This is a genomic window from Candidatus Macondimonas diazotrophica, assembly GCF_004684205.1.
Taxonomy (GTDB): domain Bacteria; phylum Pseudomonadota; class Gammaproteobacteria; order UBA5335; family UBA5335; genus Macondimonas; species Macondimonas diazotrophica.
Genome location: NZ_SRIO01000003.1, coordinates 1 through 57,671, shown reverse-complemented (window position 1 = coordinate 57,671; position 57,671 = coordinate 1). Strand labels below are relative to the sequence as shown.

51 protein-coding genes (1 of these 51 running past the window's edge) are annotated in these 57,671 nt (G+C 63.6%); 19 read left to right on the top strand and 32 right to left on the bottom strand.

Annotated features, from left to right (window positions below):
• The 5 genes from E4680_RS02965 to E4680_RS02945 form a co-directional block, all read left to right on the top strand.
• On the top strand, positions 1-522 hold the 3' portion of the coding sequence (locus E4680_RS02965) for a segregation and condensation protein A (protein ID WP_422666660.1). The gene continues 327 nt to the left of window position 1, outside the view; only the last 522 of its 849 coding nucleotides appear in the window; its start codon lies off the left edge, out of view; it ends in the stop codon at positions 520-522.
• The gene (scpB, locus tag E4680_RS02960; protein ID WP_205688727.1) at positions 519-1,136 is read left to right on the top strand and encodes an SMC-Scp complex subunit ScpB; all 618 of its coding nucleotides are present in this window, start codon (positions 519-521) and stop codon (positions 1,134-1,136) included. The genes E4680_RS02965 and scpB overlap by 4 nt, the downstream gene beginning before the upstream one ends.
• Positions 1,099-1,995, top strand: coding sequence for a 23S rRNA pseudouridine(2605) synthase RluB (rluB, locus tag E4680_RS02955; protein ID WP_135280902.1), 897 nt, complete (start codon positions 1,099-1,101; stop codon positions 1,993-1,995). Before scpB ends, rluB begins: the two co-directional genes overlap by 38 nt.
• Positions 1,992-2,642, top strand: a complete 651-nt coding sequence (locus tag E4680_RS02950) for an endonuclease III domain-containing protein (RefSeq protein ID WP_135280901.1) — start codon at positions 1,992-1,994, stop codon at positions 2,640-2,642. Before rluB ends, E4680_RS02950 begins: the two co-directional genes overlap by 4 nt.
• 323 nt (positions 2,643-2,965) lie before the next feature.
• Complete coding sequence (locus E4680_RS02945; RefSeq protein ID WP_135281054.1) at positions 2,966-4,030, top strand: PA0069 family radical SAM protein; 1,065 nt, start codon at positions 2,966-2,968, stop codon at positions 4,028-4,030.
• A 24-nt stretch (positions 4,031-4,054) separates the two neighbouring features.
• On the opposite strand, the gene E4680_RS02940 is transcribed toward E4680_RS02945, so the two are convergent.
• From E4680_RS02940 to E4680_RS02925, 4 genes are read right to left on the bottom strand one after another with little or no spacing between them, the layout of a single operon-like run.
• Entirely contained in the window at positions 4,055-5,185 is a 1,131-nt protein-coding gene (locus E4680_RS02940; protein ID WP_135280900.1) for a sulfate/molybdate ABC transporter ATP-binding protein, read from the bottom strand.
• Complete coding sequence (gene cysW, locus E4680_RS02935; protein ID WP_135280899.1) at positions 5,185-6,060, bottom strand: sulfate ABC transporter permease subunit CysW; 876 nt, start codon at positions 6,058-6,060, stop codon at positions 5,185-5,187. The genes E4680_RS02940 and cysW overlap by 1 nt, the downstream gene beginning before the upstream one ends.
• Positions 6,057-6,920 (bottom strand): sulfate ABC transporter permease subunit CysT, encoded by an 864-nt coding sequence (cysT, locus tag E4680_RS02930; RefSeq protein ID WP_135280898.1) that lies wholly within the window; start codon positions 6,918-6,920, stop codon positions 6,057-6,059. Before cysT ends, cysW begins: the two co-directional genes overlap by 4 nt.
• Complete coding sequence (locus E4680_RS02925; RefSeq protein WP_276605606.1) at positions 6,917-8,026, bottom strand: sulfate ABC transporter substrate-binding protein; 1,110 nt, start codon at positions 8,024-8,026, stop codon at positions 6,917-6,919. The genes cysT and E4680_RS02925 overlap by 4 nt, the downstream gene beginning before the upstream one ends.
• Positions 8,027-8,152: 126 nt before the next feature.
• Here E4680_RS02925 and E4680_RS02920 point away from each other — a divergent pair, with 126 nt between their 5' ends.
• On the top strand, positions 8,153-9,739 hold the full coding sequence (locus tag E4680_RS02920; protein ID WP_240696094.1) for a sigma-54 interaction domain-containing protein: 1,587 nt from the start codon (positions 8,153-8,155) through the stop codon (positions 9,737-9,739).
• A 9-nt stretch (positions 9,740-9,748) separates the two neighbouring features.
• Here E4680_RS02920 and serS read toward each other — a convergent pair whose 3' ends face one another.
• Genes serS through E4680_RS02885 form a run of 7 tightly spaced genes read right to left on the bottom strand, consistent with a single transcriptional unit; the run spans position 9,749 to position 17,225 of the window.
• Positions 9,749-11,029 (bottom strand): serine--tRNA ligase, encoded by a 1,281-nt coding sequence (gene serS, locus E4680_RS02915; RefSeq protein ID WP_135280897.1) that lies wholly within the window; start codon positions 11,027-11,029, stop codon positions 9,749-9,751.
• Positions 11,030-11,054: 25 nt separating this feature from the next.
• On the bottom strand, positions 11,055-11,441 hold the full coding sequence (gene crcB, locus E4680_RS02910) for a fluoride efflux transporter CrcB (protein WP_135280896.1): 387 nt from the start codon (positions 11,439-11,441) through the stop codon (positions 11,055-11,057).
• Positions 11,438-12,796, bottom strand: a complete 1,359-nt coding sequence (locus E4680_RS02905; RefSeq protein WP_135280895.1) for a replication-associated recombination protein A — start codon at positions 12,794-12,796, stop codon at positions 11,438-11,440. The genes crcB and E4680_RS02905 overlap by 4 nt, the downstream gene beginning before the upstream one ends.
• Positions 12,796-13,179, bottom strand: coding sequence for a VanZ family protein (locus tag E4680_RS02900; RefSeq protein ID WP_135280894.1), 384 nt, complete (start codon positions 13,177-13,179; stop codon positions 12,796-12,798). Before E4680_RS02900 ends, E4680_RS02905 begins: the two co-directional genes overlap by 1 nt.
• Positions 13,176-13,799 carry an outer membrane lipoprotein periplasmic chaperone LolA gene (gene lolA, locus E4680_RS02895; protein ID WP_135280893.1) on the bottom strand — a complete coding sequence of 208 codons (624 nt, stop codon included), beginning with the start codon at positions 13,797-13,799 and terminating at the stop codon, positions 13,176-13,178. Before lolA ends, E4680_RS02900 begins: the two co-directional genes overlap by 4 nt.
• 34 nt (positions 13,800-13,833) lie before the next feature.
• Positions 13,834-16,134 carry a DNA translocase FtsK gene (locus E4680_RS02890; RefSeq protein WP_135280892.1) on the bottom strand — a complete coding sequence of 767 codons (2,301 nt, stop codon included), beginning with the start codon at positions 16,132-16,134 and terminating at the stop codon, positions 13,834-13,836.
• A gap of 17 nt (positions 16,135-16,151) precedes the next feature.
• Positions 16,152-17,225 carry an alanine dehydrogenase gene (locus E4680_RS02885; RefSeq protein ID WP_135280891.1) on the bottom strand — a complete coding sequence of 358 codons (1,074 nt, stop codon included), beginning with the start codon at positions 17,223-17,225 and terminating at the stop codon, positions 16,152-16,154.
• Between the two features lie 84 nt (positions 17,226-17,309).
• Here E4680_RS02885 and E4680_RS02880 point away from each other — a divergent pair, with 84 nt between their 5' ends.
• The 3 genes from E4680_RS02880 to infA are packed head-to-tail and all read left to right on the top strand — an operon-like array spanning position 17,310 to position 19,484.
• Positions 17,310-18,455: a GNAT family N-acetyltransferase gene (locus tag E4680_RS02880; RefSeq protein WP_167792349.1), complete on the top strand. Its 1,146-nt coding sequence runs from the start codon at positions 17,310-17,312 to the stop codon at positions 18,453-18,455.
• A complete protein-coding gene (gene aat / locus E4680_RS02875) occupies positions 18,452-19,213 on the top strand; it encodes a leucyl/phenylalanyl-tRNA--protein transferase (protein ID WP_135280889.1) in 762 nt (253 codons plus the stop codon). The genes E4680_RS02880 and aat overlap by 4 nt, the downstream gene beginning before the upstream one ends.
• A 52-nt stretch (positions 19,214-19,265) precedes the next feature.
• Positions 19,266-19,484: a translation initiation factor IF-1 gene (gene infA / locus E4680_RS02870; RefSeq protein WP_135280888.1), complete on the top strand. Its 219-nt coding sequence runs from the start codon at positions 19,266-19,268 to the stop codon at positions 19,482-19,484.
• Here infA and clpA read toward each other — a convergent pair.
• From clpA to leuC, 12 genes are all read right to left on the bottom strand, one after another.
• The gene (gene clpA / locus E4680_RS02865) at positions 19,481-21,748 is read right to left on the bottom strand and encodes an ATP-dependent Clp protease ATP-binding subunit ClpA (protein WP_135280887.1); all 2,268 of its coding nucleotides are present in this window, start codon (positions 21,746-21,748) and stop codon (positions 19,481-19,483) included. The two genes, infA and clpA, sit on opposite strands and share 4 nt — an antisense overlap.
• Before the next feature lie 90 nt (positions 21,749-21,838).
• Entirely contained in the window at positions 21,839-22,162 is a 324-nt protein-coding gene (gene clpS / locus E4680_RS02860) for an ATP-dependent Clp protease adapter ClpS (protein WP_135280886.1), read from the bottom strand.
• A 242-nt stretch (positions 22,163-22,404) separates the two neighbouring features.
• Entirely contained in the window at positions 22,405-23,373 is a 969-nt protein-coding gene (locus tag E4680_RS02855; protein WP_135280885.1) for a beta-ketoacyl-ACP synthase III, read from the bottom strand.
• Positions 23,370-24,410, bottom strand: coding sequence for a phosphate acyltransferase PlsX (gene plsX, locus E4680_RS02850; RefSeq protein WP_135280884.1), 1,041 nt, complete (start codon positions 24,408-24,410; stop codon positions 23,370-23,372). The genes E4680_RS02855 and plsX overlap by 4 nt, the downstream gene beginning before the upstream one ends.
• 122 nt (positions 24,411-24,532) lie before the next feature.
• Positions 24,533-24,715, bottom strand: coding sequence for a 50S ribosomal protein L32 (gene rpmF, locus E4680_RS02845; RefSeq protein ID WP_135280883.1), 183 nt, complete (start codon positions 24,713-24,715; stop codon positions 24,533-24,535).
• 65 nt (positions 24,716-24,780) lie between these two features.
• Positions 24,781-25,266 (bottom strand): YceD family protein, encoded by a 486-nt coding sequence (locus tag E4680_RS02840; protein ID WP_135280882.1) that lies wholly within the window; start codon positions 25,264-25,266, stop codon positions 24,781-24,783.
• A 24-nt stretch (positions 25,267-25,290) separates the two neighbouring features.
• Positions 25,291-26,115, bottom strand: coding sequence for a tRNA pseudouridine(38-40) synthase TruA (gene truA, locus E4680_RS02835; protein WP_135280881.1), 825 nt, complete (start codon positions 26,113-26,115; stop codon positions 25,291-25,293).
• 106 nt (positions 26,116-26,221) lie between these two features.
• Positions 26,222-28,762 (bottom strand): motility hub landmark protein FimV, encoded by a 2,541-nt coding sequence (locus tag E4680_RS02830; protein ID WP_135280880.1) that lies wholly within the window; start codon positions 28,760-28,762, stop codon positions 26,222-26,224.
• Positions 28,763-28,909: 147 nt separating this feature from the next.
• On the bottom strand, positions 28,910-30,028 hold the full coding sequence (gene asd, locus E4680_RS02825) for an aspartate-semialdehyde dehydrogenase (RefSeq protein ID WP_135280879.1): 1,119 nt from the start codon (positions 30,026-30,028) through the stop codon (positions 28,910-28,912).
• A 52-nt stretch (positions 30,029-30,080) separates the two neighbouring features.
• A complete protein-coding gene (gene leuB / locus E4680_RS02820; RefSeq protein ID WP_135280878.1) occupies positions 30,081-31,154 on the bottom strand; it encodes a 3-isopropylmalate dehydrogenase in 1,074 nt (357 codons plus the stop codon).
• An 18-nt stretch (positions 31,155-31,172) separates the two neighbouring features.
• Positions 31,173-31,814 carry a 3-isopropylmalate dehydratase small subunit gene (leuD, locus tag E4680_RS02815; protein ID WP_135280877.1) on the bottom strand — a complete coding sequence of 214 codons (642 nt, stop codon included), beginning with the start codon at positions 31,812-31,814 and terminating at the stop codon, positions 31,173-31,175.
• Between the two features lie 12 nt (positions 31,815-31,826).
• Complete coding sequence (leuC, locus tag E4680_RS02810; RefSeq protein ID WP_135280876.1) at positions 31,827-33,233, bottom strand: 3-isopropylmalate dehydratase large subunit; 1,407 nt, start codon at positions 33,231-33,233, stop codon at positions 31,827-31,829.
• Between the two features lie 98 nt (positions 33,234-33,331).
• Between leuC and E4680_RS02805 the strand changes: the two genes are divergently transcribed.
• Together E4680_RS02805 and E4680_RS02800 are read left to right on the top strand one after the other, a co-directional pair.
• Positions 33,332-34,219, top strand: coding sequence for a LysR family transcriptional regulator (locus E4680_RS02805; protein ID WP_135280875.1), 888 nt, complete (start codon positions 33,332-33,334; stop codon positions 34,217-34,219).
• A gap of 240 nt (positions 34,220-34,459) precedes the next feature.
• A complete protein-coding gene (locus E4680_RS02800; RefSeq protein WP_135280874.1) occupies positions 34,460-34,711 on the top strand; it encodes a hypothetical protein in 252 nt (83 codons plus the stop codon).
• Between the two features lie 64 nt (positions 34,712-34,775).
• Here the strand turns inward: E4680_RS02800 and E4680_RS02795 are convergent, their stop codons facing one another.
• Positions 34,776-35,675: a phosphoribosylaminoimidazolesuccinocarboxamide synthase gene (locus E4680_RS02795; protein ID WP_135280873.1), complete on the bottom strand. Its 900-nt coding sequence runs from the start codon at positions 35,673-35,675 to the stop codon at positions 34,776-34,778.
• On the opposite strand from E4680_RS02795, the gene E4680_RS14010 reads away from it, so the two are divergent.
• The 6 genes from E4680_RS14010 (at position 35,674) to trpE (ending at position 39,700) form a co-directional block, all read left to right on the top strand.
• The gene (locus E4680_RS14010; RefSeq protein WP_167792348.1) at positions 35,674-35,823 is read left to right on the top strand and encodes a hypothetical protein; all 150 of its coding nucleotides are present in this window, start codon (positions 35,674-35,676) and stop codon (positions 35,821-35,823) included. The genes E4680_RS02795 and E4680_RS14010 overlap by 2 nt on opposite strands.
• A gap of 43 nt (positions 35,824-35,866) precedes the next feature.
• Positions 35,867-36,187 (top strand): c-type cytochrome, encoded by a 321-nt coding sequence (locus E4680_RS02790; RefSeq protein ID WP_135280872.1) that lies wholly within the window; start codon positions 35,867-35,869, stop codon positions 36,185-36,187.
• Between the two features lie 103 nt (positions 36,188-36,290).
• On the top strand, positions 36,291-36,689 hold the full coding sequence (gene mscL / locus E4680_RS02785; RefSeq protein WP_135280871.1) for a large conductance mechanosensitive channel protein MscL: 399 nt from the start codon (positions 36,291-36,293) through the stop codon (positions 36,687-36,689).
• A gap of 37 nt (positions 36,690-36,726) precedes the next feature.
• Positions 36,727-37,407 (top strand): ribulose-phosphate 3-epimerase, encoded by a 681-nt coding sequence (gene rpe, locus E4680_RS02780; protein WP_135280870.1) that lies wholly within the window; start codon positions 36,727-36,729, stop codon positions 37,405-37,407.
• Entirely contained in the window at positions 37,404-38,084 is a 681-nt protein-coding gene (locus E4680_RS02775; RefSeq protein ID WP_135280869.1) for a phosphoglycolate phosphatase, read from the top strand. The genes rpe and E4680_RS02775 overlap by 4 nt, the downstream gene beginning before the upstream one ends.
• A 131-nt stretch (positions 38,085-38,215) precedes the next feature.
• Positions 38,216-39,700, top strand: coding sequence for an anthranilate synthase component I (gene trpE / locus E4680_RS02770; protein WP_479688842.1), 1,485 nt, complete (start codon positions 38,216-38,218; stop codon positions 39,698-39,700).
• A gap of 117 nt (positions 39,701-39,817) precedes the next feature.
• Here trpE and E4680_RS02765 read toward each other — a convergent pair whose 3' ends face one another.
• The 6 genes from E4680_RS02765 to recC form a co-directional block, all read right to left on the bottom strand.
• Positions 39,818-41,014: a hypothetical protein gene (locus E4680_RS02765; RefSeq protein WP_135280867.1), complete on the bottom strand. Its 1,197-nt coding sequence runs from the start codon at positions 41,012-41,014 to the stop codon at positions 39,818-39,820.
• Positions 41,015-41,017: 3 nt separating this feature from the next.
• The gene (locus E4680_RS02760; protein WP_135280866.1) at positions 41,018-42,562 is read right to left on the bottom strand and encodes an MBOAT family O-acyltransferase; all 1,545 of its coding nucleotides are present in this window, start codon (positions 42,560-42,562) and stop codon (positions 41,018-41,020) included.
• A gap of 236 nt (positions 42,563-42,798) precedes the next feature.
• On the bottom strand, positions 42,799-44,040 hold the full coding sequence (locus E4680_RS02755) for an amidohydrolase family protein (protein ID WP_135280865.1): 1,242 nt from the start codon (positions 44,038-44,040) through the stop codon (positions 42,799-42,801).
• Between the two features lie 96 nt (positions 44,041-44,136).
• Positions 44,137-45,981, bottom strand: a complete 1,845-nt coding sequence (gene recD, locus E4680_RS02750; protein WP_135280864.1) for an exodeoxyribonuclease V subunit alpha — start codon at positions 45,979-45,981, stop codon at positions 44,137-44,139.
• Positions 45,978-49,526, bottom strand: a complete 3,549-nt coding sequence (gene recB / locus E4680_RS02745; RefSeq protein ID WP_135280863.1) for an exodeoxyribonuclease V subunit beta — start codon at positions 49,524-49,526, stop codon at positions 45,978-45,980. Before recB ends, recD begins: the two co-directional genes overlap by 4 nt.
• Positions 49,523-52,714 (bottom strand): exodeoxyribonuclease V subunit gamma, encoded by a 3,192-nt coding sequence (recC, locus tag E4680_RS02740; RefSeq protein WP_167792347.1) that lies wholly within the window; start codon positions 52,712-52,714, stop codon positions 49,523-49,525. Before recC ends, recB begins: the two co-directional genes overlap by 4 nt.
• Before the next feature lie 133 nt (positions 52,715-52,847).
• On the opposite strand from recC, the gene E4680_RS02735 reads away from it, so the two are divergent.
• The gene (locus E4680_RS02735; protein ID WP_205688726.1) at positions 52,848-53,960 is read left to right on the top strand and encodes an AI-2E family transporter; all 1,113 of its coding nucleotides are present in this window, start codon (positions 52,848-52,850) and stop codon (positions 53,958-53,960) included.
• A gap of 12 nt (positions 53,961-53,972) precedes the next feature.
• On the top strand, positions 53,973-54,818 hold the full coding sequence (locus E4680_RS02730) for a 23S rRNA (adenine(2030)-N(6))-methyltransferase RlmJ (protein WP_135280860.1): 846 nt from the start codon (positions 53,973-53,975) through the stop codon (positions 54,816-54,818).
• On the opposite strand, the gene E4680_RS02725 is transcribed toward E4680_RS02730, so the two are convergent.
• Entirely contained in the window at positions 54,815-57,082 is a 2,268-nt protein-coding gene (locus E4680_RS02725) for a polysaccharide biosynthesis tyrosine autokinase (RefSeq protein ID WP_135280859.1), read from the bottom strand. The two genes, E4680_RS02730 and E4680_RS02725, sit on opposite strands and share 4 nt — an antisense overlap.
• A gap of 8 nt (positions 57,083-57,090) precedes the next feature.
• Positions 57,091-57,671, bottom strand: a 581-nt coding sequence (locus E4680_RS02720) for an SLBB domain-containing protein (protein ID WP_205688724.1), incomplete at its 5' end; no start/stop codon positions are given.

Genomic DNA, 57,671 nt, shown 5'->3' with positions numbered 1-57,671 from the left:
ATCAAATCGCGCCTGCTCCTGCCCCGGCCGGCCGCCGCGAGCGACGAGGAGCCCGAAGACCCGCGCGCCGAACTGGTGCGCCGGCTGCAGGAGTACGCGCGCATCCGCAGCGCAGCCGATCACCTCGATGCGCTGCCGCGGCTGGAGCGAGATCTCTACCCGGTTGCCGCTGCCGTGCCGGCGGGTCCCGTGGTGCGCCCGGCGCCGCCGGTGGTCGCGCGGGACCTCGCCCTGGCTTTTGCGGCCCTGATGGCGCGCAACGCGCTCTTTACCCACCACACCATCCAGGGCGAGACGCTGTCCATCCGCGCACGCATGTCGGCGATCCTGGTGCGACTGGGAACCGCGAGCGCATCGCTCCCGCTGCCTGCCTTGTGCGCGCCCGAGGAAGGCCGACTGGGCGTGGTGGTCACCTTCATGGCCGTGCTGGAACTGGTGCGTGAAGGCCATGTACAGATCCGGCAGGACGATCCCGGCACCGCCTTGCTGTTGTCGATGACCGGCGATCCCGCCCCCTCATGACGACGATGCGCGACGACACCACCCGTGCCGAGCAGGCCCGCATCCTAGAAGCCGCGCTGGCCGCGGCCGGTGAGCCGGTTTCCGCCAGCCGGCTAAGGGCCGTGTTCGCGCCGGAGCCCCTGAGCACGGCCGAACTCGAAGCCGCCCTGGACTGGCTGGCGCAGCGCTACGAGGGCAGCGCCCTGGAGCTGGTCCACGTGGCAGGCGGCTGGCGCTTGCAGGTGCGCGCGGCCTATGCGCTCCATGTGCAGCGCCTTCAGCCCGAACGACCTGCGCGCTACTCCCGCGCCGTGATGGAAACCCTGGCCCTGATCGCCTATCGTCAGCCCATCACGCGCGGGGAAATCGAGGCCGTACGCGGCGTCGCCGTCAGCACGAACGTCCTGCGCACCCTCATCGAGCGGGGCTGGGTCCACGAGGTGGGCCGCCTCGAACGGCCGGGTCGGCCGGCGCTTTATGGCACCACGCCCACCTTTCTGGCCGATCTGAACCTGCGCGAGCTGGCTGAATTGCCGCCACTGCCCGCAGCAGCCGAAATCGATCCGGCCGCTGCATCCTCTTCTACGGAGACGACCCATGAGACCCTACCGCCCACGGCGGACCCGAACCGCTGAATCCCTGCCCGTGGCCCTTGCGCCCGAACGCATCCAAAAATGGCTGGCCGGGGCGGGCCTGGGTTCGCGCCGCGCCATTGAAACCTGGATCAGCGAAGGCCGCATCCGCGTCAACGGGATCCCGGCCACGCTCGGGCAGCGGCTCACCGGCCGCGAGCAGGTCACGCTCGATGGGCGGCCCATCGCATTGAAAGCGCCGGCGGCGCCGCGCGTGCTCATCTACCACAAGCCCGAAGGCGAGGTCACCACGCGCCATGATCCGGAAGGACGCCCCACCGTGTTCCAGGGCCTCCCGCGTCTGAAGGGCGCGCGCTGGATCGCCGTCGGCCGGCTTGATGTGAACACCAGCGGCCTGCTGCTGTTCACCACCGATGGCGCACTGGCCAATCGCCTCATGCATCCGAGCCAGCAGATCCAGCGCAGCTACGCCGTGCGCGTGCTCGGGGAGGTCAGCGACGCGGTGCTCACACGCCTGCAGCAGGGCGTCCAACTGGAAGACGGACCGGCCGCTTTCACCAGCCTCGTCGAAGAGGGCGGCGATGGTGCCAATCACTGGTATCGCGTAACGCTGGCCGAGGGGCGTAACCGCGAAGTGCGGCGACTGTGGGAGTCCCAGGGCATCACAGTGAGCCGGCTGATTCGCGTGGGTTATGGCCCCATCGCGCTGCCGCCCGGCTTGCGGCGCGGCCAGAGCGTGGAACTCCCCGCGGCCCAGTTCGCGCCGCTGTATCACGCCGCCGGCATCGACCTGCCCGTAGCGCCGCCGGAGCCTGCGCGTACACGGCCCGGCCGGCCCGGCGCCGGCAAGCCATCGCGCACCGCGTTCGCGCCGCGCCGAGGACCCGCATCGCGCCGATGAATGATCTCTATGCGCGGCTCCTCGCGGCCTACGGCGCGCAGGACTGGTGGCCGGCCGAGACGCCATTCGAGGTCATGGTTGGCGCCGTACTCACCCAGAACACCACCTGGATCCAGGTCGAGCGCGTGATCGAACGGCTGCGCGCGGCCGAACTGCTCCGCCCGGCGCCGCTGCGGGATCTCCCCATCGAGACACTGGCCGAGCTCATCCGCCCCGCAGGCTATCCGCGCGTCAAGACGCGGCGGCTGCAGACACTGTGCGCCTGGCTCATCGCCCGCGGGGATCTTGCCGGTCTGATCGATCGCCCGACGGATGTCCTGCGCGCCGAGTTACTCGCCGTCCACGGCGTCGGGCCCGAAACTGCCGACAGCATCCTGCTCTACGCCCTCGGCCGGCCGGTGTTCGTCATCGACGCCTACACCCGGCGCATCCTCTCCCGCTACGGCCTCATCACCGGCAAGGAGCCCTACGAGTCCCTGCGCCGGCTTGTCGAATCTCGGCTCCACACCGACGATCCCGTGCGTGACTACAACGAACTGCACGCCCTCCTCGTCCGCCACGCCAAGACCGCCTGCCGCGTGCGGCCGCAGTGCACCGCCTGTTGCCTGCGTGCTGGCTGCGACGCCAGCCAGACTTCCGGACCATAGTACGGACCGCCCAAGTGGATCAGAACGGCAATCCCGTACAGCCCGGAACATCTGGCGGCGCTGGATCAATACCTGGCGCTGCGGGATGCCAACGGCGGCATTCCCGCGAAGCGAAGCGGGAAGCCTGCGACGGCGGCGTGATCGATCACGCGCTGAATCCCTGCTCGCGGCGCTGGGCGCAACCGATGTGCCTGGGACGGACCTCCTGGCTGACGAGCCGTCGGCGTAGACTGACCGCCTCAGTCTGCAAAACGGCCGCTTTGGCCTTATGGCGTACTTAGATGACGAGCCCTGACGATGAGCGGAACGACGACACCCTTGCGATGCCCCGCCCGTTGACGGCGATCAAGGGCCGCGGCGCCGTGCACAACCCCAAGGGCCGCTTCGAGGCCCAAAGCGCCGAACGCGAGTCCGAATTCGTCGAGACCGAATCGCCGCAAACCGTGCTGGCGGTGGACCACAGTCGTACGGTCCTGACCTTCAACCGCTCACCCGATCTGCCCTTCGATCGTTCCATCAACCCCTACCGTGGCTGCGAGCACGGTTGCGTCTATTGCTACGCCCGGCCCAGTCATGCCTTCCTCGGTCTCTCGCCGGGGCTCGATTTCGAAACCCGGCTTTTCCACAAGCCCAATGCGCCCGAGCAGCTGCGGCGCGAGCTGGCTCGGCCCGGCTACCGGGTGGCGCCCATCGCTTTTGGCGTGAACACCGACGCCTATCAGCCGGTCGAGCGGCGACTGCAGCTCACGCGGCGACTGATCGAGGTACTGGCCGAGACGCGCCATCCGTTCATGCTCATCACCAAGGCGACGCTCATCGAGCGCGATCTGGATCTCCTGGCGCCGCTCGCCGCAGAGGAGCTGGTCCAGGTCGGCATCACGCTCACCACACTGGATGAAGACCTCTCGCGGCGGCTGGAGCCGCGCGCCGCGGGGCCGAAGCGGCGCTTACGCACGATCCAGACCCTGCGCGAGGCCGGTATTCCGGTCACGGTGTCCATCTCGCCCGTGATCCCGGCGCTGACCGACCACGAACTGGAGCGCATCCTCGACGCGGCCCGCGAGGCGGGTGCCGTCAGTGGCCACTATGGCCTGCTGCGCCTGCCGCATGAGCTGACGGAGGTGTTCACGGCCTGGCTGCAAACCCATGTCCCGGGCCGCGCTGAACACGTCCTGAGCCTGTTGCAACAGATGCACGGCGGCGCGGTCTACCGTGCCGAGTTCGGCGTGCGCCGCCGGGGCACGGGCGCCTTCGCCGACCTCCTCGCCCAGCGTTTCAGGATCGCCGCCCGCCGTCTCGGGATGGATGCGCCGCTACCACCGCTCGACACCACGCGCTTTCGCCCACCCCACCTCGCGGGTCAGCTGGATCTGTTCAGCGCGCCGTGACGCCGTCCTCCAAGTGCCCTTGTTTCAATGGGCTTCGGTGCGGACGCGTTCGCGACCGATCAGCACCGGTGCGGCGACGCCGTTCGGCGACTCGGGGCGCTCGGCATGCGGGTAGACGCTGAACTGCGCGAGACGCAGGCGCAGCGCTACGCCCGGCGCGAACGCCGCGACGTCATGATGCAGATGCGGCAGTTCCACCTGCAGCCGCTGACCGCTGGCGGGATGTTCGACGACCGCGCGCACGATGGGCCCCGTGCGTTGGACGGCAGCGACGGTCACTTCGAGACCGGATGCGTCGGCATCGCTCACGCGCAGATCACCCGGACGCACATAGACATCCGCCGGACCGTTCGGGTGCAGGCTGTCGTGCAACATGGCGATGTCGGTTTCTCCGATGCGCACCGCGCGTCCCTGCACGGTGGCGGCAATAACGTTGGTGCCGCCGAGAAAATCGAACACGAAGGGGCTCGCCGGGCGTTCGTAGACCTGATCCACCGAACCGACCTGTTCGATGGATCCCTTATTCATCACCACCACCCGGTCGGCCAGCTCCAGCGCCTCTTCTTGGTCGTGGGTGACGAAGATCGTGGTGTAACCGGTTTTTCGATGCAACTCGCGCAACCATTGACGCAGATCCTTGCGCACCCGCGCGTCCAGCGCGCCGAAGGGCTCGTCCAGCAGCAGCACGCGCGGCTCGATGGCCAGCGCTCGCGCCAGAGCCACCCGCTGACGCTGGCCGCCGGAAAGCTGTGCGGGAAAGCGCTTTTCCAGCCCGTCGAGCTGGACCAGCTCGAGCAGTTCGCGGGCGCGGGCCTGGATCAGTGCCTCTCCCGGCCGCTCACGGCGTGGCTTCACGCGCAGGCCGAAAGCCACGTTGTCGAGCACGCTCATGTGCTTGAAGAGGGCGTAGTGCTGGAATACGAAGCCGATACGACGCTCGCGCACCGGCCGGTACGCCATGTCCTCTTCCCCGAACAGGACCTGACCGTGATCCGGGAACTCGAGCCCGGCGATCACGCGCAACAAGGTCGTCTTGCCCGACCCGGAGGGTCCGAGCAGTGCGATCAGTTCGCCCGTGGCGATGTCGAGATCGACGCCGGCGAGCGCCGCAAAGTGGCCGAAATGCTTGTGCAGCTTGCGAACATGGATATCCATCAATGTCTCCTCGTCGCCGATAGCGCGTCGCTGTGGCGCCATTCCAGCCAGGTCTTCACCCCCAAGGTCACCAGCGCGAGGCCGGCGAGCAAGGATGCGACTGCGAACGCAGCGGCGAACTGGTATTCGTTATAGAGAATCTCGACATGCAGTGGCAGCGTGTTGGTGAGACCGCGGATGTGACCCGACACCACACTCACGGCGCCGAACTCGCCCATGGCGCGCGCGTTGCAAAGAAGCACGCCGTAGAGCAGACCCCAGCGGATATTGGGCAACGTGACATACCAGAACGCCTGCCAGCCGCTGGCGCCCAGCGTGATCGCCGCCTGTTCCTGCTCGCTGCCCTGCTCCTGCATCAGCGGGATCAGTTCACGCGCGACGAAGGGAAAGGTGACGAAGATCGTCGCCAGCACGATGCCCGGCACCGCGAAGATGATCTCGACGCCGTGCGCGATGAGCCAGGGCCCGGCCCAACCCTGGGCGCCGAACATCAGCACATAGATGAGGCCCGCGATCACCGGGGACACCGAGAACGGCAGGTCGATCAGCGAGATCAAGAGTGCCTTGCCGCGAAACTCGAACTTGGCAATCGCCCAGGCCGCCGCGACGCCGAACACCAGATTCAGCGGCACCGCGATGGCAGCAGCAATCACCGTCAACCGCATCGCGGACAGCGTCTCGGGATCGCGCAGCGCCCCGACGTAGGCGCCCACGCCGTTGCGCAGCGCCTCGGTGAAGACCAGCAGCAGCGGCAGCAGCAGGAAGCTCGAGAGAAAGACGAGCGCGATGGCGATCAGCAGCCGGCGCAGCCAGGGCGCCTCGGTGACGGCGGCGTTGTGGCGCGGCAGAGCCAAAGACGATGGGGCGGCGCTCATGGCCGGCCACCCTGACGCCGCCGTGCCCAGGCCTGCAGCACATTCACCGCGAGCAGCACGGCAAAGGACAGCGTCAACATGGCGGCCGCCACTGCGGTGGCACCGGCGTAGTCGAATTCCTCGAGCTTGATGATGATGAGCAGCGGCGCGATCTCGCTCACCATGGGCAGGTTGCCGGCGATGAAGATGACCGAGCCGTATTCCCCGACCGCGCGGGCGAAGGCGAGCGCAAACCCCGTCAGCAGCGCCGGCAGCACGCTGGGCAGGATCACCCGGGTGATGGTCTGCCAGCGGTTGGCGCCGAGTGACGCAGCGGCTTCCTCCAGCTCTTTTTCCGCGTCCTCGAGCACGGGTTGCAGCGTGCGCACCACAAAAGGCAGTCCGATGAAGGCGCAGGCGACGACGATGCCGAGCGGCGTGTAGGCGACCTTGACGCCAAGGGGCTCGAGAAAGCTGCCGATCCAGCCGTTGCCGGCGTAGAGCGCGGTCAACGCGATGCCGGCCACCGCCGTCGGCAGAGCAAAGGGCAGGTCGATGATGGCGTCGAGCAAGCGCTTGCCGGGAAATTCATAGCGCACAAACACCCAGGCGACCAGCGGCCCGAAGACGGCGTTGATGCCTGCGCCTGCGAATGCAGCGCCGAAACTGAGCTCAAGCGCCGCCCGCACTCGTGGCGACCCGATCACCGCCCAGAAGCCGTCCCAACCCAGTCCCGCCGACTTGGCAAAGATGCCAACCAGGGGAATCAGGACGAACAGGCTCAGGTAGAAAATCGTGAACCCGAGCGTCAGGCCAAAGCCAGGCAGGGCCGCCCGGCTTTTACCCCGCCGCCGCGCCGGTACCGCGACAGCCTGGCTCACTTGCCCACCCCGTAGATCTGGTCGAATACAGCGCCTTCGGCGAAATGCGTCGCCTGCACTTGTTTCCACCCACCGAAGGTGTCAATGCCAACCAGCTCGACGGCCGGAAACGTCGCCGCGTACTTGGCAGCAATCGCGGGCTTGGTGGGCCGGTAGTGGTGCTTGCCGGCGAGCTGCTGACCTTCGTCGCTGTACAGGTATTGCAGATAGGCCTCGGCTACAGCCCGGGTACCGCGGCGGTCAGCGACGCGATCGACCACCGCAACCGGCGGTTCGGCGCGAATCGACAGCGATGGCGTGACGATCTCGAAGCGGTTGCCGCCGAACTCGTCCAGCGCGAGGTAAGCCTCGTTCTCCCAGGTGATCAGCACATCACCAATGCCGCGTTGGGCAAACGTGGTGGTTGCACCGCGCGCTCCGGTGTCGAGCACGGGCGCATTCTTGTACAGCGCGCCGACGAAGGCACGCGCTTTGCTATCGTCGTTAGCGTTTTTCTTGAGCGCATAGGCGTAGGCGGCAAGGTAATTCCAGCGCGCGCCGCCCGAGGTCTTAGGATTGGGCGTGATCACGGCAACGCCGGGTTTGACCAGATCGTTCCAGTCGCGAATGCCCTTGGGATTGCCTTTGCGCACCAGGAACACGATGGTCGAGATGTAGGGCGCACTGTTGTGCGCGAAGCGGCTTTTCCAATCGGCCGGCAACAGCTTGCCCTGCGCGGCAATGGCGTCGATATCGGCGGCGAGCGCCAGCGTGACGACATCGGCCTGCAGGCCGTCGATCACCGCCCGGGCCTGCTTTCCCGAACCGCCGTGGGACTGTCTGACGGTGACCTGATCACCGGTCTTTGCCTTCCAGTATTTCGCGAAGGCCGCGTTGTAATCCTGGTAAAACTCCCGCGTGGGATCGTAGGAGACGTTGAGCAAGGTCGTGTCGGCGGCCGATGCCATTGCAGCGCCCCCCAGCAGCAGACCCGACGCCACGACACGAACCATCCAGAAGTGGATGGCCGACGCGGCAGCCGCCCCGATCAAAGCATGAAACAAGCGCACGCGTATTCCCCCGGTGACGATTGATAGGCTGACGGCATATCGCACAAAAAGTGCCAAGACCCGAACAGCGCGGCAACGCATTGCTGGAATTAGGGGAAACGGCAACGGCAGCCCAATCCTTGATCATCAAATAACACAGATGCTCGAATCCTCTGCTACATTTGACACATGAACGCACCAAATATGGCGGAACCGGCCTCGAACCTGCTGCTCCAACTCTGGATCGAGGTCGGCCGCCACCAGCGTGTCACCGACTCGATCCCCGTCTTCATCGACGCGATGCACGAAGTCATGCCGCTGCGTCGCCTGCAGATCGACGAATTGGGCGGTGCCCCCGAAGGATTCACCCCGCTCCTTGCTTGGCCCGATGGCGCCGCGCGGTCGCCGCTCCAGGCAGTCGTTCAGGACCTGGACCAGACGCGGCGGATCGCGCAATGGGCCCAGCGGCGCGAGATCACATTCGCCGACACGGATGCGGGCTGGAACACAGCGTTCCAGCAGATACCGGGACTACGCGACGCGCGGGGCGCGATGGTTGCCCCGCTCTGGTTCGAGAATGACTTGATTGGCCTGGTGTTCGTCGAACGTGGTGATTTCGCGCCCATCGGGGACGCAGGCCAAGCGCGTCTGCGCAGTGTGCTCGATCCGCTGGCGGCGGCTGTAGCCAACGACCGCCGCCTGCGCGAGCTGGAGCGTCTCAAGGCCGCCGCCGAAGCTGATCGTCAGATGCTATTGTCGCGTCTGGGGCGCAGCAGCCTGAGCGAAACCATCGTCGGCGCCGACTGCGGCCTGCGCGGCGTGATGGCGCGGGTCGCACAGGTGGCGCCCACCCACGCGACGGTCCTGATTCTGGGCGAAACCGGCGCCGGCAAGGAAATCGTCGCGCGCGCCATCCATGAACGCTCGACCCGTGCCAAGGGTCCGTTCGTACGGGTCAATTGCGGCGCGGTGCCGCCGGAGCTGATCGATTCGGAGCTGTTCGGTCACGAAAAAGGCAGTTTCACGGGCGCGCTGGCCACCCGGCGCGGCTGGTTCGAGCGGGCCGACGGCGGCACGCTGTTCCTGGACGAGATCGGCGAGCTCACTCCGGCGGTCCAGATCCGTCTGCTGCGCGTATTGCAGGACGGTATTGTCCAGCGCGTCGGCAGCGAACGCGAGATTCCGGTGGACGTGCGCGTCATCGCGGCCACGCACCGCGATCTGCCAGGGCTGGTGCAGGACGGCGTCTTTCGCGAGGACCTGTGGTATCGGCTGGCCGTGTTTCCCGTGATTTTGCCGCCGCTGCGCGAGCGGCCCGAGGACATTCCGCTGCTCGCCGCGCATTTCGTGCACCGCGCTGCCAGTCGCCTCGGCGTGCCGACGCCCGAACTCACGCCGCAGGATCTCGACGCGTTGCTCGCCTATCGCTGGCCGGGCAATGTGCGCGAACTTGGCGCCGTGCTGGAACGCGCCGTCATCTTGGGCGGCGGCGAACGACTGGATCTGGAAACAGCGCTTGGGGCCGGAATTGCTCGCTCACCGGGGCGACCGGCGCCTGCCGCGTCAAAGTCTGCGGAGCGGACGACGGTGGACCGGAATACCGTGGCGCCCCTCGATGCCATCATCGCTGAGCATCTTGTCCGCGCCCTGCAGCTCACCGGGGGGCGCATCGACGGGCCGCACGGCGCGGCGCGCCTGCTGCGCGTCAATGCCAGCACGCTGCGCGCCAAACTGCGCAAGCACGGCGTGCGTCCTGCCGACTACCACAACCCGAGCCCGCGTTCAGGATGAGACGCGCCGTCAGGCCGGCGCGATGCGTTCAAGACCGCCGAGATAGGGACGCAGCGCGGCTGGAACGGCGATGCTGCCGTCGGCTTGCTGGTGGTTTTCGAGTAGCGCGACCAGCGTGCGGCCAACGGCGAGCCCGGAGCCGTTCAAGGTGTGAATCGGTTCGGGCTTGCCGGTTTCGGGATTGCGGTAGCGCGCCTGCAGGCGACGCGCCTGGAAGGCCTCGAAGTTGCTGCAGGAGGAAATCTCGCGGTACTGCGCCTGACTCGGTAGCCAGACCTCCAAGTCATAGGTGCGCGCAGCAGCAAAGCCCATATCGCCGGCGCACAGCGCCATGACCCGATACGGCAGCTCCAGCGCCTGCAGCACGGCCTCGGCGTGACCGGTCAGCTCTTCGAGCTGTGCAGCCGATTGTTCCGGGGTCGCGAACTGCACCAGCTCCACTTTCTCGAACTGGTGCTGACGGATCATGCCGCGCACATCGCGCCCATAAGCACCGGCCTCGGACCGAAAGCACGGCGTATGCGCCACCAGACGCTTGGGCAGCTGAGCCGGATCGAGAATCTGCTCGCGCGCCAGATTGGTGACCGGCACCTCCGCGGTGGGGATGAGATACCACGCGGGGTCTCCCGCGAGGCGAAACAGATCCTGCTCGAACTTGGGCAACTGTCCGGTGCCGGTGAGGCTTGTGGCATTGACCAGATACGGGACGTAAACCTCTTCATAACCATGCTGACTGGTGTGCAGATCGAGCATGAACTGCGTCAGGGCTCGTTGCAGCCGGGCATAGACGCCCCGCAACACGGTGAAACGCGCCCCCGTGATCGCGCTTGCGGCAGCGAAATCGAGGCGGTCGCCCGGGGCGCCGAGCTCGACGTGATCCTTGACTGGAAAATCAAAGGTTCGGGGCTCGCCCCAGCGGCGCAGCTCCTGGTTGTCCGCCTCCGAACGTCCCTCGGGAACGGCCGACTGCGGCAGGTTGGGGATTTCCAGCAGGAATGCATCGAGCTCCGCCTGCAAGGCACGCAGCGCGGCATCTCCTGCCTCCAGGCGGTTGCCGAGCTCGGCGACCTCGGCCAGGATCGGTTCGACCGGCTCACCTCGAGCCTTGGCCTGTCCGACCTGACGGGAAATGGTGTTGCGGTTGTTACGCAGTCCTTCCACTTCGACCTGCAGGGCCTTGCGCCGGCTTTCGAGATCCGTCAGCCGGTCGCGATCGAGCGTATAACCGCGGCGAGCCAGCGCGGCTTCAGTGGCATCCAGGTCCTGGCGATAGCAACGGGGATCGAGCATGCAAAATCCTCAAGCGTGGTAAACGTCAACCCAACAGGCGGCGAGCCGCAACCATGCCCAACGCAACACCCGCCAGACTCAGGGTCACGTTGCCCAGTATATTCGCCAGTGCCTTGCCATGCGCCCCTTGGCTCCAGAGCTGCAAAGTCTCAAGGGAAAAGGCAGAGAACGTGGTAAACCCGCCCAGAAAGCCCGTCATGGCGAAAGCGCGCACCGCCACCGCCGATTCCGGGCGGCGCTGACAATACAGAAATCCGACCCCGATGCCAAAAGCGCCCAGCACGTTGACCGCCAGCGTGCCGAACGGGAAACCGCCGATCAGCCGGCTGGCCAGCATGACCAGACCATAACGGCACATGGCGCCGGCACCGCCACCGACGCCAACTGCCACGGCAATCAGCCACGCGTTCATGAAGGAGTGTCCGACGGCGGCTCGCCCCGGGCAGCGCGATCGCGCTCGCGCAGCAGCGCCAGACGTTCGCCGATCCGCAGTTCCAGACCGCGCGGGACGGGGTAATAGTAACGGGTGGGCGCCATCCGTTCCGGAAAGTAGTGTTCGCCGGCGGCATAGGCATCGGGTTCGTCATGCGCGTAGCGATAGGCGCGTCCGTGACCCAGCTGCTTCATGAGCCCCGTTGGGGCATTGCGCAGATGGAGGGGGACCGGCAGCGACCCATGCTGGGCCACATCGGCGCGCGCAGCGTCGAAGGCCCGGTAGACCGCGTTGCTCTTGGACGCACAGGCCAGATAGGTTGCCGCCTGGGCCAGCGCCAGATGCCCTTCGGGCGAACCGAGCCGTTCCTGTGTCTCCCAAGCATCCAAGGCCAGTTGCAGCGCCCGTGGATCGGCGTTGCCGATGTCCTCGCTGGCCATGCGCACCAGACGCCGGGCGATGTAGAGCGGATCCGTGCCCCCGTCGAGCATACGCGCCAGCCAGTAGAGCGCGCCGTCGGGTGATGAGCCACGCACGGCCTTGTGCAGCGCGGAGATCTGGTCGAAAAAGAGATCGCCACCCTTGTCGAACTGGCGCGCGCCGCTGCCGGTGAGCAGCCGTTCGACGGTTGCCGCATCGATCTGACCGCCCGTACCCACCAGCTCGGCGCCGAGTTCCAGCAGGCCCAGTAGCCGCCTCGCATCACCATCCGCGGCACCGATCAACAGCGCCCGCGCCGGCGCAGAAACCGCCAGATGCAATCCGCCCAACCCCCGGTCGGCGTCGGTGAGGGCCCGCTCGAGTATGCGGGCGAGATCGGCCTCGTCCAGGGCGTGCAGCACATAGACCCGCGCACGCGAGAGCAAGGCCCGATTGAGCTCGAAGGAGGGGTTCTCGGTGGTCGCGCCGATGAAGACCAGCGTGCCGTCCTCGATGTGGGGCAGGAAGGCGTCCTGCTGCGCCTTGTTGAAGCGGTGCACTTCGTCGAGAAAGAGTACGGTGCCCCGGCCGCTCGCGCTGCGCTCCCGGCGGGCGGCGTCCACCGCCTCGCGGACTTCGCGGATCCCCGCCTGTACAGCGGAGAGGCTGAGAAAGTGCAGATCCGCCTGCTGCGCCATGAGCCGGGCCAGGGTCGTCTTGCCCGTTCCCGGCGGGCCCCACAGAATCATGGAATGCAGCCGGCCACCCTCGAGGATGGCCCGCAGCGGCTGACCGGAGCCCAGCAGGTGCGCCTGGCCCGCGACTTCATCCAGATGCCGGGGCCGCAGCCGATCGGCCAGCGGCGCCGAACCCCCGGATCGCGGGAATAGATCGGGCTGGCCGTCGTTGATCATTACCGCAGGACCGAGTCGGCCCGGCCTTCCGGGACCAACCAATAGCGCAGCGGCGCGGCCAGCAAAGCCAATCCGAGACTGATCCCGGCCCAGTTGGTCAGAATGTCCCAACGGTCGAAGCTGCGATACCCGGTGCGCTGCTGAGCCAGTTCGATCCCGATGCCGAACAGTCCCAGCGCCAGCCAGAGCAGCGGCCACCAGCGCAGTCGCACGAAAATTCCGAACCAGGCACCGACGACGCTGTAGACCGACAGATGCGCCAGCTTGTCATGACGGCTCGACAACGATCCCGGATCCAGTGGGATCAGGCTGACCCAAGCCACCGCCATGAGTCCGAGAATCCCCAAAGCGAATCCGACGACAGGCATGCGAAACAGGCTCATTCCTCGATGACCTCGACGCCGGCGGGCAGCTTGAGGCGAAAAACGCCCTCATCGATCGGTTTGTTGACCCGGATCTGTGAAAAATCGATCCGGGTCTGCTGATCGAAGTGATCTTCAAGCTCCATACGCTGGATCACGCCGCCGCGCAAACCCAGGCGGATCACGCGAAAATCGGTATCGGGGCTGCGGGGCGTGAGCGTCACCCAGCTCAGGTCTTCGCGTGACGGCTCTTCGGCCAAATCGAATTGGGCGGACAAATCCCCGCGGCCGCTCAACAGCACAGCCGGCGTCGCCGCCAGCGCCTGATCCAGCGGCCGACGGGTCACCTGCGCCAGCGGACGATCATAGAGTTGAAGCGTCTTGCCATCGCTCAGGATGACCTGATCCAACCCGCCCGCATACTCCCAGCGGAATCGGCCGGGGCGCGCGATCCACAGTTGCCCGCTCTGCCGATCGCTCGCCCGCGCCGGATCGTCGATCGCCACCTGGACGAACCGGGCTTCGAAGGTTTTCACCTTAGCGTTGAATGCTTCAAGTTCCTGCAGGCCGCCGGCCCAGGCCAGGCCGGCGCCTGCCAGCCACACGATCCACGCCGCAATCAGGCGTATCCCTGTCTGCATCACTGTCTCCGATGTTATTTGAATTGGGGATGATTCAATCCTGACCTGCCGGCGGTGGCGCCAGCACTTCGCGCGAGCCGTTCGGCTGCAAGGCACCGACCACGCCGGCCTGCTCCATGGCCTCGACCAGACGCGCCGCCCGGTTGTAGCCGATCCGCAGCCGGCGCTGCACACCGGAAACCGAGGCCTTGCGCGATTCGGTCACCAGCCTCAATGCTTCATCGTACAGCGGGTCCTGCTCGGCATCGCTGCTGCCCTCGGTGTCGGCAAAGCCGCTCCCCTCGTCTTCCGGACCCTGAAGAATTTCATCGAGGTAGGTCGGCGTTCCCAGCTTCTTGAGATGATCTACCACGCGATGGACTTCGGCGTCCGAGGCGAATGCCCCGTGCACGCGCTGTGGGAAGCCGCTGCCCGGGGGAAGATAGAGCATGTCGCCATGGCCGAGCAGCGTCTCGGCACCCATCTGGTCGAGAATGGTCCGCGAGTCGATCTTGCTGGACACCTGAAAGGCAATCCGCGTTGGAATATTGGCCTTGATGAGCCCGGTGATCACATCCACCGACGGGCGCTGGGTCGCCAGGATCAGGTGAATGCCGGCCGCTCGTGCCTTCTGGGCGAGACGGGCAATCAGCTCTTCGACTTTCTTGCCGGCCACCATCATCAGATCGGCCAGTTCATCAATGACCACGACCAGATAGGGCAAGCTGGCCAGTTCCGTCGGCTGGCCATCCTCGTCCAGCGGACGCAAGGGATCGCTCAGAGGTGTGCCGGCCTGTGCCGATTCGGCCACACGCCGATTGAGCCCGGCGATGTTGCGGACTCCCAGGGCAGCCATGAGCCGATAACGCCGATCCATTTCGGCCACGCACCAGCGCAGGGCATTGGCGGTATCCCGCATGTCGGTGACAACCGGCGCGAGCAAATGCGGAATGCCTTCGTAGACCGAAAGCTCCAGCATCTTGGGGTCGACCAGAATCAATCTCACCTGCTCCGGCCGGGCCTTGTAGAGCAGGCTGAGCAGCATGGCGTTGATGGCCACCGACTTGCCCGATCCGGTCGTTCCCGCAACCAGCAGGTGTGGCATGCGCCCCAGATCGGCGACCACCGGTTGTCCGCCGATATCCTTACCCAGCGCCAGCGTGAGTGGTGAGGCGGAATCATCGTAGGCCTGGGAATGTAGAATCTCGCTCAGGCAGACCAGTTCGCGCTGCGGATTGGGAATCTCAAGCCCGACCACCGACTTGCCCGGGATCACCTCGACCACCCGAACGCTGACGGCCGACAGGGCGCGCGCCAGATCCTTGGACAAACCCGAAATCTGGCTCACCTTGACCCCTGGCGCCGGCTGCAGCTCGAAGCGCGTAATCACCGGACCGGGATGCACGGCCACCACTTTGACGGTCACTCCGAAATCGGCGAGCTTAATCTCCACCAGCCGGGAGAGCCCCTCCAGGGCCTCCGGCGTGTAGGCAGCCTCGATCGCGCGCGCCGGGTCGAGCAGGGCGAGCGGCGGCAACGCGGCATCGGACGGATCATGGAAAATCGGCACCTGGCGTTCTCGCTCGGCCCGCTCGCTGCGTTTGACCGGCCGCGGCGGCGGATCGATACGCAGTGCTTCAGCCGATGCCTTGGCCGGCCGCCGCAGGCGAGATACGGGTTCGGCGCGGACACCGTCAACCCCAGGATGATGCGCGCGGCGCGTCCGTATCCGCGCCGCCACTCGCCGCAGCGCTTCCAGTCCCTTCAGCACGAGTCGGCCAGTGCCTTCGGCCAAGGTGATCCAGGACAGATGCGTGGCCAACGTGATGCCGACGAGCATCAGCGGAATCAGAATCAGGGTGGAGCCGAAGGGATTGAAGGCCGCCAGCGCTGCCTCGGCAATCCGATCGCCGATCCATCCGCCGGAGCCCTGCGGCAGCGGCAGCAGGTCTTCGCGCACATGCAGGGCAGCCAAGCCGCTGGCCGAGAGAAACGCCAGCACCGCGCCGCCCAGACGCCAGCGCCGCTCCGCCGGCGGAATCGGCCCCGCCGCGCGTACCTTGTAGAATCGCCAACCGGCGTATGCCAAGGCAACACTCAAGCCGTAGGCGAGATAACCGAAGGCCGTCAACAGGGCATCGGCCAACCAGGCGCCGAGCACCCCACCCCGATTGTCCACCGGACCCGAATCCCCGATCTGACTCCAGGTCGGATCGCTGGGATGAAAGCTCAACAACGCAATCAGCAGAAAGCCGGCACCCGTAATGGCCAGCAGCAACAAGGCTTCGCGCAGGCCCCGCCCTGCTGCCCCAGCACGGGAAGCGGACGATGAACCGGAAACAGGGCTTGGCGACAAAGCGATCCTCTCGACATTCAGGCCAGCTCGCGCTCGGCCCGCACCCGTTCATCCACCAGCTTGCCGCCTCGGATGCTCAAGGCGGAAGCCAACTCGGCCGGCTCATCGCCCAGCGGCGAACTTGCCAGCATCGCCACATAAGGCAGCAGCGCTGCAGACAAGGCCTGAGAGGCGGTCCGTGGCACCGCGCCTGGCAGATTGGCCACACCGAGGTGCCAGACGCCGTGACGCAGGTAAGCTGGATCATCATACCCACGGGGCTCCATGGTTTCCACGCACCCCCCCTGATCAATGGAGATGTCGACGATCACGGTTCCCGGCCGCATGCGCTGAACCATGGCCTCGGTGATCACCGCGGGCGCCCGCCGTCCCGGCACCAGCACGGCACCGACGACCAGATCGGCCGCAGCGACTGCATCGGCCAGCGCATCGCCGTGTGGATAGAGTGTGGTCACATTGGCGCCCAGGGTCGCTGCGGCGTCCAAGGCGGACTGCTGCAGATCAAACGCCTCGACCGATGCGCCGAGAGCGGCCGCTGTCCCGATCGCCGACAGACCCGCCTGTCCGCAACCGACCACGACCACACGGGCCCGTGGCACACCCGGCATGCGCCCCAGCAGCACGCCGCGCCCGCCGCTCACGCCCTGCAACCAGCGCGCGCCTTGATGAATGGCCAGCACACCGGCAATGCGACTCATCGGTGCAAGCAGCGGAAACTGCTCGCCAGCCTTCACGGTCTCGAATGCCCATGCCGTCAGTCCGCGGCGGCACAGGGCATCGACCAGATCCGGCGCGGCAGCCAGGTGCAAAAAGGAAAACAAGCGGTGATCGTCACGCAACAGTGCCCATTCCGCCGGCAAAGGTTCCTTGACCTTCACGATCAGTTCGCCGGCGGCGTAGGTCGCCGCCGCATCCGCGGCAACTTCGACACCGATTCGTTGATAGTGCGCATCGGAGTAGCCGCTGGCCTCCCCGGCCTGCGACTGCACAGTCACAACATGCCCCCTACGGATCAGGCTGTCGCAGGCATCCGGCAGCAGAGCAACCCGGCCTTCATAGGGTTTGGTTTCCTTGGGAATGGCGATGTGCATGCTTGGAACTCCTGGAACGGCCCCGCTTTCGATCCAGACCGGGGTACAATGAAAATCATCCCGGGACCATGCAAGAGTCTGTCCATGTCCCTGCACGTCCGTGTTCATGCCCGACTCGACGAAATCGACGCCGCGCAGTGGAATGCGTTGGATGCCAGCGGCTATCCTTTCCTGCGCCATGAGTATCTCAGCGCCTTGGAACAGACCGGTTGTGTCGGAAACGGGACAGGCTGGCAGCCCTGCCATTTGGCAGCTTACGACAACGGCCAATTGTGCGCTGCCCTGCCGCTCTACCAGAAAGCCCACTCACTGGGCGAATTCGTTTTCGACTTTTCGTGGGCCGATGCCTACGACAGGCTGGGCCTTGCCTACTACCCGAAACTGGTTGCCGCAATTCCGTTCACGCCGGTGGCTGGGCCGCGCGCACTGCCCACCACGGGGCATCCGGAGGACGCGCATCGTCTGCTTGTTCAGACAGCGCTCGCCAGCATGGAACGCGCCGACCTGTCCTCTTTCCATTGCCTGTTTCCGGACAAAACGCAGGCCGACCATTGGTCCCGGGAAACCGGCCTGCTGTTACGCAAGGCCTGTCAGTTTCGCTGGCACAATCAGGGCTTTGCCGACTTTGATGACCATCTCTCGATGTTCAGCGCCGACAAGCGCAAGAAAATCCGCCGCGAACGACGCCGCGTCCGCGACGCCGGACTGAGGCTGGAAACCTGGCTGGGCGGTGACATGACGCCAGACCGCTGGCAGGCGGTGTATCCCTTGCTGGCCGACACGTTCTATCGTCATGGCCATCACCCCTATCTCAGCCAGGCGTTCTTTGAACGCATCAGCCCGGCACTCGGGGAACAGATGCTGCTCTTTGTCGCCTTCGATGACCAGACGCTGGTCGGCGCCGCCCTCGCTTTCCGGGATGCCCACACCCTCTACGGACGCTATTGGGGCACGCGTGGCAACTGGGACAGCCTGCATTTCGAATTGTGCTACCACTGCGGCATCGACTACTGCATTCGGCATGGCCTCACCGACTACGATCCGGGCACCCAAGGCGAGCACAAGCTGGCACGCGGCTTCTTACCCAGTCTGACCTACTCGCTACACGCCATCGCCCATCCGGCACTGCGCCAGGCCATCGCCGATTTCCTGACCCAGGAAAGCAACTGGGTCGATCGCTATGCGGCGCGCATGGACGCGCACAGCCCGTTCAAGACCAATTCAGCATGATCCCCATGCTGCAGCCCGATGATCCACCCGATCATTTCCCCGACCCCGCACGCGCCCTGCGCCATCCAGACGGGTTGCTCGCGTTCGGCGGTGATCTGTCCGCAGAAAGGCTGGTCGCCGCCTACCAGCGCGGTATCTTCCCTTGGTACAACGAGGGTGACCCCATCCTGTGGTGGTCGCCCGATCCCCGCACCGTCCTGCTGCCGGCTGCCATCCATCGTTCCCGTCGCCTTGAACGGCGCATGCGACAAGCCCGCTACCGCGCCAGCATCGACGAAGCATTCGACCCGGTGGTCCACGCATGCGCCGAACCACGCGGCACCGAATCCGGCACCTGGCTGCTTCCGGAGATGCACGCGGCCTACAGCCGGCTGCATCATTCCCAGGGTCTGGCCCATTCCATTGAACTCTGGGATGGCGATCATCTCGTCGGGGGACTCTACGGCATCGCCCTGGGCCGTGTTTTTTTCGGCGAATCGATGTTCAGCCGGGTACCGGATGCATCCAAGATCCTGCTGGTCATCCTCGGCTGTCAGCTGGCCCGGCGGGATTACCGTTTGATCGACGCGCAGGTCGCCTCGCCACACTTGCTGCGAATGGGTGCGCAGTTGTGGCCGCGTCCGCGATTCCTTCAGGAACTTTCGCGTGCCGTGACCGACGACCCGCCCCTTCCGCTGGCGCCACTGGATCCCGATCTCAGCACTCCTGGCGGGGGACTTGTCGCGGCCAGAGACATTGAACAACGGTGCCGCTTGTAGCACAATCCCAGCCCTTCCGGGGCAGTTCGCCCTCTAATCGACCCAGGTTGCCATGTCGAAAGAAGATATGATCGAAATGCAGGGCAAGGTCATTGATACCTTACCCAATACCACCTTCCGGGTTCAGCTCGACAACGGGCACGTCGTCACGGCCCATATTTCCGGCAAGATGCGCAAGCACTACATCCGCATCCTGACCGGCGACACCGTCACGGTCCAGCTGACGCCTTACGACCTCACCAAGGGCCGCATCGTTTTCCGGGGCCGCTAGACAGCCGCAACGCGCGAATCAACCTCGAGCGTCAACCGCTCATCCTGCACCTCGACCCGGACTCGCCCACCCTCGGTCAAGCGCCCGAACAGGATCTCGTCCGCCAGTGGACGCTTGATCTGTTCCTGGATCACGCGGCCCATGGGCCGTGCACCCATCTGCGGGTCATAGCCTCGCTCGGCCAGCCAAGCCCGCGCCTCATCACTCACCGTCAGTGCTACCCGCTTGGTTTCCAGTTGAACTTCCAGCTGGGTCAGGAATTTGTCCACCACGTGCAGAATCGTCGCTGCATCGAGGGGCTTGAACTGTACGATAGCGTCGAGGCGATTGCGGAACTCCGGCGAGAAAGCGCGCTTGATCGTCTCCATGACGTCGGTCTGGTGATTCTGAAGAGTGAAACCCATCGACGGACGCTGCATTGCCTCGGCACCGGCATTGGTGGTCATCACGACGATCACGTTGCGAAAATCCACCTTGCGACCGTTGTTATCAGTCAGCGTCCCATGATCCATGACCTGCAACAGCAGGTTGAATACGTCCGGATGGGCCTTTTCGATCTCATCCAGCAGCACCACCGCATGCGGGGTTTTGAGGATGGCATCGGTCAACAGCCCGCCCTGATCAAAGCCGACATAGCCAGGAGGTGCACCGATCAGACGGGACACGGTATGGCGCTCCATATATTCGGACATGTCGAAGCGGATCAACTCGATTCCCAGCACGTTCGCCAATTGCCGTGTGACCTCGGTCTTGCCGACACCGGTGGGTCCGGCAAACAGGAAACTGCCGATCGGCCGGTCCGGATTTCCCAAGCCGGAGCGATTGGTCTTGATGGCATTGGCCAAGGTTAGGATGGCGGCATCCTGACCGTAGATCACGAGCTTCAGGTCCCGCTCGAGATTGCGCATGGTCTCCCGGTCGGACCGGGACACCTGCTTGGGCGGAATGCGCGCGACTTTCGCCACGATGGCTTCGACATCCCCTGCCGTCACGGTTTTGCGCCGTCGCGCCTCGGGCAACAGCTGCAGACTTGCCCCGACTTCATCCACGATATCGATGGCCTTGTCGGGCAGGTGACGGTCGGTGATGTAGCGGGCCGACAACTCCGCCGCCGCGCGCAGCGCGGGCTGGGTATAGCGCACCTTGTGGAATTGCTCGAAATGCCGTTGCAAGCCTTTCAGAATCTGATAGGTCTCGTCGACTGTGGGTTCCGGAACATCGATTTTCTGAAAGCGCCGCGCCAAGGCGCGATCTTTCTCGAAGATGCCGCGATACTCCTGATACGTCGTCGAGCCGATGCATTTGAGATCTCCCGACGCCAGCATCGGCTTGAGCAGATTGGACGCATCCATCACCCCGCCGGACGCCGAACCCGCGCCGATGAGGGTGTGAATCTCGTCGATGAAGAGCACGGCGCCCTTTTGCTTGCGCAACTGTGCCAATACGCCTTTGAGGCGCTTCTCGAAGTCGCCACGATATTTCGTTCCGGCCACAAGGGCACCCAGATCCAACGCATAGATGGTCGCATCCTGGAGGATTTCGGGCACACGGCCCTGAGTGATCAGCCAGGCCAGGCCTTCTGCGATGGCGGTCTTGCCCACGCCGGCCTCGCCCACCAGCAACGGATTGTTCTTGCGACGCCGGCACAGGATCTGAACCACGCGCTCAACTTCGGAATCGCGTCCGATCAGCGGGTCGATACGCCCTTTGCGAGCCCGCGCATTGAGGTTGGCGGCATACAGGTCCAGTGGGCTGGCATTTTCATCCTGATCGCCGTTGTTCTCGTTCGACTCCGCTGCGGCCGAGGCGTCATCTTCCTCTTCGTGATCATGCACCTTGCGAATGCCGTGGGAAATGTAATTGACGACATCGAGGCGGGTCACCGACTGCTTGTTGAGCAGAAACACCGCCTGGGCTTCCTGTTCGCTGAAGATGGCCACCAGCACGTTGAGTGCAGTCACCTCCTTCTTGCCGGCTGATTGCACGTGGAAAAAGGCCCGTTGCAACACCCGCTGAAAGCCGAGGGTGGGCTGGACATCGTGCTGCTCAGGGTCATCCACGACCGGGGTATGGCTGTCGATGTACTCGCGCAACTCCCGCCCCAACTGCGCGAGATCTGCGCCGCACGAGCGCAGCGCATCCGCCACCAGCGCATTGTCCAGCAGAGCCAACAACAAATGCTCTACCGTGATGAATTCATGCCGCTTGGCGCGAGCGCCGGTGAAAGCGGCATTGATGGCGAATTCCAGCTCTTTGCTCAACATGGCGAACGCTCCACAGCAGGGACAGACAACCGGTCGAGACGATCCATTGCCACGGCCAGGGGCCTACCCCGGACGGATTCATCGAAAAACTCAGGCTTCCTCTAGGGAAGACAACAGTGGATGCTGATGCTTGCGCGCGTAATCATTGACTTGCGTAACTTTCGTTTCGGCAATCTGGGCCGGATAAATGCCGCAGACCGCCTTGCCTCGAGTGTGGACCTGAAGCATCACATGGGTGGCCTGGGTGCGATCCATGCCAAAAAATCGCTCCAGCACGTGCACCACGAACTCCATCGGTGTGAAGTCGTCATTGAGCATGACCACCTTGAAATGGGGCGGCGGCTTGAGCTTCGGCTTGGCATTCTCGACAACGGCCTCACCGTCGTGACCGCCCGGCTGACCCGACTCCATCATACCCGCAAACCCACTCCCAACAACGCAACGCGCGATCCACGCCTTGCAATGCCAGTCTTTGGCAGCGCAAGGCCTCGGGTTCTATTGTGGGCGCGTAGGACAGGATTGAAAAGAGCGCGGGACACGCTTACGCGACAGCGAAACGAGATGACGGCTCGCCCCTGAAGACCTGGGTCACCGGTTGAACAGGCCAGAAAACACCGGAAAGGACAGGATCGGTGAGAATCGTGACCTTCGCCGGGTCAGAAACGAACCAACGCGGAACCCCATGTGAAACCACCACCGAACGCTTCGAGCAGCAGCAACTGGCCGCGCTGAATCCGGCCGTCGCGAACGGCGGCATCCAGCGCCAAGGGAATGGAAGCGGTCGACGTATTGCCATGGTGATCGACCGTCACGACCACTTGATCCATCGGCATCCCCAACCGGCGCGCCGTCGCCTGGATGATGCGGACATTCGCCTGATGGGGAATCAGCCAGTCCAACTCCGACTTGTCATGGCCGAAGCGTGCCAAGCATTCCTCAACACTCTGCCCGAGGGTTGCCACGGCGACCTTGAACACTTCGCTGCCACGCATCTGCAAATAGACGTTCTCGAGATTGCGGAAATCGCGCCCCACGCCCCCGGGGAACTCGAGTAGATCGCGATACCGGCCATCGGCATGGATCAGGCTGCCGATGATGCCCGGTTCGGCAGCCGCCTCCAGAATCACGGCACCTGCACCATCGCCGAACAACACGCACGTCGTGCGATCGCTCCAGTCCACGAGCTGGGACATCATCTCGGCACCCACCACCAGCACACGGCGTGCATCGCCGGTACGGATGAACTTGTCGGCAACGTTCAGCGCGTAAATGAATCCGCTGCAAGCAGCTTCCAGCGTGAACGCGCCAATCCGTGCGATGCCGAGCCGCTCCTGCAGCATGGTCGCGCTATTGGGAAAGATCTGATCGGGCGTCGTCGTTCCCATGACGATAAGGTCCAAATCCTCCGGCGCCAAACCGGCCATGGCCAGGGCATTGCGCGCCGCTTGCTCGGACATCATGCTGACCGTTTCATCGGGCGCACTGATGTGCCGCTGCACGATGCCCGTCCGCTCCCGAATCCAGCTGTCACTGGTGTCGATACGGGCTTCCAGATCCGCATTGGTCAGTATCTTCCGGGGCAAGTAGCTTCCCGTGGCGACGATGCGTGAATAAACCGGCGTCACTGTTCTCCTCCATGAGCCTGGCCCTGCAGGGCAGACCCCACCAGATGCGCGATGCGATCGGGAACCGACATTTGCGCCGCATTGACGCCCAAGCGGATGGCATTGGCGAAGGCCAACTCGTCAGCTCCACCATGACTCTTGATGACGATGCCTTGCAGTCCGAGCAGACTGGCGCCATTGTAGAGGCGCGGGTCCATGCGCCGCTTGATTGCTTTCAGTACCGGCAGGGAAATCAGGCCTGCCAACTTCGTGAACGGGTTGCGACCGTATTCCTGGCGAATGAACTCACTGAGCATGTGCGCGAGGCCCTCACTGGTCTTGAGTGCGACATTGCCCACAAATCCATCACAGACCACCAAGTCGACCTTGCCGCTGTAGATATCGTTACCTTCGACGAAACCACAATAGTTGATGGCGTCATCGGCCTGCAGCAGCCTCGCCGCATGCTTGACGCTTTCCACACCCTTGATTTCTTCCACACCGATATTCAGCAGCCCGACCCTTGGGCGCGGAATATGATCCACGGCGTGAACCATGACCGATCCCATCACGGCAAACTGATAGAGCTGTTCGGCGGTGCAATCGGAATTGGCGCCGAGATCGAGAACGTAGGTGTGCCCTCGCATCGTCGGCAGTGCCGAGATGATGGCGGGACGGTCAACCCCAGGCAGCATCTTGAGCACAAAGCGGGCCGTCGCCATAAGAGCACCCGTATTGCCCGCACTCACCATGACGTCGCATTGACCCCGCTTAACGAGATCCAGCGCAATCCGCATGGATGAGTCTTTTTTGTTGCGGAGCGCCTTGGAGGGGGATTCATCCATTCCGACCACTTCAGTCGCCGGATGGATCGATATGCGCTCGGGAAACGGCGCGCGCTGCCGCGAAAGTTCCTGTTTGAGGACTTCCGGCTGGCCGACCAGGATCAAATGCAGCTGAGTGTACTCGGACAAGGCCGACACAGCGGCCGGCACGACCACGCTGGGACCGAAATCCCCGCCCATGGCATCCAGCGACATGCAAACCTTTTTATCCATCCCGCTGCGCCAACCCCAGCCGTGACGGCCTGGAAACCACCCATCGATCCATGTTCACGAGAGACGCCTGCGCCTCAGCGTGACCCAGCCGCCACAGCCTGTGCCGGCTTTATCCGCCGCAATCACTCCTCGGTGGCGCTGCCGAGGATCTTGCGTCCACGATAATAGCCCGTAGGGGTCAGATGATGGCGGCGGTGCGTCTCGCCGGTGACCGCGTCGACGGACACAAAGGGATTGGTCAAACCGTCATGAGCGCGACGCATACCGCGCTTGGAACGGGTTTTGCGATTCTGTTGTACTGCCATGATTATTGAACTCCGAATGATTTCACGGTACGGGCCGTCGGTCGGCCCTACCCCATAGGTTCAGTTCATCGATTCCGCTTCAACACCGCGAACGGGCTTTCCTCACTGCCGCCAGACCGATCATGCTCGGGGGGCGAACACTGCGGATGCAAGGCCACGATCGGCAAGGCGAGAATGGCCTCATCCTCGACCAGGTCGGCAAGCCGAACGGGCTGACCATCGGTCAACAGCGGCTCGGAATCGCCCGGGATGTCAGTCAAGCGACGCTCATCGGCCAGCGCAGTCAGATCGACGGTGCCGGCCAAGGCCTGTCGATAGCGTCGCAAGCAACGCTGACAGGTGAGAACGACCTCCCCTTGGATCTCGCCTGAAATGCGCGAGCGCCCTTCATCATCGCGTCGAAAGTTCAATGCGAATCGGATGTCGCCCGCCGGTTCCGCCACCATCTGCTCAAGTCGTTTCAGCCCGGCGACGGCATAGCCGCCCTCCAGATGTCCGCCCTTGGCAGCGAACCGATCGACTTCAATGAACTCAGGCAATGGATCAGACATAAGCGCGCGATAATAGCGACTTTCCTACCCTGCTGTAAACTCAGCCGTCGGGTCCCAGCGATCGGGGAAGCCCGCACACAAGTCCGGAACGGGTTCAGGCAACCCAAATTCGCGCGGATAACCCACGGCGGTCAGATAAAGTCCGTCCGGAGCCGCGGTCACACCACCCAGCATCCGGTTGCGCTGAGCCAATACATCGCCCGCCCAGGATACGGGTCGGTCCCCTTTGCCGATCGCCATCAGGACACCAGCGATGTTGCGCACCATGTGATGCAAAAATGCGTTTGCCTGGATCTCCAGGACGATGAGCGCGCCTTCCCGCTGCACGTTCAGCGAGTGCACCGTGCGGATCGGCGATCTGGCTTGGCATTCCTGGCCGCGAAACGAGGAGAAATCATGCTCTCCGACCAGCGTTTGGCCCGCCGCCGCCATTCTTGCCACATCCAGCGGATAGTGGAACCACGTTACGCGGCCGGCCGTCAGCGCGCTGCGTGCGCGCTCATCGTGGATCAGATAGCGATAGCGCCGCCACTGGGCGCTGAACCGCGCATGAAAACGATCGGAAACGGGGCGCGCCCATTTCACGGCGATCGTTGAGGGAAGATACCGATTGCCACCCAACACCCAGGCGGCCTCCGGGCGATCCACAGGACTGTCGAAATGAACCACCTGTCCTTGAGCGTGGACGCCGGCATCGGTGCGCCCGGCCGCCGTCACCTCGACCGGGGCCGCAGCCACCCGGCCCAGCGCACGCTCCAGCGTCGACTGTACGGTGCGAGTCGTGTGCCGCTGCGCCTGCCAGCCCTGGAAAGACGCCCCATCGTACTCGACCCCCAATACGATTCGCATGCCCTGTCTGCAACCCTTCCTTCATCCATGCGTATGCAGCCCGACGTCAAAAACAGCCAGGGGGCCCGATGAGCCCCCCGCCTGGATCGCACCTCGCCACTCGACTTCAAAAACGCGGCGGTAGCTGCGCCATCAGTGTTTCCGCTTCCCGGCGCTGATCGGGGGTTCCCCCCTTGATCACTTCGTCGATCAGGACCCGCGCGCCATCGGCGTCATCGAGTTCCAAGTACTGCCGCGCAAGATCCAGCCGCGTTCCATAATCATCGCGAGTTCCGAAATCCTCGATGTCGAGTGTTCCCGTTTCCGGCACATCCACCACGAAAGCCTGGTCGGTCTCATCCGGAGACACACCGACCCGATTCTCGACCTGTACCATCAATTCACGCGCCTCGGCCTGTTGCTCGATCGTGCCCTCGAGCAAGGCTTGATCAAGCTCGCGCCGCGCCGCGCCATATTCTTCCATCCCGAGATAAACCCGGGCCATGTCCAGATGCTTCTCCACGGTATTCTCAGGCGCGCCGCCCGTGCCAGCGTCGGCTTCCGCGTCGGTCAAATCGAACGACAAATCATCCTCACCGGCCGCACTCCCACGGGGATGACCGAGCACCTCCGTTTGCATTTCGGCGTCGAGTGCCAGGCTCGCATCATCCGCGCCGGATCCACCCGCACGGAAATCCGACGAGCCGGCAGCCGAATGGTCCAGATTCAAATCTAGAAAGTCATCGCCGCCAAGAGCCGGTGCGGAAACCTGGAACAAGGGTTCGTCCGGCAGCATCTGCTGCCCCATGATCGCACAACGTTCCCAGGCTGAATCGGCCTGGCCATGCGGCTCGGCAGCGAGCGCCTGCGCATGGTGAAGAAAGGCCTCCTTATCCGAAGCCGCAAACAGGACTTCGAGCCGCTTGAGTTTCAGATCCCGGCGATCCGGCTGACGGGCCAGCGCCTGTTCCACCACAGCCAGCGCCTCGTCGTACAAACCATAGGTCAGATTGAAATCGGCCTCGGCCAAAGGATCTTCCTGATCCACGCCCAATGGAGACTCTGGCGAAAGCGGCGCGGGGCCGGACTGCGTATCCTCGAGTGGATCGGCTATCTCCGTAGATGGGGACTCCCCGTCCCCGCCCATTGCGAGTACCGGTTCCTTGCGGGATGGGCCATGCGGCGCGACATCCATCGATTGGTCAGGATCCGACTCACCGTTATTGAGGACAAAGTCGATCTCCTGTGCATCGGTCTCTTCAGATCGGCGACGCCAGAGTATCCAACCCGCAGCGGCAAGGGCCATCGCAGCCAAACCCGCAAGAATGAGCGACCAGGGCGAACGGTCGTCCGTTGGCTCTGGCGTGACGGCAGCTTCTGCTTGCGGAACCTCTGCCGGCGCATTCATCTGCGGCGGCAGCGGCTGTAGTGCATCGGGGCCATCCATCGGCGTATCGTCGCTTCCGCCGACGGGATCCAATGGCTTTTGCAGGGCCAGCGCGGTTGGGCTGTCCATCTGAACCAGACCCGCGCTCTTCTCATCCGAGCCGGTCTGTGAGCCGTCGCTTCCGGCAGAGGATGCACTCCCCTCCGCTGTTACGCTGCCGCTCTCGTCGATCATCGGCGCCGCTTGCGGCGGCACCAGCGCGGAATCGTTTTCATCGGGCGCGACCAGTTCGAGCCGTGGACGTGTTGGCACCGATGGCGCCTTGGGCGCCACTTCGGCCGGCGCGGCAGGCTCGGGCGCTGTGGGTGCCGGCGCAGGGGTCGCCTTGGCGAGGCGGGTACCGCGACCGGCTCGCCATTCCTCATTTTGCCGGCGCACTTCGGCAAGCGCGGCTGCCCGGGAGATGGCGCGAATCTCATCGACATCCGGCATGCGCAAGATGGCGCCGGCCTTGAGTCGATTGATATTACCGTTGAATGCTTCCGGATTGCGCTGATAGATTGCCAGCATCATCTGATTCATGCTGACCGATGCATCCGCGCGATGGCGTCCCGCAATCGCCCAAAGTGTATCGCCGCGGCGAACCTTCAACCGATCCGGTTCAGAATCGCGTGCCGACTGCCCAACCTCCGAATCAGTCGGCTGCGGTGGACGCTGACGTTGTGTGGCCTGTGGCTTTTCAGGCGGCTGAACCGGCTCCGGCTCGGTGATCTCCGGCAGCGCTGCGGCCGGCTGCTCTCGCACAACCGGCTGACGCGTCTCCGGAATCTCGGCAGGCGCCATCAAGGTCGGCGGATCAAGCAGCAGCGTGAACTCACGCACCAGCCGCCCCTCTCCCCAACTGAGTTCCACCAGGAATGTGAGGAAAGGATCGCGGATGCTGTCGCGGCTGGTCACCAAAATGTAGGGCGTCGCAGCATCACGCACCACACGGAACTGCAGACTGGCCTGCTCGGCCCCCAAGTCGATACCGGCACGCTGGTAAACATCACTCGGGGCCAGATCGACCCGTAATGAGTGCAACTCACCCGCCGTCGCCGAAGTCAGGGGAATTCGCGCCTCCAGGGGTTGATTGAGATAGGAGCGCCCCTCGATTGCCCCGGTACTCAAGGCATGCGCCAGGGCTGGCGCCAAAAGAATCAAAGCCGCTGATACGGCACGTGTTGTCTTCCCGATCTGCACGCGAATGTTCCCCTCGATGCGGTTCTTAACCGTAGCCATCCTTGGCCGTACTCAGCCGGCCTGCACGCTTCACTATATCGCGCACTGCGATGCCAAATGAACGGCGCGTCCAGCAGCCCTTCCGAAACGACATATCGGCGAGCCATGAAAAACATGAAGCCGCGCCCGTTTGAGAAAAGCGCCGTCTCACGCGGCCCGATCGAGCACGATGCCCAACATGCGCCGCAACGGCTCGGCCGCGCCCCATAGGAGCTGATCCCCAACCGTGAACGCAGCCAGATACTCGGGGCCCAGGTTGAGTTTCCGCAACCGGCCCACCGGCACTTCAAGTTGTCCGGTGACCGCCGCCGGGGTGAGTTCCCGCATCGTGCGCTCACGCTCATTCGGCACCAGGCGCACCCAGTCGTTGGCTCCCGCAATCATGGCTTCGATCTCCGCCAGCGGAAGGTTCTGGCGCAACTTGATGGTCAGCGCCTGACTGTGGCAACGCATGGCCCCGATCCGCACGCACAAGCCATCGATGGGAACCGGCCGGTCGCTGCAGCCGAGAATCTTGTTGGTTTCAGCCTGGCCTTTCCATTCTTCGCGGCTTTGACCGTTTTCCAGCCCCACATCGATCCAGGGGATCAGACTGCCGGCCAGCGGAACTCCGAACTGGCGGGCTGGAAAATCGCCGTCGCGTAGAGCCTGGCTGACCTTCCGGTCGATTTCGAGAATGCCGGAGGCCGGATCGGCCAGTTCATTCGCGACCGCACTGTGCAGGCGCCCCATCTGCGTCAGTAGTTCGCGCATGTTCTGAGCACCCGCGCCGGAGGCGGCCTGATAGGTCATGGAGCTGACCCACTCCACCGCGTCGGCGGCAAACAGACCGCCCAATGCCATCAGCATCAGGCTCACCGTGCAATTGCCCCCGACGTAGTCCTTGACGCCGCTGGACAATGCTGCGTCGATCACCGGCCGGTTGACCGGATCGAGCACGATGACGGCCTGATCCGCCATGCGCATCGTGGAGGCCGCATCGATCCAGTAGCCACGCCAGCCTGCCGCGCGCAGATCGCCGTGCACCGCCTTGGTGTAATCCCCCCCTTGGCAGGTGACGATCACATCCATCTCCCCCAGAGCACCGAGATCATAGGCATCGCGCAGGGGCGGCAGCGGATGCCCGATCTCCGGCGCCGCGCCACCTGCCTGGGAAGTCGAGAAAAATACCGGCTCGGCAATTCGCTCGAAATCCCCTTCGGTGCGCATGCGCGCCATGAGCACCGAACCGACCATGCCACGCCAGCCGACGAATCCCACCCGCATCGTTCTCGATCTCCTCAATCGTTCCGTTTGATATCCCGTACGCGATTCGCGGTCAGCCCAAGGCTGCCACCACCGCGTCGCCCATGGCGACCGTGCCGACCGTAGCCTCGCCTGCCTGGGCGATGTCCGCCGTGCGCAGCTCCTGATCCAAGACGCGCGCCACAGCGCGTTCCACCCGATCAGCCAGATCGGGTGCGCCCAGGCTATAGCGCAACATCATGCCCACGGACAGGATCGTTGCCAACGGGTTGGCCACGCCGCGTCCGGCGATATCCGGCGCCGAGCCGTGGATCGGCTCATAAAGGCCCCTACCATCGGCATTCAGGGACGCTGAAGGCAGCATGCCGATGGAACCAGTCAGCATGGACGCCTCGTCGGACAGAATGTCGCCGAACAGATTACCGGTGACCATCACATCGAACTGCTTCGGATTGCGCACCAATTGCATGGCCGCATTGTCGACCAGCATATGACTCAGAGTCACGTCCGGATATTCGGCGGCCACCTCCGTGACGACGTCGCGCCAGAGCTGGGTGCTTTCGAGCACGTTCATCTTGTCGATCGAACACAGCCGGCCATCGCGCCGCTGCGCCGCCTGGAACGCCACATGGGCGATGCGACGGATCTCCGACTCACTGTAGATCATGGTATTGATGCCAACGCGCTCGCCCTCCCGCGTTTCGATCCCGCGCGGCTCGCCGAAATACACATCGCCGGTGAGTTCACGTACGATCAGGATATCCAGCCCGGCCACGATCTCGGGCTTGAGGCTGGACGCACCGGCGAGCTGTGGAAACACCACGGCGGGACGCAGATTCGCAAAAAGATTCAGATCCTTGCGGATCGCCAGCAGCCCGCGCTCGGGCCGCTGATGACGCGGCAACGCATCGTAACGCGGGCCGCCCACCGCACCCAACAGCACGGCATCGGCGGCGCGGGCGCGCGCTCGCGTCGCGGCCGGATAAGGCTCGCCGGTCGCGTCCACCGCGCAACCGCCCAAGAGCCCTTCCTCCCAGCTGACTGCCAGCCCGTGGTCACGCCGCAGCGCGTCCAGAACTTTCAGCGCCTCGGCGACAATTTCCGGGCCGATTCCATCACCCGGCAACACCAGAATGCGTTTGCTCATGAATCAAAAATCCTCGTGTCAGTCGGCAAAGAGCCAGGGCGCCTCGGTGCGGCGCCGGGCCTCGTAGGCGCGAATGCGATCGGCGCGCTGCAGCGTCAGACCGATATCATCGAGCCCGTTGAGCAGGCAGTGACGCCGGAAGGCATCGACAGTGAAGGTGATCGCCTCTCCGGCCGGCGTCGTGATGGTTTGCGCCTCGAGATCCACGCGCACGCGATAGCCGGGCGTGGACTTCGCCTCCTGGAACAGCCGATCCATGACCGCCTCAGGCAGCACGATGGGCAACACGCCGTTCTTGAAGCAATTATTGAAGAAAATGTCGGCGAAGCTGGGTGCCAGCACGACGCGGAATCCGGCATTGGCGAGCGCCCAGACGGCATGCTCGCGCGAGGAACCGCAACCGAAATTCTCGCGCGCCAAAAGAACCTCGGCGCCCTGGTAGCGGGGCTGGTTCAGAATGAAGTCAGGATTGATGCGGCGCGTGGCGTTGTCGACATCAAGCCCGCCTTGATCCAGGTACCGCCAGTCGTCGAACAGATTGGGCCCGAAACCGGTGCGGTGGATGGACTTCAGGAACTGCTTGGGGATGATCGCGTCGGTATCGACGTTGGCCCGGTCGAGCGGGGCCACCAAGCCGTTCAGGGTGGTGAATGCCTGCATGTTCAAACTCCCTCAGCCGAAGCGGCGGATATCGACAAAGTGGCCGGCGATCGCGGCCGCGGCGGCCATGGCCGGGCTGACCAGGTGCGTGCGCCCGCCCTGCCCCTGCCGGCCCTCGAAGTTGCGGTTGCTGGTCGACGCGCAGCGTTCGCCGGGTTCCAGCCGGTCGGCGTTCATCGCCAGACACATAGAGCAGCCCGGTTCACGCCACTCGAAGCCCGCTTCGGTAAAGATGCGGTCGAGCCCTTCGGCTTCCGCCTGCGCCTTGACCAGACCCGATCCGGGCACCACCAGCGCCAGCTTCAGGCGGCTGGAGACCCGGCGCCCTTTCACCACCGCGGCCGCGGCGCGCAAATCCTCAATGCGCGAGTTGGTGCAGGAACCGATGAAGACTTTGTCCAGCTCGATCGACGCGATGGGCTTACCCGCCTCGAGCCCCATATAGGCCAGCGCGCGGCGCATGCCTTCGGCCTTGACGGCATTCGCTTCCTGGTCGGGATCAGGTACGGTGCTGCCGACGGGAACGACCATCTCGGGCGAGGTCCCCCAGGTGACCTGAGGCTCGATGGCGGCGGCGTCCAGCCGCACGACCGTGTCGAACTCGGCATCGGCGTCGGAGTGCAGATCCTGCCAGGCCGCGACGGCCTGATCCCACAGTGCGCCCTTGGGCGACTGCGGGCGGTCCTTGACGTAGGCGATGGTTTTCTCATCGGCGGCAATCAGACCGGCGCGAGCGCCCGCTTCGATGGCCATGTTGCAAACAGTCATGCGTCCTTCCATCGACAGCGCGCGAATGGCATCGCCACCGAATTCGATGGTGTACCCCGTACCGCCGGCGGTGCCGATCCTGCCGATGATGGCCAGCACGATGTCCTTGGCCGTGACGCCAGGAGCCACAGCGCCGTCGACGCGGATCAGCATGGTGCGCGAGGGCTTCTGCAGCAGCGTCTGGGTCGCGAGCACATGCTCGACTTCGCTGGTGCCGATACCGAAGGCGAGCGCCCCGAAAGCGCCGTGGGTGGCGGTATGCGAGTCGCCGCAGACGATGGTCGTGCCCGGCAGCGTGAAGCCCTGCTCCGGCCCGATGACATGCACGATACCCTGGCGGTGATCCATCATGGTGAGTTCGGAAATGCCGAACTCCTGGCAATTGCGGTCCAGCGCCTCGACCTGGGCGCGGGAGATGGGATCGGCGATGCCGCCGGCGCGGCCGCGTGTCGGGACATTGTGATCCGGCACCGCCAGATTCGCGCCCACGCGCCATGGTTTGCGACCGGCAAGCCGCAGCCCGTCGAAGGCCTGCGGTGAGGTGACCTCATGCACCAGTTGGCGGTCGATGTAGAGCAGCGCCGTACCGCTCTCGTCCACATCCACCACATGGGCGTCCCAGATCTTTTGGTAAAGCGTTTTGCCTGCCATGTGCGCAGCCTCCGATGAATTGCTAGGGCCATGTTAGCCGCGTCGTTTGCTATGATTCAAATTCATATTTTTTATCGGTTTCATTCCAGGATTTCATGATGGACCTGAGCCTTTTGGCAGCCTTTGTCACTGTCGCTACCGAAGGTTCGTTTTCTCGCGCCGCAGACCGGCTTCACCTGACCCAGCCGGCAGTGAGCAAACGTATCGCGGCACTTGAGACTGACCTCGGCGCGCCGGTGTTCGATCGGATCGGACGCGGGATCGTTCTCACTGAAGCCGGGCGCGCCCTCTTGCCGCGCGCGCGCGACATCCTCAAAGGCGTCGACGCCTGTCGTCGGGTAGTGGCCGATCTATCCGGCCCGGTATCCGGACCGCTCGAAGTCGGCACCAGCCATCACATCGGCCTGCGCCGACTGCCGCCTTTCCTGCGCCGGTTCGCGCGCGGATTCCCGGCCGTCGAACTGAACATTCGTTTCGTCGATTCCGAACAGGCCTGCGGGGCCGTGGCCGAGGGCTTGCTCGAACTGGCCGTGGTAACGCTGCCGCTCACGCCTGCCGCCCACATCGAGACCGAAGTCCTCTGGGACGATCCCCTGATGGTGATGGCTGCGCCGGATCACCCCCTCGCCCGCCTGACCGCCCCGAGCCCTGCGGATCTCGCCCGGTATCCGGCCATCCTGCCCGAGGCCGGCACCTATACGCACACCCTGATCAGGCAGGCGTTCGCCCCCCATCATCTCGAACTCAAAACGCGGCTGCAGACCAACTATATGGAAACCATCCGCATGATGGTGGCGGTCGGGCTAGGCTGGAGCATGCTCCCCGTCACGCTTGCCGGACCGGATCTGGTCGGTGTGGAGGTCCCGGAACTTGCGTTGCGCCGTCAGCTCGGTCTGGTGCGCCATCGCGACCGCACACCCTCGCGCGCGATGGCGGCCTTCTGCGAAATGCTCCGTACACCGTTGGAAGGGTCGCATCCATCCTGATCCCCGCCGCCGGCGACCGATCGTCGCGGCGGCCCAAGCGGCCACGCTCGCCGATAGAATTCTCCCTGCTTGGGCCGGTTCGACCGGGTCCCATCGACATCGCACCCAAGAGGAGACTCGCCATGTACACCGCTGATCCGCGCCTTGATCGGCGGTCTGGTGATCGCCTACGCCGCCCACCATGCTTCGCCAACCAACCCCTGACCCGAGGCCGAGTTGGCCGTCAACGGAGCCGGCGTCATGGATCCCGTGATGACGATGATGGCCAATATGATGGTCATGATGAGCGGCGTACCGGTCGTCGGGCCCATCCATCAAAACCGGATGTCGGCGGTGAATCAGCTGCCGGGCCCGGGGCCGTTGCATCTGCCCATCATGGCGCATGCCACGGTGAGCGGCGGCTGTTCAGGTCACGGCATGTCAGCTTCCGGCCGGCACCAACCCGATACGACGCTGTCCCGATCACGGACCGCCTCCCACCTCACGACGTGATCCGTTCTTTCAACGGGAGTCCGGCGTGCAAAGACAGCGCGCCGACAACGCCCCCGCGCTTCGTTCAGCGCGTAGCCATCAGCCGCCGCTCGGCCTCGAGATACTTTTCAGCCGTCTGCCGGATGACCGCTTCGGGCAACCGTGGCCCCGGCGCCGTCTTGTCCCAGTCCAGGGTTTCCAGGTAATCCCGGACGAACTGCTTGTCGAAACTCGGTGGACTGATGCCGGTGCGGTATTGGTCGGCAGGCCAGAACCGCGACGAATCGGGTGTCAGCAATTCATCGATCAACACCAGTTGCCCATCGGCATCGAGGCCGAACTCGAATTTGGTGTCGGCAATGATGATGCCGCGTGCCTTGGCGTAGGCTGCCGCACGCTGGTAGATGGCGAGCGTGACGATTCGGATTCGGTCGGCCAGCTCGGCGCCGAGAATGCGCTCGGCTTCGGCGTAGGGAATGTTTTCGTCATGCGCGCCCACCGCTGCCTTGGTCGAAGGCGTAAACAGGGGCTCGGGCAGTTCGCAGGCCTGATTCAAGCCAGCCGGCAGGGCGATCCCGCAGACCGCCCCCGTGCGCTGATAATCCTTCCAGCCTGAGCCGATCAGATAGCCGCGCGCGATGGCCTCGACCGGCAGGGCGCGCAGCCGTCGCGCCACGATCGCCCGACCGCTCACCTGAGCGCGCTCGGCCGGATCGGGCAGGACCATTTCCAGCGGCCGATTCACCAGATGATTAGGGATGAGGTCGGCCATCTGGGCAAACCAGAAGTTGGACACCGTCGTCAAAATCCGGCCCTTGCCGGGAATCGGATCGGGCAGGACGACATCGAAGGCGGACAGCCGGTCGGTGGTCACGATGAGCAGCAGGTCCTCATCGATTGAATACACATCGCGAACCTTGCCCCGATAGATGAGCGGAAGGCTCTTGAGGTCGCTCTGAAAAAGGGTTGCAGGGGCATTCGGCATGGCATCGGTCCCAGTGGTGGAACAAACACGCATCATAGCTGCTGGGAAAACCATCGCCTATCGTTCGGGGGCTCGCGATGCGGTTCAGGCGCGCCATGATGCGCAGGTCATGACGCTCATCGCTACGCCCGGCGACACTGTGGGGTAGAATGAGCGCACGATTTCCCCTTGAAAGGTACAAGGAAACGACGATGCACATTCGCACCAAACTGGCCGCCGGTGTCCTGGCCCTGGCCGCCACCGGCAGCGTCATGGCGGCCGGAAACGTTGATAATGGCAAGAAGCTGGCTCAGCAGCACGTCTGCTTCAGTTGCCACGGCCAGGATTACAAAGGTATGGGCACTTTCCCGCCGCTGGCCGGCAAAGATGCCGCGCTCATCGAATCGCAGCTCAAGGAATTCAAGAATGGCGAGCGCAAGACGCCCATGGCGGGTGTGATGAAACCCAACGCCGACAAGCTGTCCGAGCAGGAGATGGCGGATCTGGCCGCGTACTTCGCCAGCCTGAAGTAATTTCATTACCCCAAAGGACCAGGGATGGTCCCGATCCCGAACGCCGGGAGGCGATCCGCATCTGTTTTAGACGCTAACCCACCAGCGTGAGGAGCAATCAGCGATGGCGAGCAGCTTCCGGCAATTCATCATGCGCGGCAATGTGGTCGACCTTGCCGTCGGTGTCGTGATCGGCGCCGCATTCAGCAATCTGGTCGTAAAATTCACGGAGTCGTTCATCAACCCCCTGATCCGCCTGGCAACCGGCGGCGTCGAATTCGGCGGCAAGATCGTCCTGGTATCCTCGCCGGATACGAACGCGGAAATCGCCATCAACTACGGCAACTTCATCACCGCCCTGATCACCTTCGTGATCACCGCAGCCGTGGTGTACTACGCCGTCGTACTGCCCATCGGCCGGCTGAACGAGCGGCTGGCCAAAAAGCCCGAACCAACGCCGGCAGGACCATCGCCGCAGGAAAAACTGCTGGCCGAAATCCGCGACCTGCTGAAAAAGCAATAACCCCCTCTTTCCCGCCCGATATCCGACGGAGCCCGATTTGAGCCGCGACTTCATCCTCGCCCCTTCCATCCTGTCCGCCGACTTTGCTCGTCTCGGCGCCGAGGTCGACGCTGTACTGAGCGCCGGCGCTGACTGGGTTCATTTCGATGTGATGGACAACCACTACGTCCCCAACCTCACCGTGGGCCCCTTGGTCTGTGAAGCGCTGCGGCGCCACGGTGTAAGTGCGCCGATCGACGTGCATCTCATGGTCAAGCCGGTGGACCGTCTGATCGGCGACTTCGCTGCCGCCGGGGCCAGCGTGATCAGTTTCCACCCGGAAGCCAGTGAACATATCGACCGCAGCCTGCAACTGATCCGGGATCAGGGCTGCCGGGCGGGCCTCGTTCTCAACCCGGCGACCCCTCTGCATTACCTGGATCATGTGATGGATCGGTTGGACCTGATTCTGATCATGTCCGTGAACCCGGGCTTCGGCGGGCAGGGATTCATCCCGAGTGCCCTGGACAAGATCGCTGCAGTACGCCGGCGGATCGAGGATTCCGGGCACGCTATCCGGCTGGAAGTGGATGGCGGGGTAAAGATCGACAATATCGCTGAGATCGCCCGAGCGGGTGCGGATACGTTCGTCGCGGGTTCGGCGATCTTCGGCGCACCGGACTATGGCGAGGTGATTCGAGCCATGCGGGCTCGTCTACGGGAGGCAGCCCCGGAATGAGCGAGCACCGGCGCGGGATCCTGTTCGATCTGGACGGCACCCTCGTCGACAGTGTTCCCGATCTTTGCGCAGCCGTGAATGACGTCCTGGCTCAACGGCACCGTGCCCCCCTGAATGAAGCGGAAATCCGTGACTACGTCGGCGACGGTGCCCGCGTCCTGCTCGCACGCGCATTGAAACGCGATTTCAACGCCGATCCGGTGACCGTCGAGATCGACCAGGCCTGGGAGCCATTCATGGCCGCCTACGCTACCCGCCTGTGTGAGCACAGCCGGCTTTACCCCGATGTCGCGGAAACGCTCCAGACCCTCCACAGCGAAGGCTATCGGCTGGGGGTCGTCACCAACAAGCCAAGCCGCTTCATTGCCCCGCTCCTCGAAAGACTGGGGATCCAGCAGCATTTCGGCGTCCTGGTCGGTGGCGATACACTGGCGCAGCGCAAACCGGACCCCGCTCCGGTGCGCCATGGCATGGCTCAGCTGGAGCTGCGAACGAGCGATACGGTCATGGTGGGTGATTCACTCAACGACGTGCGTGCCGCCCAGGCAGCCGGATGTGTTGTGATCGGCGTGAGTTACGGCTATAACCGAGGCGTTGACCTAAAGCAGGCGGGCGCCATCGCGGTCATCGACGGCATGGCTGACTTGGTGCACTACCTCGACGCCGGATACACATGATGGGTAAGCCTCTGAGGGAACCGTATAATACGCACCGCACCCGATGGCGGAGCAGCCAATCAATGGCGTAACAGCCATAGACAGAGTGTTTTCGGTGGTTCCGTTTTCCCATCCCAGCCGGGGTTTTCATGATCGATGCTGACAATTTTCCGCAGGCCGGCGCCCGCCTGGATCGCGTGCCGGTCTCACGCCGTATCCTCGCCGACCTCGACACACCGCTTTCGCTTTACCTCAAGCTGGCGCGGGGCCCGTACAGCTATCTACTTGAATCCGTCCAAGGTGGCGAACGCTGGGGGCGCTACTCGTTTATCGGGCTCCCTGCCCGCAGCGTCATCCGCGTCCGAGGCCATCACCTGCAACTGGAATCCGCTGGCCAGGTGATTGAGTCACACCCGAATTGCCAAGATCCGTTGGCCTGGATCGAGGACTTCCAGCAGCGCTACCGGGTGGCAGCGGTGCCGGGTCTCCCGCGTTTCACAGGCGGACTGGTCGGCTATTTCGGCTATGAGACGGTCCGCTATATCGAACCCCGCCTCGGGCAGCGAATGCCCAAACCCGACCCGCTGGGTACGCCGGACATCCTGCTCATGCTCTCCGAGGAGGTTCTGGTCCTCGACAATCTCAGCGGCGAGCTCACCCTCATCGTGCTCGCTGATCCCAAGAACACGGCGGACATGCAGCGGGCCGAGGCACGCCTCGATGAACTGATCGCGCATCTATCCGATCCCCTCCCGGAGACCCGACATCTCAATACAGCGGCGGCTGGCCAGAGCGGGCATGAAGTTTTCCGCGCCAGTTTCAGCCGGGAAGGCTATGAAGCGGCCGTACGGCGCATCCAGACCTACATCCTGGAGGGCGACGTGATGCAGGTCGTCCCCTCCCAGCGCATGTCGGTCAACTACCGGGAAAACGCCCTGGACCTGTATCGCGCGCTGCGCTGCCTGAATCCATCACCATATCTCTTTCATCTCGATCTCGGTGACTTTCAGGTCGTAGGCGCGTCACCCGAGGTCCTTGCCCGTCTCGAAGATGGCATCCTCACGGTTCGCCCCATCGCCGGCACACGGCCGCGGGGCCAGGATCTCCGGGAAGATCAAGCGCTGGAACACGAACTGCTGAGCGATCCCAAGGAAATCGCCGAACATCTGATGCTGATCGACTTGGGCCGCAATGACATCGGCCGAGTGTGCGATATCGGCAGCGTCACGGTCACCGAGCAGATGGTTATCGAGCGCTACTCACAGGTCATGCACATCGTCTCGAATGTGCAAGGCCGACTGTTGCCTGGCCTGGGACCGATCGACGCGCTGCGCGCCACCTTTCCGGCCGGCACGCTGAGCGGAGCACCCAAGGTGCGCGCCATGGAAATCATCGACGAGCTTGAACCGGTGAAGCGGGGCATCTACGGTGGCGCAGTCGGCTACATCGGCTGGAACGGCAATATGGACACGGCAATCGCCATCCGCACCGCGGTGATCAAGGATGGCCAGCTCCACCTCCAGGCCGGAGGCGGCATTGTTGCCGATTCCGATCCGGCCGCCGAATGGGAAGAAACGCTCAATAAACGTCGTGCCCTGTTCCGAGCGGTTGCCATGGTCGATCCCCGCACCGGCTGAAACGATCGGTGCCACCGATCCTTCGGGTCAGCTGCGGCGCCGGGTTGGATATCCGACCGGCGCCGCACCGCGTATGCATCTCACCCGAGGCCGCCCCGAACGAACCCCATGCGGCGCTTATCGGCCCACCGCCGTGCGCTGCGTTCTGTAAATCGCCGTTTTTGCAAGCAATCGCTTCACCGCCTGCACTTCGTCCGGCTGGGTTCGCCGATAGCGCCTCAGACCATCGTCCAACTGTACCAGTCGCTGATCAAGCGCTGCCGGATTCAGGCGGGTACCCAGCCCGGTGGAAGCGGCTTCACAATGGGTGGCCAATAGCTCACGCAACAGTTTTTGTCCCAACTCATGCCGGTAGTGTGAAGACTCGAAATACCAGTCCATTTCGGAGGTGTCGCCGTGTGGAATCGGCTCCTGGGTGTAGTGATTGAATCCGCTGAAATCGATGAGCGGAATGCACTGCCCAGAGGCATGGCTGACATCAGAGACCACCTCGGTCACATCAGACAGCCATTGCTTATAGGTATTCCAGAGACCCAACTCCTGAACGACCAGCAATTGCCGCGCATGAACCGGGGAAATGAACACCCGGACCCGCTTGCCCGAAGCCACGAACCGTTCCAGCATCGCTCGAAAATGATCCACGCGATCGCGGCTGTAGTGGTAATCCGCATAGGTTTCCGGATTGATCAGAAAATTCTGTGTCAGGACGCGATCGAATCGCTCCCGAACCGGGACCGTAGAAGTCGTTCGTGGCAGAAAACCGCTTGATTGCATGCGAGGTAGATCCAACGATGCGAGATTGGCGCCAACCGTTGCGAGACTCGTCAAGGTCGACCGCAAGGACAGCACATCCGTCAGCTGATCGCGGAACGATCGGTCACCGTTGAAATGGGACCGATAATAGGCGGGGTGAACCGATCGCCGATCTGAGAACAGCAGGAAATCAAGTCCGATGATCACTTCCTTGAGGTGAGCTTGACGCGCTACATAGGACGAAACGAGGTCAAGTTCGAACATATTGGTCATTGGCAGACCAAGATTGAACGCCTTCAGCCCGGCCGCATCACCCGGATCCAGACCAACCATCACCCGCGAGGATCCAATCAGCGCCGCATCATACTGGTCGTCCGAGATTCGTTGCGACTTCCAGATTCGGAAGCCATCGATTCCAGCGAAATACTTTCGATCGTTGAACCCGGGAAGATCGATGCTCGGACTGAAATAGAGGTAGGGATTGACGATGAAATTGAAGGCTCCGACAAGGATCGAGAGACCGAGCGAAAACAGAAAGAAGAGGCCAATGTATCTTTTCATTGCTCAGAACTGAAAATACAGAAACTCCGAAACCTTGTTCATGCTGGCAACCGACATCATGAAGAATACCGATGCCAGGAGGGCATGCCTCCCATTGGGCCGCCAAGCGATCCAGCCAGCCGGCGGCTGACGACGATAGCGCATATACTCCTGGGTACTCGGAAACGCGAAGGCAATCACCGCCAAGATCAGGATCAATACCAGGTTCGTTGGCATCAAATCATTGAAATAGGCCGCGATGAGATCACGCTTCATCCCCGCCACATCCCCGCCCTTGAGATGGCGGAAAAAGGTTTCATACACTGGTGCCAGCCCGATGCCGTTGAATCCGAACATCGCCTTCAGCATTTCGATCGCGGCCGAAAGTGACGCTGCCCGAAAGAACACCCACGCCACGACGACGGCAATGAAGGTCACGAACCAGGCCGCACCTCGCCCAATCCAGGTCGATTGTTTCAGATCGTGCCCCAGCAGAGTGGACCGCAGGTGGCGCCAGAAGTGGTTGCAGACCAGATAGAGTCCGTGCAGCCCACCCCAGATCAGAAAAGTCCAGCCGGCACCATGCCACAAGCCGCCGAGTACCATCGTGGCCATCAGGTTCACATATCGACGTGAGCGCCCCTTGCGGTTTCCGCCGAGCGCAATGTAGAGATAATCCCGGAGAAACCGCGACAAGGTCATGTGCCAGCGTCGCCAGAAGTCGATAATGTTGACGGACTTGTAGGGCGAGTCGAAATTCAGGGGCAAACGCACCCCAAACATGAGGGCCGCACCGATGGCCATATCGGCGTAGCCCGAAAAGTCGAAGTAGAGCTGGAAGGTATAGGCAAGTGCGCCGCTCCAGGCAGCAAAGAATCCCAGCGATTCCCCTTGCGCAGCGGCCTCGAACACGGGGGTCGCATGCACGGCGATCGAATCGGCCAGAACGACTTTCTTGAACAGCCCGATGGCCACGATGGTCAATCCCTCGGCGATATTGGACCACTGTGACGTGGTTCCGAGCGTCGCCCCGAACTGCGGCATCATTTCCTTGTGATGAACGATCGGCCCGGCAATCAGTTGAGGGAAGAATGTGATGAACAGCGCGTAATGCAGCGGGCTGTACTCAGCTGTTTCACCTCGGTACGCGTCGACCAGATAGGCGATCTGCTGAAAGGTAAAAAATGATATCGCAAGGGGGAGGACAATGGCACCGACCTGAATATCCGATCCCACGACATGATTGATGTTATCGAGAAAGAAATTCGCATACTTGTAATAAGCGAGAAGGACCAAGTTGAAGGTAATTCCAGAAGTCAGCAACAGCCGGGATGGCGGAGCGCCCGAAACGGCCTGAATAGCCAGTCGCCGTCCGATGGTGTAGTTGATCCCCATGGACCCGAGAATCAGCCACACGTAGGCGGGATTCCACCAGCCATAGAAAAAAAGAGACGCGACGACCAACCAGAGAAAGGCCAACTCCCGTCGATTGCGTAGCGAGAGAAGCTGAAAGCCAGCCAAAGTCGCAGGAAGAAACAGGAAAAGAAACACATAAGAGTTAAAAAGCATACGGCCTGCCGCGATAAAATCCCGTTGTTTCCAAACGTCGGTGTGGTGAGAACCTGTTCAATCCATGGCGCAATGCTGCCAATACGCCACAACCCCGTGTTTCAGGATCAGAACCGATCAAGACGGTCGTCTACTAGACCGTGACCAACCGACACGGGGCGACGGCGAAGCGTATCCGCCCCGTGAGCGCGCCCCGTTCTCCTCCCGCCAAGGGCACTGTCTCCCCAGGTCATCGCCTAACCCGTTGCGCTTCCGCCCAACCAGGTGGCCAACGGCCGGCGCTCGAGTTCAGCGGGGGTCCCGGCCATCACGTGCTCCAACCAGCCCTCGGCATCGAACGCACCGCCGAGCTTCGGCAGCAACACAAAATCAGCCCGCTTGCCGGGCGCAAGGTTCCCGCTCTCGGCCGACCAGCCGAGCAGTTCGGCGCCCGCCAGGGTGGCACGATACAGCGCCTCGATGGCGCTCACGCGCTCACCGGCGGCTCGGTGCTGGACCAGAAAGCACTGCATCACATGCAGCAGGCTCACCGACGGTCCGGCACCGACATCCGAGGCGAGCGCGTAGCGGATGCCGCGGGCGCGCACGGCCGCCAGATCCATGCGCCCGCTGCCAAGCGCTTCGTTGCTGCTCGGACAGTGGGCAATCCCGCAGCCGCGCGCCGCCAGGCAATCCCATTCCCGCGCACCGAGGTGGATGCAATGACCCAGCACGGTACGCGGACCCAGCAGTCCGGCCCGATCGTAAACGTCAGTGTAGTCAAGGGCCTCGGGAAAACGCCGCGCCACGGCGGCCAGTTCCGCTGGCGACTCGGCCAGATGGGTCTGGATCCAGTACCCGCCTGCTCGAGCAAGTGCGCCCAGACCGGCCAAGACGTCCGGCGAGCAATTGAGCGCAAAGCGTGGCGTGACGACGAATCGCTCCGCGCCATAGCGCGCAGCCAGATCGGCGATCACCGATAGCGCCATGGGTTTCGCTCCGATGAGTGCGGCCGGCGCACCTTCGGTCATGACCGCATTGCCAATGCGCCAGCGTCCGCGGGCACAAGCAAACGCAGCACCCAGCGCTTCAGGATGGACACTGGAATAGGCCATCCCGCCGACGGTTCCGGCGCGCAGTAGATCGGCGAAAAACGTCTGTGCATCGGATCGGGCACGCGTTGGGTCGGCATAAGCCATCTCCGCAGGCCAGATATGCTGCGTCAGCCAGGTGAGCAGATCGGCGTGAAACGCACCCCGGACCTGATGCTGAACCCAGTGGATGTGCACATCGAAAAACCCCGGCACGATCACCCCATCCAGTGTCTCGGCTTCCAGCCCCTGCGCCACCCGCTCGATCGGCCCCACTGCCTCGATGCGGCCCGCACGGACACGCACGCCACCGTCGACGTGAACCCGGCAATCTTCCGGTCCCAAGGGATTGACCACCGTGGCGCGGAACAGTCGGGGGGATTCGCATTGCGGCGCGGAGCGGTTCAATGAGCGAGTCTCATGAAAGAACGATCCGGCTTCATGATACCCGCGAGCCGCACGGGCACCACACCGCAATCGAGCCTCGATCGGCGCTCAGCGGCATCAATAACACTCATGATCGCCGATCGCCTGCGGCCGACGCAGGGCATCACCGAGGCCTGAAGCCCGCTGTTGCCGACGCGCCAGCGCGGATTCCCAGATTTCGACCGGCCCGACGACGCGCAAACGGCGCCGCGCCCGGGTCACACCGGTATAGAGTAGATTGCGGGTCAGCAATGGTGAATCCTCCGACGGCAAGACCAGCAGCACGGTATCGAACTCGGAGCCTTGCGTCTTGTGCACCGTCATGGCAAAGGCCGTTTCCCAGGCGCCCAACCGCGCCGGAGAAATCGCGTGCACGCTGCCATCGCTGCGCCGGAACACCGCCTGCAAGCGCCCGCTGCGATCCGGCAGGATCAGCCCGACATCTCCGTTCGCCAGCCGTGCACCAGGATCATTGCGCGTCACGAGCACCGGCCGTCCCGCTGTCCACAATCCCTCACCCAGGAGATATCCGCGGCGACGCAATGCGGCTTCGATGCGCGCGTTGAGCCCGTCTACACCGAAAGGTCCAGCCCGGTGGGCACACAGCACCCGAAATTGCTCGAAGCGCCCGAGCACCTCGGCCGCCGCAGTCCCCGCCGTCAGGGCATCCAGATAGGGGGCATAACCCGCCAGCACCTGCTCCATCATCAAACCGGGTTCTGCGCTGCCGGACACTTCGGGCTCGCCCTCGCCGGTGAGGAGACAGTGCACGGCCGCCGCATCGCCACCGTTGACCGCTGCCGCCAGACGGGCAAGGCCAGGGCTGTCCCCGAAGCGATGATTGTGGGTGAGATGGACCCGATGATCCCGCAAGGGGTGATCGTCGCGCGCCGTAGCCGGGCTCATCGACCAGCCCGTCAGTTCGACCAGACGGCGAGCCTGCATAGGTGAAAATCCGAGGGGCGATTCGCACAGGTCCCCCAGGACAGCGCCGGCTTCGACCGAAGCAAGCTGATCCGGATCGCCCAGCAGGATGAGCCGGGCGGTGTCGGGCAACGCTTCGACCAGCCGTGTCATCAGGGCCAGATCCACCATCGAGGCTTCATCGAGCGCCAGGATGTCGACCGGCAACGGATGCGCCGGATGAAATCGCGGCAAATGGGCGGCGCCGGGGCGCAGGCCGAGCAGCCGGTGCAAGGTCGTGGCCTGTGCAGGCACGGTCACCCGCCATTGCGCCGGCAAGCGAGCCAGCGCGCCGCCCAGCGCCTCCTCCATCCGCGCCGCGGCTTTGCCGGTGGGTGCCACCAGGGCCACCCGGGAGGCCGGCCTCGCATGAAGCAAGACCGCCAGCATCCTGGCCAGCGTCGTGGTCTTTCCGGTGCCCGGGCCGCCGGTAAGGACGGTGATACGCCCGCTCGCGGCGAGCGCTGCAGCGAGCCCCTGGAGCGATGCGGCCGGTTCATCGGCAGGAAACAGTGCATTCAGCGCACGGCGCACGACCCTTGCTTCTGCCACCGGTGCCCACCCTGCGCGCTGACGCAGCTCACGCGCCAGCCGCTGCTCCAGATCCCAATGGCGATAGCTGTAGAACCGTCCGGACGACCCGTCCAATACCAGTGGACGGATCTGACCGGGGACGCCCACGGCCGGCACGCGCCGCAGCAGCGTGACCCAGTCGGCTGCATTGGCCGGCCATGGCACCGATGGGTTCACTGCGGGCGGAGTCTCGGCGGCCAGCCCGGCCAGCGTCAGGCACACCGCACCGCGCTGAATCTGCTGGCTCAAGCAAGCGATCACCCACATGGCCGATTCCGGCAACTGAGGATCCTGCCTCGCGAACATGCCGGCCAGTTGCAGATCGAATTCCTCGAAGCGCCCGAGATTGCGCAGGGCGCGCAGCCAGGCAGCCTGGGCCGGTGTCATGCCGCCCCCCCGCCAGCCATCAGCGCATCGAGCTGGCGCAGCAGCGCCGGATCGGGTCGAAGCTGCACCACGCCGCGTCCAGGTGCATCGGGCGCCATGCCACGCAAGAACAGATAGAACACTCCCCCGAAATCGCGCGCCGGATCGTACGCAGGCACGCAGGCGCGCACGTGGCGATGCAGCGCCAGTGCGTAAATCAGCGCTTGAGCCGTATAGCCACCGCCTGCCATCGCGGCTGCCAGCGCTTCGGCCGTGTAGTCCTGCGCGCGCGGACCGAGCCAGTTGCTCTTGTAGTCCACCAGGTAATAGCGCCCCTCATACTCGAATACCAGATCGATCACCCCACGCAAGGCCCCGCTCAGCGCCGCCTGACCCGCGTTAGGTCGCTTGGCCCAGTGGGGATCAAGGCCGGCAATGAGGGCATCGATTCGTTTTTGCCGCATCCCCGTCACGGGAAAGGCAAAAGCCATTTCGCGCGCCTGCCGGGCAGGGTCAAGCGCCCCGAGTCGCATCCCATCGGCCATCAGCGGCGTGACCATCAGCGCACGCAGCCAGGACACGACCACCGTGTCCCATTCGGCCGGCAGGCCTTCCTCGGCCAGCACTTGGGCGGTCAGCGAGGCCAAGGCCGAACCGTTCGCGTCCTCGTGCCACTGCCATCGCTCCAGGATGGCATGCAGCGCGCGCCCGGCCATGGCGCCGCGCGGAAAGCCATGCGGACTGGGTTCCTGTGGTGCATGCAGGCTCGACAGCCCGGTTCTGAACTCGTCATGATCGACCACCTGGACGGGGTCGCCGCCCCACAGCGCCGAAAAACTCGTCAGCACCCGAGGCGCGGGAACCGAGCGTTGCACCGCCCGGGCCCGCAGCGGCACGGTCCGAGCGCTCACGGGCACCGCCATGCCATCCGGCTGCATCGCGGCCGCCCACCCGAAGGCGATCGGCCGTTCGGCCGACAACTGCGTCCACACGGCTGCGGGCTCGGCCTCCGGCAGCAGCCAACCCAGTGCCGAATGCTCGCGCTCGCGAACCGCTCCATCGACCACATAGCAGCGCGCCTGGGCACGGGTGAGCGCGACATAGGCCAGGCGCAGATCCTCGGCCAGCGATTCCGCAGCCGCCTGATCACCGATCGCTGGATCCGCCTGCGGATTCAAGGCCAGGCGCGCCTCGCCCCGAACGGGATCGTGATAGCACAAGGCGGCCGGGCCATGGGTATTGGGTCCCGCCTTGCGGCATTTCCACAACGCCGGGCAGAAGACGACGGGATATTGCAGGCCCTTGCTGGCATGAATGGTTTCGATGCGGACCAGATCCGCTTCGCTCTCCAGACGCAACAAGGCCGTATCACCGAGACGTCCCGGCTCCTGGCGCCAGCTCACCAGACGATTGAACAAGGCGTCTGCCCCCAGATGTTCGCTGACCGCGGCATGATGGAGTAATTCGGCCAAATGCTGCACGTTGGTCAGGCGCCGCTCGCCCTCCGGTCGGGCCAGCAGCCGTGCCGCCACACCGTGCGCTTCCATCAACGATTGCCACATGGGCATGAAACCCTGGCGCTGCCACACTGAATGATGGCCTTGAAAGCGTTCCAGGAATTCCTCCAGCCTCTGTTCATCGCGATCCAGCGCCAAGACATCGTCCAGGGTGCCGCCCAGCAGATTGGTCGCCAAGGCGCCCTTGAGCCAAGCCATGCGGGTGGGCTGCAGAACTGCCCGCAGAATACGTTCCAGATCCTGCGCTTCGTCGGTCGAAAAGACGCTGTCCTGACCCCGCCGCACGAACCCCACACCCCGCTCACGCAACGCATCGGCGACCGCCAGGCCTTGATCGTGGGCACGCACCAGCACGGCGATGTCCCCACTTTGCAGCGGGCGATCGCCCAAATGCGCCTCGCCGCGGGCGGCTGCAGTCAAAAGGCGGGCGATTTCCGCTGCGGTCCATTGCGCCGCCAGACGAACCGCATCGCCCTGGCTCAATGGCTGCTCCGATGCCGGGAGCAGGTGACACTGCAGCGCCGCCGCGGAACCTGGCGCTCGCAACCCCGCACTGTCGGTCTGCGCCGGCTCCACCGGATAAAACACGATGCCGGGCAATCGGAACGCGTCGTCCCGGCGGGAAAACACCGCGTTGACGGCCTCGACCAAAGCCGGAACCGAGCGCCAGTTCCGGCCCAGGCGCCAAGGCGTACCCAGATGCTCGCGTGCGCCGAGATAGGCATAGACATCGGCCCCCCGGAAACCATAGATCGCCTGCTTGGGATCGCCGATCAGAATCAGGAACGTGCCGTCTTCGCCCCCCTGATCGGGATAGATCGCGCGAAAGACATCAAACTGAGCCGGATCAGTGTCCTGGAATTCGTCGATCAACGCGGCCGGAAATCGTGTCCGCAGGATGCTCGCCAGATGCGCGCCGCCACTGCCTTTGAGCGCATCACGCAGTTCGACGGTGAGATCCGAAAAATTCAGCTCGCCCAGGCGCTGCCGCTGTTGGCTCAGCCGCGTCGCCGCCTCGTCCAGCGCGCCGCGGCGATACGCACGCGCGCTCCCTGCCCAGGCGGTTTCCATACGCGTCCAGCATGCCAGCAATGCGCCCAGCGTCTCGAACAACGGATGCACGGGCGCCTTCTGATCCTTCTTGACGCCTTCGGCAAGCCGCGTGGGTGTCAATGCCGCCCAGTCATCCCGCACACCAGCCTCGAGCGTCCTCAGCACGCCCAGATCCAGCTCGTCGCTGGCGCTCAGCCGGCTGAATCCGCCGCACCACCGTTCAATTCTGTCGGCGGTGTAGCGCCTGCGATTCAGCGCCGGATTGTCATCCAGCAGTTTTCGGAACTCGGCGCCTTGACTGCTCCACTGTTTACGAAAACACTGCCAAGCATTTTCCAGCGCCTGCCAGGCGGCCGATTCAGCCGACGCCTCGACGGGCTCGGCCTCGACGACCGCCAAAGGGTGGTTCAAGCGCAGCTTCAGGTCTGCCAGCAGCTGCGCCGGGGACAACCCAGCCCGACGCAGGCCAAAGGCGCGGCGTGGATCACCGATGGTACCCTCCAAGCGGCGCCACAGGTCGGCGGCAATCACGGTCGCCCGATCGTCGGACTGTTCCGCCATCTCCAGATGCATCGGCAAACCCGCACTGAAGGCATGATCGCGCAGCGCGCTCCGGCAAAAGCCATGCAGCGTAAAGATGGCAGCACGATCGAAACCCATCAGTGCTGCGTCCAGCCGGCGCACCGCCTGCGCCACATCAATCACACGCTCGCCGAGCACGACATCAACGGCATCCTGCGCCGGACGGGCACCGTTCAAGGCGGCCCGGGCCTGGATCAACCGGCGACGGATACGGGTCTTGAGCTCGGCCGTGGCCGCCTTGGTGAAGGTCACCACCAGAATGCGATCAACCTCATGGCCACTTTCGACGACCAGGCGCAGATACAGATCTGCCAGCGTATGCGTCTTGCCGGTGCCTGCGCTGGCCTCGACCAGATGCCGGCCAGACAGCGGCAGTGTCGCGGCATCCAGAAGCTGTGGCAGACGGGCCGTCATGTGGGCACCTTGCGGACCTGCGGGATGGGCGCGACCAGCACCTCAGCCTCGGTGCACCAATACCTGTCGATCGGTTGAGCTTCGCCATACAGCCAGGCCAGATAGCCATCCGGCGGGCGCCCGGTTTGCGGCGGCGGCACGACACATTCCCGAAAAGCTTTCTGACGCGTTTGAAGCCGCTTTTCGAACGGATCGGAGGACTTGGCGGCCAGCAGGACCTCGGGCAACAGCGGCAACGGCGCCTGGGTCAATCCCATGCGGTAATGCGCGAGCCAGGGCTGCAAGGCTTCAGCGGCATCGCTGATCGGGAGGCAGTCCAGCTCGCTGCCTTGCCCGAGCCCGATGGTGCGTCGTTGCACGCCCTCGGGTGCCACCAGATTGAGCACCAGATGTGACAGCCAGGCCTCGACGGTATGCCTGGGCTTCCAGGGTCCGCTTTCGATCCGGAGCAGTCCGTCGGGGGTCAGGTCGTTGAGCTGTCCGACCAACCGCATATCGCCGAGCGGCAGATCGATGCTCATCGATCGGGGTGGTTGCGCCCCCCCGCAAGCCTCAAATCGCTGATGGATCGCAAGCACCTCGTCCCGATGCTGATCAGCGATGAGCGTGCCCCATGGCCCGGCCGAGATCCGATCGGCCGCCTGGAGATGCGCCAGCACGGCACGGGGCGGCATCCCCTGTCGCAACCACGCCAGAATCTGCGTGCGGATTTGCCAGCGCTCGAGCCCATCCGGCTCGAACGGTTCCTGATCGGCCAGCACGTCCTGCGCAAGGCCAAGATCGATGTCCAGGCGCTGGCGTAACAGATACCGCACGGGATGGCGCCAGAAGTGCAGCAATTCGGCGAAATCGATCACCCCATCGAAGGCATCGGACAAGTCGGCCATCCGCTCGATCACCGGATGCGGCATCGAGGCCCCCGCCAAGGCTTCGGCAAGGTCGCGCCGATAGCTGAAGCAGGGGCTATCCGGCTCAAACTGGCGCCGACTGAAGGCCTGGAGGGGATGCACGAGCACCGCCCGCTCGCGCCAATCCCCCGGCGCTTCGCGATAATAACCGGCCGTGACGGTGTCCACGAACTGCTCGAGCAGAACGCTGGGCGGCCGTTCGCTGTAATCCTGAGGATCGCGGCCGTTGTAGCTCAGATACAGCACCCGGCGCGCACTGATGATGGCCTCCAGAAACAGATACGCATCGTCCTCGCGCGCGTTACGGTCGCCGGGTCGACGCGTGCTTGCAAAGGGATCGAACTCCTCGGGCTGCGCGCGGCGCGGCAGCGCATCGTGGTCAAGACCCAACAGGCAGACCACTGAAAACGGCAAGCTGCGCAGGGGCACCATGGCGCAGAATTGCACACCGCCCGCGAGAAACCCGCTGGCGTTGCCTGATGCGGACAGTCGCTCGCTCAGCGCCGCCCTGAACACGGTGAGCGGGATCTGGGCGGTACATGCTGCGGCCGCGGCATCGGCCCCAATCTGCCGGATCGCGCCGCGCAGCTGCTGCAAGGCCGATTCCTCGTTTGCCTCAACCTCGAACAGGCGCTCCAGCACCGTGGTCAGCACCTCGGCCCAATCCTGCGCAGAACGCGCCTCCGCCAAGCCGTCGTGATCGGTCCGCAGTGCGTCGATCCACTCCGCCAAACGTCCCAGTACCGGCCAGAATGCGCCGTCGACCGCCTCGACGGGCGCCATATCGCCATGGATGGCCATGCCGTCCTCGGGGAGCACCGTGCCCAGCATCAGGCGGTCCAGACCACGCCGCCAAGTATGCGCATTCGCGGGCGGCAACTCGAAGTCACCTTTGTCTGAGCCGTCCAAACCCCAGTGAATCGCCGCCCGGCGAGCCCACTCCCGGAGTAGCTCGCGATCGCCGAGGCTCATGCTCAACCGGCGGGCGACCGGGGGACATTCGAGCAGATCGAATACAGCATTGACCGTAAAGCGCCGCTCAGCCAGCGCGAGCCACGCGAAGAATCCCGCAACCACCGGTTCACTGCGCAGCAGGCCGCGATCAGCAACGCGGTAGGGGATCGCCAGATCGCCCTTGCGACTGCGGAACACGGCATCTACATAGGGTGCGTAACGCTCGATATCCGGCGTCATCACCACGATGTCCGACGGGTTCAAATCCGGCTGGCGGTCCAGCAGATCGCGCAGGCGATCATGCAGGACTTCCACCTCACGCAGGGGCCCCGCACAGCAATGCACTTGGATGCTGTCGTCCGTGGGCTCGACCGGCTGCGGCGACGATTCAGTCGGATCGCGAAGGTTGAGCAGATCGGACTGCATCCGAGCCAGCAGATCGGTCCGTCCCTGCACGACAGGATCCTCGAAATACTCGCTGACCTGCCCCGGAAGCTCGCTCAACAGATCGATGAACTCGGCGCCTTGTCGACCGAAGGTGGCGAGCAAGGGATGGCCGACCATGCGCAGGGCAACCGATTGGCCCCGAGCTGCGCGCCGCGCCAACGCAGCCGGGGTATCCAATCCCGCCCAGTACTCGCGGCAGGGCGTGGGCACCAACCATTGCACCGGAATACGCGCTGCCAGCCCGGCAAACAGACTCAACCATACCGGCGGCAGGGTATGAAAACCAAACAGGATCAAATGATCAGGCAAACATTCCCGGGGCGCCTCGGCAATGGCCTGGTCGAGGCGCTGGAAGGCGCGAGCGCGATGCATGCCATTCGAGATTGCGAGCGCCCGCCACAGCTCGGCCTGCCAGCCCGATTCTTCACCCGCCTCCCAGGCCAGCAGCCGATCAGGGCGATAAATCAGCGCTTGGTCATAGCAGGCGGCGAGCCGTTTCGCCAGATGAAACCGATCCAGCGGTTCGGGGGCCGCGCTCAGGTACCGGGCCAAAGACGGATTTGCCGCAACACCACGCCCGTCCTGCAAGATCTCGAACACCCGAAAGGTCAGAGCGCCACGTTCGAATGCCGGATCCAGATCCGGCACGGGCAGGAGTCGCCGATACAGAGCCGCCAGAAAGCTGCCGGGCAAAGGAGTCTGCATCATGGCCGCGATGCCGTGGCGATCCGCCAATCCCAACTGGAGCCACTGCCCCATCGACTGGCTGGGTACCACTATGGTTTGTACGGCGAACACCCCGCGCGGCCGTTCCGTCAGATCGTCGGCCGTGACATCGAGCAGATCTTCCAGGCGATTGCCAAAATGCAGATGCAGCATGGTCGTGATTCTAGCGAATGACATGGCACAGGACGACCGGACCCGATAGCATCGCGTCCCCCCTTCGGCCCCTTGGCGTTTGGCCGGCGGCTTGGCGATAATGCGGGAAACGACGGCCGATGGGACAATCGCCTTGAATACCGCTCAGGAAGATTCCGATCTTTATCTGCGAAGAATTCCATGGTGGTACTGGGCGGTATTTTTCGGCGTCATGGCGACGGCGATCTATCTGCTTGGACCGGTACTGACGCCATTTTTGATTTCGTTCGGCCTGGCTTATCTGCTTCATCCCTTTGTCGATCGCCTTGAGCAGTGGCGTGTTTCGCGGACATTCGGGGTGAGCCTGGTCTTCGCCCTGAGTATTCTGGTTCTGGCACTGGCAATCCTGCTGCTGATTCCATCCCTGCAGGTCCAGATCAGCCGCCTGGAGACATTGCTGCCCAAGGCCAATATCTGGCTGCAACAAGATGTTCTGCCGTGGATCTCCGCACGGATCGGGATGGACGTCACGCGATTGGACGCCGGGCGAGTCACCCAGCTACTCCAGGAAAACTTCCCACAGGCCGGTAGTGTCGCCACAAACGTCGTGAGCTACGTCACCAGCTCGGGCATGAAGCTCGCGGCGACATTGGCGAACTTGTTTCTGGTGCCCATCGTTACCTTCTACATGATGCGGGACTGGCACGAAATGCTGGAAAGCGTGGGCAACCTGGTGCCACGTCCTCTGCTCCCGGCGTTCACGGATCTGGCCCATGAGGCCGACGAGGTGCTGGCAGCTTTTCTGCGTGGCCAACTGTTGGTCATGATTGCGCTGGGCAGCATTTATGCAATCGGCTTTTGGATCGCCGGGGTCGAGTTTGCGATGCTGATCGGGATCTTCGCGGGGCTCGTGAGCTTCGTGCCCTATCTCGGCGTGGCCATGGCGCTGCTTTCGGCCATGATTACCGCAGCGATCACCGGCGCTGAACCGCTGGTCTATGCCTACATCTTGGTCGTCGTCGGCATCGGACAGGCATTGGAAGGCTCGGTGATTACGCCGTTGCTGGTCGGCGATCGCATTGGCTTGCATCCGGTCATCGTGATCTTTTTGGTTCTCGCCGGTGGCCAGCTATTTGGGTTCGTCGGTGTTCTGGTGGCCTTGCCGGTCGGTGCGGTTCTGTCCGTATTCTTCCGGCATCTGCAGGAGTTCTACAAACGCAGCGACCTGTACGGCAAGTCATCCCCCCACTCAAACGCTCCGGATTAAGCCCGCCGTTCGATGCGCAGCTACCGCCACCATTTCCATGCCGGCAACCATGCGGACGTACTGAAACACTGGGTCTTGATGTTGCTCCTGGAGCATCTCGGCAAGAAAGACAAACCGTTCCGGGTCATCGACACCCACGCGGGCGCTGGGTATTACATCCTGAATGCCACCGACCCACAGGCCGAATGGCGCAGTGGAATCCAGCGATTGTGGGCAGGTTCGATACGCGCTCCCAGCCTCGCTCGCCTGACTGAACGGGTTGCCGGGCTCAACGGCCGTGGACATTTGCGAATCTACCCCGGATCTCCGGCTTGGGCGCAGCTGATTTGTCGCCCGAACGATGAAATTCGACTGTTTGAATGGCACCCGACCGATCACCGTGCATTGGTGGCGCATCCGCTCATACAAAACGATCCGCGCGTACGGATATCGTCTGATGACGGACTTTCCGGCCTCAAGGCACTGTTGCCGCCCCCTTCCCGACGCGGGCTGGTAATCATCGATCCGCCTTATGAAAACGCGGCAGAATACCACCGGGTGAAAGAGGCGCTGATTCTGGGCCTGAATCGCTTCCCGACGGGGATTTACGCGCTGTGGTACCCGAAATTGGCGAAGCAGAACGCCAATATCCTAACCGCTGCCTTAGAACAACTGCAGCTGTCGTGGTTGCATATCCATCTCCAAGTCAAACGACCTCAACCGGACGGATGGGGCATGACCGGCAGCGGCATGTTCGTAGTCAATCCCCCCTGGACTTTGGGGGAAACATTGGCCAGCGAGCTGGACGAACTGGTCCGCTTGCTCGGCGTTCCAGGCGAAGCGCACTGGCATCTCCGCCACCCGGACGGAGTCGCCTAGTCTGACTTGTGCGCGTAGTCGTAGTAACGGTAGTACGGTGAGGCGTACAGACTGTTCTGCCCCTTGGGATCGTAGGCATTGAACACCGCCCCAGTCACGCTGACCTGATAGTGACGCAACTGTTTGATGGCAGCCTCCACCTCATCAACCGTATGCCGAATTGCGCGCACCACCAAGAACACTGCGCCCGCATGACTCGCGATCACACCGGGATCCGACACCGCCAGCACGGGCGGGGTGTCGATAAGCACGACGTCGTACCATTGGCGGACGCTCTGAACGAGATCGCTGAATCCCTTGCTCATCAAGAGTTCCGATGAGTTCGGCGGCAGCTGGCCGGTCGTCAGCAAATCGACCTTGCCCGCGACCAATGGCCGGACCGCGCCATCGAGCGTCGCTCGCCGGGTCAGGACTTCCGAGAGGCCCGGTTGGCGTTCGTTACCGGCCAGCAGATGGAGATTTCCGCGTCGCAGGTCGCCATCAATTAGAAGTACCCGTTGGCCCGATTCGCCCAGCAGATGCGCTAAATTCGCGCACAGAAACGTTTTCCCGCTCTCGGGGGCCGAACTGGTGACCGCAACGACGTTACTGCTTTTCTCCATGAGCGCAAAATGCAGGGCTGTGGCGAGACTGCGAAGGCTTTCGACAGCCATGTCCTGCGGCGCCTCGCGCGCCAGAACGGGCAGTCTTGTTGCGCCTTGGCGCGCAGCCTCATACCGCAAGCGGCGGTTCTTGTTGCTAAACGGCACACTCGCATAGACGGTCAACCCGAGCTCGGTTTCAAGCTGTCGACCGTCGACGATCCCGCGTCGCAAGCTCCGCTGCAAAAAGACCACCACGATTCCCGCAAACAGGCCGAGCAGCAGGCTCAGCAGGACAATCAGTTTCTTGCGCGGCTTGACGGGCTCTTCCGGGACAACAGCCTCATCGATGATGCGGACGTTTCCAAGTGTGCCAGCGCGAATGATGCGTAACTCCTGCGCCTTGTTCAAAAGCCCCGTGTAAAGAGAGTTCTTAACCTCTACTTCGCGTTGCAATCGCAGAATTTCTTGTTGCGTATCCGGCAGATCAGTGACCCTTGATTCCAGGTCGCGCTTGATCGAGCTCAATTCCCCGATCTGGTTATTCAGCGCGATCATGGACGGGTGTTGACTGGCAAAGCTTTGTCCCATCTGCGTACGCTTGAGCTGAAGATTGGAGATCTCAGTTTCGACATCAACGATGCGTTTGAGCAGGCCCTCTGTTTCAACCGAAAGATCCAGACTTTCGTTCTTTTTGCGAAAGGCATTGAATGCCTCTTCAGCCGCCTCCAACTCAGCCTTCAATTTGGGTAACTGGTCATCCAAAAAGCGCAGACTTTCCTCTGCTTGTGCCGAACGCCGCTCCACATTCTGACGCAGATAGGTTCGCGCAATTGCATTCAGAATGCCTGCGATTTCCGCCGGGTGCCGCCCTTCCAACGATAGCTGCAGGATGCCCGTGCCTTTGCCTTGCTCGCTGATTGCGAGCGCATTCCGCAAATCCTCAACCGTCTGCAGGTAGCTCTTGCGGACGACCACAAACTCGGTACCTGGCCGGGCACGGAGTTCTTGAACGAAAATTTCTGCTATCGGGCTGCCATCCCCTTCCTTACCCATGGCGGCTAACTCGCCCGCCGCTCCGCTCAGCACTGGATTGCCATCCGGGTCATGGAGCTTGAAGCGCCCGCCGCCCAGAGCCACCAGCCGCAGCGGCTTACCCACCCATTCTGGCGGCACCTTCATGCGCTTGACGGTGAGTACTTCGCCGCCCCAGGCGTATCGATCCAAACCAAACCAGGGATCGGCCAACTCTCCCGGCGCGCCGTCGGGGCGTGCCCCGACCGCGCGCCCGAACAGCGGTAAATAACGTGGTTCAGCTTCAATATCCAGGACAAGTTGATCGACGACCTGACTCGAGACATAGCGGGATTTCAGAATCTGAATTTCAGTCTGTCCAGGAGACTCCTGGCCCGTCAGCGCCGAGAGATTCTCGAGTTCATCCAACAAGCTGCTACCGCGCGTTTCAACCTGCACCAGCGCATTGGCTTGATAAGCCGGTGTACTGGTCAGTGCATAGACTAGACCCAATCCCGTGATCGCTGCGGCAACGATTGCGATTGTCCACTTTCCGCCCATGAGAATGGCAAGCAATTCGCGCAGATCGATTTCATCCTCTCTATCCTCCACCAACCCATGGGGAACAGAGCCGCGATCGGCGGATACCAGCGAATTGGACGCGTCCATGGAAGTCCTTATCGGTTGAAGATCAGACGATCGGTTTGGAACAAGGTCGTGATCGTAGGTAGGATCTGCTGGATGACGCGATTCCAGCGCACCAAGCCAGAGCTCGACACATACACCAGATCGCGAGGCTGCATCTGGAATGCGTCAGCCAGAACCAAGGCACTCGCATCATGGAGATCGAGTTGATAGATGTTGGCTTCAACCGCCCCCGGCGTTCCGTCCGGCGCAATCGTGGGAACCGCGCGAATGACATAGACGCCATGAGTGTTGGCTGTACTGAGATCCAGTCCCTCGGCATCTGCCAGCGCCTCCGCCAAAGTCAGCCGGCCTTGATCCATCATGACCGCACGCTGCTTCTCGACCTCACCCAGAATGAAGACTTTATTCTGCGTGTTGTTCGGAACATACAACACGTCCCCGTCCTGCAACAGGAGATTGCCCTGAGAGCTTGAATAGAGCGCCAGAATATCGAGGACCTGCTTCTGGCCGTTACGCGTCAGATAGGCCGTGCGCTGATCGGCCCGATCCTTGTCGAAACCGCCGGCCAGGTTGATCGCGTCCATCACCGTCATAGGCACGTCGGTAATGG

Coding starts and splice junctions, on each gene's coding strand:
- scpB (WP_205688727.1), top strand. CDS start 519: ATGACGACGATGCGCGACGACACCACCCGTGCCGAGCAGGCCCGCATC.
- rluB (WP_135280902.1), top strand. CDS start 1,099: ATGAGACCCTACCGCCCACGGCGGACCCGAACCGCTGAATCCCTGCCC.
- E4680_RS02950 (WP_135280901.1), top strand. CDS start 1,992: ATGAATGATCTCTATGCGCGGCTCCTCGCGGCCTACGGCGCGCAGGAC.
- E4680_RS02945 (WP_135281054.1), top strand. CDS start 2,966: ATGCCCCGCCCGTTGACGGCGATCAAGGGCCGCGGCGCCGTGCACAAC.
- E4680_RS02940 (WP_135280900.1), bottom strand. CDS start 5,185: ATGGATATCCATGTTCGCAAGCTGCACAAGCATTTCGGCCACTTTGCG.
- cysW (WP_135280899.1), bottom strand. CDS start 6,060: ATGAGCGCCGCCCCATCGTCTTTGGCTCTGCCGCGCCACAACGCCGCC.
- E4680_RS02920 (WP_240696094.1), top strand. CDS start 8,153: ATGGCGGAACCGGCCTCGAACCTGCTGCTCCAACTCTGGATCGAGGTC.
- serS (WP_135280897.1), bottom strand. CDS start 11,029: ATGCTCGATCCCCGTTGCTATCGCCAGGACCTGGATGCCACTGAAGCC.
- crcB (WP_135280896.1), bottom strand. CDS start 11,441: ATGAACGCGTGGCTGATTGCCGTGGCAGTTGGCGTCGGTGGCGGTGCC.
- E4680_RS02905 (WP_135280895.1), bottom strand. CDS start 12,796: ATGATCAACGACGGCCAGCCCGATCTATTCCCGCGATCCGGGGGTTCG.
- E4680_RS02900 (WP_135280894.1), bottom strand. CDS start 13,179: ATGAGCCTGTTTCGCATGCCTGTCGTCGGATTCGCTTTGGGGATTCTC.
- lolA (WP_135280893.1), bottom strand. CDS start 13,799: ATGCAGACAGGGATACGCCTGATTGCGGCGTGGATCGTGTGGCTGGCA.
- E4680_RS02885 (WP_135280891.1), bottom strand. CDS start 17,225: ATGCACATCGCCATTCCCAAGGAAACCAAACCCTATGAAGGCCGGGTT.
- E4680_RS02880 (WP_167792349.1), top strand. CDS start 17,310: ATGTCCCTGCACGTCCGTGTTCATGCCCGACTCGACGAAATCGACGCC.
- aat (WP_135280889.1), top strand. CDS start 18,452: ATGATCCCCATGCTGCAGCCCGATGATCCACCCGATCATTTCCCCGAC.
- infA (WP_135280888.1), top strand. CDS start 19,266: ATGTCGAAAGAAGATATGATCGAAATGCAGGGCAAGGTCATTGATACC.
- clpA (WP_135280887.1), bottom strand. CDS start 21,748: ATGTTGAGCAAAGAGCTGGAATTCGCCATCAATGCCGCTTTCACCGGC.
- clpS (WP_135280886.1), bottom strand. CDS start 22,162: ATGATGGAGTCGGGTCAGCCGGGCGGTCACGACGGTGAGGCCGTTGTC.
- plsX (WP_135280884.1), bottom strand. CDS start 24,410: ATGGATAAAAAGGTTTGCATGTCGCTGGATGCCATGGGCGGGGATTTC.
- rpmF (WP_135280883.1), bottom strand. CDS start 24,715: ATGGCAGTACAACAGAATCGCAAAACCCGTTCCAAGCGCGGTATGCGT.
- E4680_RS02840 (WP_135280882.1), bottom strand. CDS start 25,266: ATGTCTGATCCATTGCCTGAGTTCATTGAAGTCGATCGGTTCGCTGCC.
- truA (WP_135280881.1), bottom strand. CDS start 26,115: ATGCGAATCGTATTGGGGGTCGAGTACGATGGGGCGTCTTTCCAGGGC.
- E4680_RS02830 (WP_135280880.1), bottom strand. CDS start 28,762: ATGGCTACGGTTAAGAACCGCATCGAGGGGAACATTCGCGTGCAGATC.
- asd (WP_135280879.1), bottom strand. CDS start 30,028: ATGCGGGTGGGATTCGTCGGCTGGCGTGGCATGGTCGGTTCGGTGCTC.
- leuB (WP_135280878.1), bottom strand. CDS start 31,154: ATGAGCAAACGCATTCTGGTGTTGCCGGGTGATGGAATCGGCCCGGAA.
- leuD (WP_135280877.1), bottom strand. CDS start 31,814: ATGCAGGCATTCACCACCCTGAACGGCTTGGTGGCCCCGCTCGACCGG.
- leuC (WP_135280876.1), bottom strand. CDS start 33,233: ATGGCAGGCAAAACGCTTTACCAAAAGATCTGGGACGCCCATGTGGTG.
- E4680_RS02805 (WP_135280875.1), top strand. CDS start 33,332: ATGGACCTGAGCCTTTTGGCAGCCTTTGTCACTGTCGCTACCGAAGGT.
- E4680_RS02800 (WP_135280874.1), top strand. CDS start 34,460: ATGGATCCCGTGATGACGATGATGGCCAATATGATGGTCATGATGAGC.
- E4680_RS14010 (WP_167792348.1), top strand. CDS start 35,674: ATGGCATCGGTCCCAGTGGTGGAACAAACACGCATCATAGCTGCTGGG.
- E4680_RS02795 (WP_135280873.1), bottom strand. CDS start 35,675: ATGCCGAATGCCCCTGCAACCCTTTTTCAGAGCGACCTCAAGAGCCTT.
- E4680_RS02790 (WP_135280872.1), top strand. CDS start 35,867: ATGCACATTCGCACCAAACTGGCCGCCGGTGTCCTGGCCCTGGCCGCC.
- mscL (WP_135280871.1), top strand. CDS start 36,291: ATGGCGAGCAGCTTCCGGCAATTCATCATGCGCGGCAATGTGGTCGAC.
- E4680_RS02775 (WP_135280869.1), top strand. CDS start 37,404: ATGAGCGAGCACCGGCGCGGGATCCTGTTCGATCTGGACGGCACCCTC.
- E4680_RS02765 (WP_135280867.1), bottom strand. CDS start 41,014: ATGAAAAGATACATTGGCCTCTTCTTTCTGTTTTCGCTCGGTCTCTCG.
- E4680_RS02760 (WP_135280866.1), bottom strand. CDS start 42,562: ATGCTTTTTAACTCTTATGTGTTTCTTTTCCTGTTTCTTCCTGCGACT.
- recD (WP_135280864.1), bottom strand. CDS start 45,981: ATGACACCGGCCCAGGCTGCCTGGCTGCGCGCCCTGCGCAATCTCGGG.
- recB (WP_135280863.1), bottom strand. CDS start 49,526: ATGACGGCCCGTCTGCCACAGCTTCTGGATGCCGCGACACTGCCGCTG.
- recC (WP_167792347.1), bottom strand. CDS start 52,714: ATGCTGCATCTGCATTTTGGCAATCGCCTGGAAGATCTGCTCGATGTC.
- E4680_RS02730 (WP_135280860.1), top strand. CDS start 53,973: ATGCGCAGCTACCGCCACCATTTCCATGCCGGCAACCATGCGGACGTA.
- E4680_RS02725 (WP_135280859.1), bottom strand. CDS start 57,082: ATGGACGCGTCCAATTCGCTGGTATCCGCCGATCGCGGCTCTGTTCCC.